We start from the raw sequence: 57,671 nt of genomic DNA, 5'->3' as shown, positions 1-57,671 counted from the left end.
TAAAGCGGTAACGGGCATATCCACAGGAACCATAAGCAGCCTTGAGAACGACAAGTATTCTCCGTCCGTAGCGGTTTTAGTTCCATTGAGCTCCACGCTGAAAGTTTCAATTGATTGGATTGTGACAGGTTCGGAATTTCATATTTCTGAAAATAAAATTCGGGAAGGGCTTGCCCAGGAAGCAGGCAACAGATCAATTTCGCTCGCCGACATGGAGCTGCTTGCAAAATTCCACCAGTTGACCGAGAAAGAACAAGGGAAGATCGAGGGGATGATCGAGGGGATGCTGATGTCTCGTGAAGGAGTTCGCCAACCGGACAAGCAATCTCACTCGAAGAGTACAGACGGAAGAGAGGAAGCCGCCACAAGTGAATCGGCTTAATTTTATACCCTAAATGATTTAGTTTTATATCATTTGCCTATTGATTTTCGGTTTTTCTTTGTCACATTGAAGCAATAAGGTTTTTTCACTTTACCAATCCCTGATAACCCGCGCCACTAGGCCAATGTGACATGTTCTTGCGGGAATGTCCGAAATGTCACTTTGCAGAATTGCAAATTCTGCTTTTCCAAGTAGAAATAAAGCCTGTAACCCGCATAAATACGTCAATTCTGCACAATTCCGCATGGTTGTGCGGATTGCAGAATTGCTTTACCCATGATTTTAGGCGTTTTTAACGGGTTCAACTCTTGATTTAACGCTATTTTATAGTAATTAACGGCCCGTTATAACGCTGCGCAGTTTTTTAAATCTCATGTTAGAGGGCTGGCATCATTAGATCAAAACAAAAAAGCGTGGAGACCTTGATTTATAAGGAGTTCCGCGCTTTTTTTATCCAATTTCTCAAATATGACGATCCTTTTTTTGATTCTCATTATTTTTGTCACACAATCAGTCTATAGATCCCGTGATTTCCCTTATAGAATCGGGGTTTCCCACGTTTTCCCGGTTCTTTTTTTGTCATCTCCTCTTTGTCAGATATCCTGATAAACTACATTAAGGCAAAGAAGCAGGCGAGAAAATGTTGGTAGAAATCCATTCCCAAAGGCGAACAAGCGCAAGCTTCCGATGCAGCTTTCTTGGAGAAAGCTTTAAGCTTCTTCAGAATCATTTTTCTCGCTTGCTTGTTTTGCCTTTTCTTTATTTCAATGTAAACAGCAAGTCAACCCAAAGGAGCTTCCCGTTACAGGAAGCTCCTTCTCCAGTATCAGATCTCCAATATAGATGGCATGATGTGAGGTGTGCGTCCAACTTCTTTGATGAAATAACGCCGCAACACCTGCCTGGTAGCCCGCAGCCATACCGTCTGATCATAGGACTCCTTCTGTGTACCCAAACGGTTCAGGTTCCGTTTCAGCATCGATTCAGCCCGCCGCAATAACGGTCTGGCATCCTGCATATACACAAAGCCACGTGTGACAATATCCGGTCCCGCCATAATTTGCCGCGTCTTGCGATCGACGGTCATGACCACGATGACGATCCCTTCCTGTGCCAGCTCCATCCGTTCGAGGACCAGTTCATCTTCATTGGAGCGCATTTCTCCATTGCTGATTAATACTTCTCCGGACGGAATCGTTTTTCCCCGCTTGGCCCGGTTGCGGTACACGGACAAGCTGTCTCCGATATTCATCACGAAGATGCGTTCGTCAGGAATACCGGTCTGCAAAGCCAGACTCCGGTGGCTCAACAACATGCGATATTCACCGTGAATCGGAATGAAATACTTCGGACGGATAAAGCTAAGCATCAGCTTCAAATCCTCACGGCAGCCATGGCCGGAGGTATGAATGTCGAATACTGACCCATAAATGACGTTGGCCCCGGCCCGCAGCAGCAAATCGATGCTGCGGTTAATGTTTTGCCCGTTGCCTGGAATCGGCGACGAGGAATAGATAACTGTATCCCCAGGGTATACCTGTACATTGCGATGCGCCCCGGATGCAATCCGGCTGAGAGCAGCGTTTGGCTCCCCCTGACTACCGGTGCAGACAATCAGCACCTGATGATCAGGGTAACGGTCAATATGCTTGACGTCAATCAGCATTCCTTCAGGCACACGGATATAGCCTAGCTCCTGACCGATGGTGAACACCTTCTCCATGCTGCGTCCAATGACGGCGATTTTTCGTTTGCATAGGGCTGCTGCTTCCACCACCTGCTGCAAACGGTGTACATTGGAAGCAAAGGTCGCGAACAATATCCGTCCATCGCAATCCTGGAACTGCTTCAGAATCGCATCGCCAACCCGCCGCTCCGAAGGAGTGAAGCCTTCCTTCTCACTGTTCGTGCTGTCAGCCAGCAGCGCCAGCACACCATCCCCTCCGACGCTAGCCATCTTGAACAGATTGGCTGGACGGTCCTCCGGCGTAAAGTCGAACTTGAAATCCCCGGTATGTACAACCGCACCATAAGGCGTATCAACCACGATGCCAAAGGCATCAGGAATACTATGCGTCGTGCGGAAGAAATGAACCGCCAGATGCTTGAACGCATAGCGATCTTCCTCCTGATAGATATGCAGCTCAGCCTGCCCAAGCAGACGGTACTCCTCCAGCTTGGCTTTCACCAATCCGATCGTGAGTGGTCCGCCATAGATAGGCAGTTGGAGCTGACGAAGCACATAAGGAATGGCGCCGATATGGTCCTCATGCCCATGGGTCAGGAACAACCCCTTCATTTTGTGCTTGTTTTCAATAAGATAACTGATATCAGGCACGATGCAATCAATCCCCGTCAGACGAGAATCCGGGAATTTGAGTCCGGCATCAATAAGAATGATTTCATCTCTATACTCAATACCATACATGTTCTTGCCAATCTCCCCGATGCCTCCGAGCGAATAAATTCGCACAGGCGGTGGAGAAGATTTCGGTCGACGATGACTTTTGACTGGTTTAACTGGTTTGCTAGCTGCTTCATTCATTAGGTTGTTAATCCTCTCTGACAATTACTGAAAAATCCCGCTGCTGCCTACGACCTCAAGCCAGCGTTTGGCCACCAGATCATGACCCGCTGCCGTCGGATGAACTCCATCCCATAACCAGTACGCCGGGTCGGCAACCTGTGCCGCTTGATCGAACGCATCCTGCAATGGAACGTGCACTGCCCCAAATTGCTTGGCCAGGCGCAATACAATAGTTTGATAGCGGGATACAAGCCCTTTCCACTCCTCCCATTTTTCCGCAGGAGCACCGGTGTTTAATATAAAAGGTTCACATAAGATCAGCCTAGTCTCCGGCAGGACCTCGCGCGTCTCCTCAAGCAAATGCAGGTAGGCCCGCTCAAAACGATCCGTTGCCCCGCTGGGCTCACCGTTCATCTGCCGCCAGGCATCATTCACGCCGATAAGAAGACTGATTACATCCGGCTTGAGACTGATCGCATCCTCATTCCAACGAGCATACAAATCGGAGGCACGATCCCCGCTTACCCCGCGATTAATAAAGGTAGGGCGCAAATGAGCGTATTCATGTCCCAGCTTGGCAGCAATAATATAAGCATAGCTGTGTCCCAAAATATGATTCAGATCGCTGCCGCGATCCCGGTTGCCATCCGTAATAGAATCCCCTTGAAATAACAACGTCATCGACTTATTCATCTTGCCGCACTCGCTTTCCCCATGAATGGATTTATTTTACCGCCACAAAAAATATCCGGGCCGCTTCCTCCACCGCCTCATCCCACTCAAAATCCGCATAGCAGGTAATCTGGCTGAATCCACAGCGTACAAGCTCTTCCTTCATCCAGAGCGGATCGTAAGCCCGCTGAATATGCGTCTCCTCAAAGCGGCGGTATAATCCCGGTCCATGTTCTTCCTCGCGTGCGAAGATCGTCAAGTGATGTTCAATCTCGTTAAGACGGGCATCTCGCTCACAGGTCCAGATATAAGCCACGCCAGATTCATCCCATATGAACGGCTGCTCTTCCTCATATCGAGCCAGGGTATTCGGATGATGAACATCGAACAAGAACGTACCACCCGGCTTCAGGTTCTCATAGGTACGGCGGAAGGTGCGCACGATCTCATCCTCTTTGAGCAAATAATTCAAGCAATCGCAAAAAGATATGACCGCATCCACCGGCTCCGGTACCGCCCAATCCGTCATGTCCTGCTGAACCCAGCGAACGCTTCCTTCGCGCAGCAGCCGCGTTCCCTGCGGGGTCGCATCCATCTTGCGCCGGGCCACCGACAGCATGTCAGCTGACAAATCAATGCCCGTTACCTCAAATCCTGCATTCACGAGTGGAATCGTAATGCTTCCCGTTCCACAGCCCAAATCAACAACGGTTCGGGGCATCCCATGGCGCTCCCAAGCCGTCCTTGCGAACCGGATCCAATCCGGATACGGCATATCCTCCATCAACTCATCATACACGTAAGCAAATTTCCGATAGGAAGCCATCGTTGTGCTTGTCACCGCTTTCTATAGATGCATCTATACTAATCCTCGGCCTGGTCGCCTGCCTGCGGCTCCTGCGCGAGATGCGTCCAGTTCTCCCGCTGCACAACCTTGCCTTCCTTCATCAGCTTGCCCAGCGCCCGCTTAAAGGCCGACTTGCTGATCGAGAAGCGTTGCTTGATCAAGTCCGGCGGTGTCGCATCAGAATACGGCATGCTCCCGCCAGGACGGCTTGCCAGATAGGCCAAAATTCGCTCTGCATCCTGATCCATGCCAATCTCCTTGCGCGGCGCCATGGCCAGGTTCACACGCCCGTCCTCTCGGATATGGGCAATTCGCGCCTGCACCCGTTCGCCAAGCCGAAGCAAGCGGCTACGCTCCGAGGAGTGAATCATACCGATGGCTCCAAAGCCAAGCACGCCCCCTTGGACGACGACAAAGGTACCCATCTGCAATGGCTTGTACACAATGGCATCCATCCATTCGTTCTTCCAGGATTCAGGGGCATGGAAGGCATGGGGAGCAAGCTCTTGCTCACCCGCGAGCTTCGCCTTGAGCCGTCCCTGCTTGTCATGCTCCATCACCACATAGACATGGTCGCCAACCTGGGGATGCAATTCCTTCAGCTCCGGCAGCTCACGGATGGGAAGCAGCAATTGACGGCCAAGTCCCATCTCCAGGAAGCAGCCCAGCCGAGGATGAACATCTGCTACCTCCAGCAGCGCCAGTTCGCCTAGCGTTAGATAAGGGCGCTTCATCGTGGCCGCAATCCGGTCCTCCGTATCGTAGAACAGAAATACTTCCACGGTCTCACCCGGCTTCACCTGTCGGGTCAATTCCGAATAATGCAGCAACACATCCTGATCGCCTGCACTCAGAAAATAGCCGTAGGGAGAAACCTCGCGGTCAATCGGCAATTGAACAACGGTTCCGGCAATCAAGCTCATACCGTCTCCACAACTTTGGCATCTGACCACAGGCGCTCAATATTATAAAATTCACGTTCATCGCGGTGGAAGATATGAACCACCACATCCCCCAAATCCATCAGCACCCAACGAGCAGCATCCATGCCCTCTATGCCGCGGATGTTGGCTCCCGCCTCCTGTGCTCTTTTGCGAACTTCAGTTGCGATCGCCTGAACCTGCGTATCCGAATTCCCGTGACAGATGACGAAATAGTCAGCAATCAGCGAAATCCCTTTCAAATCCAAGGCCACGATGTTCATCGCCTTCTTATCATCCGCAGCCTGAACCGCCAAATTCAATAATTCATGTGAATTTACAGCCATTCACTCAGCCTCCTTATGTTTTCCTCTTTGTTTGATCAAGTCATTACGAGCCAATACCGTAAGGGGGAAAATCGGTTTTCCCTGCTTCAGCAAGAAAGAAATCGTGGAATCAAACCCGGCAATCAGCGCGTCCTCCAGATTTTTCTCCGCCAGCTCGCGAATATGGTCCACCCCGGGGTACTCTCGGCCCGGCTCAATATAATCAGCCAGACAAACGATTTTGTCTAACAAAGTCATTCCGATTCGCCCCGAAGTATGATAGCGGACCGCATCCAGAACCTCTACGTCCTGCACATCATACTCCACGCGGGCGATATAAGCGCCAACCTCTGCATGCAGCAGCTGTTTGTCATGTTCTAACAATTCCGCATTCAGCCCATGATCGCGAACGATCGCCTCTTGCTTGTCAATGGGCCAAAACTTGGCCAGATCATGCAACAGGGCCGCCAAATCTGCCTTTACGGGATCGGCCCCATACCGCTCCGCCAACAGAACGGCGCTTTCCATCACACCCTCCACATGCTTCCATCGCTTTGCCGGCATGCCACCTGAAATTGCGGCAATCAGTTGTTCACGGCTGTAATCCATACAATCCGCTCCTTGTCATATATTCATACACGGAGTCCGGTACCATATAGCGGACCGAGCGTCCTGCCGACAATCGGCTGCGGATCAAGCTGGATGATATATCAACCAGTGGCATCTCGGCCAACTGGACCGCCTGCTGAATGAACGGTGGCAGCACGTCCAGCTCCAGGAAGCTCCCCGGACGCTGTAGCCCGATGAAAGAAAGCATTTGGACCAAATCCTCAATACCCTCCCATTTGGGAAGATAATTGACCATATCAGCCCCGATGATAAAATAAAGCTCCAGATCGGGATGCAATAAACGAATTTCGCGAATGGTCTCCACCGTATAGGATACGCCACCCCGGCGCAGCTCAATATCAATCGGCTTAAATCCCGGATGACTCCGTACAGCCGCCTCGACCATCTCCAGGCGCTGTTGCCCGCTGACACCGGCCTGATGCTTGTGGGGAGGAATATGAGAGGGCATAAACCAGACCTCTTCCAATTGATATTGCTCCCTGGCGGCTTCAGCCGCCAGCAGATGGCCCAGGTGAATGGGATCAAACGCCCCACCCATAATTCCGACCTTTTTCATAAAGATCCCTCCTGTCAGCTCGAGGGCAATTCAATTTGCTTGTAGTCGCGCGATTCCTTATACAGAATCACCGTACGGCCGATCAACTGCACCAGCTCTGCTCCTGCACCGGAGGCCAGCTCTTCAGCAATCTCCTGCGGTACATCCAGATTATTGTTCAGTATGGACACCTTGATTAACTCCCGGCGTTCCAACGCCTCGCCGATCTGTTTGATCATATGCTCGTTGGTGCCCCCCTTGCCCACTTGAAAGATAGGCTGTAGCTTATGCGCCAAACCGCGCAAATAGCGTTTTTGTTTTCCCGTTAACATGTTATTCAAAACTCCTTACCTTCATATAGGCCAACCTGAGAGGTAGTTCAAAAAAATCATCATTTTTCCCGGGTCATGCTCTCCATAACCGCGGCCCGCATCGCTTCTACAGGAGCCTGTAGGCCGGTCCAGCGTTCAAATGCATAAGCACCTTGATAAACAAACATACCCAGGCCACCGTGCACCTTGCAGCCTCTGGCTTCTGCCCCCACAAGCAGCCTGGTCTTTAGCGGATTATAAATCAAATCACTCACAACAATCCCGGACGGAATCGCCTCCACATCCAAGGGACAATCACCCACATGAGGATACATCCCCAAGGTCGTCGTATTGATGATGATGTCACTGCTTGCCAACGTCTTCCCGGCTTCCTCCATACCGCAGCCCGCCAGATTGCCAAGATGCGACCACTCAATGGCAAGCTCTCGCGCTTTAGCCGTGGTGCGATTAGCCACAACCACCCGTTCAGGCTGCTCTTGAAGCAGTGCATGAACGATCCCCCGGGCCGCCCCGCCCGAGCCCAATACCAAAATCCGCTTGCCTCGAAGTTCGGGTACGGCCTCTTCTTTCAACGAACGCACATAACCGATCCCGTCCGTATTATAGCCCGTCAGGACGCCATCATCGTTCACAATCGTATTGACAGCACCGATCAGCTTGGCGCCTTCATCGATATGATCCAGGTAATTCATAACTTCCAGCTTATGCGGCACGGTCACATTGATCCCTCGGAACCCTAGTGCCCGAATGCCGCTAATCGCTTCACCCAACCGGTCCGGCTTGACGTGAAACGGCAGGTAGGCGCCAGACAAACCACAGGATTGCAACGCAGCCCTATGCATAGTTGGTGATTTGGAGTGGACGATCGGATCACCGATGACTCCAAGGAAAAGCGGCAGCTTGTCATGCTCGGCTTCCTGCCTGTCATGCAGCTTGGGTTCGGTATTATTGGCTTGCTTCTCCATGTGTCTCCCCCAAATCGACTAAAATTAAACGGTCCTGCATGTTTCCGTCAGATAAGCGAAGGGCGTACCAGCACCTTCACGCCCTTCGGCACATGTGCAGCGATAACAGCACCTGATTCATTATTGATCTTGATCCAGCCGAGGCCTGAGATAAACAGATCGCTGCGGCTTCCCTTGGAGATGCGGAACTCATGACGTGTCCATTCCGGCAAAGCCTCAAAATTCTCGCGGCTTGGCGGAGCCAGCATCTCGCCGGCATGACTTGCGAACAGTTCATCAGCCCGTTCCAGCTTCGTGCGGTGAATAGGCAGACGCCCGCTGATGAAGCAGGTAAACGACTGGCGTTCCCCCTGAATGAAGTCAAAGCGGCCAAACCCGCCGAAGAAAAGCGTCTGCTTCTCGTTCAATTGATAAACGGCCGGCTTCAATGCCTTCTCCGGCATGAGCACAGCCAGATCAGATGGGGCCACCAGTTCACTATAACGTGAAGGGTATACAATTCCCGGCGTATCGATAATAGCCCGTCCATCATCTAGCGGAATGTGAACCATATCCAGCGTCGTACCCGGATAACGGGAAACGGTAAGCTCCTGCTCCAAATCGCTGTAATCGCGAATCAGCCGGTTGATTAATGTGGATTTCCCCACATTCGTTGCACCTACGACGTAAACATCCCGATCTCCACGCCGCCCCGCTATAGCATCCAGCAAGCGGTCAAAGCCGCTGTTTTGCTTAGCGCTGCACAGAATCACGTCCTCCACCTTCAAGCCCATATCCTTGGCTTCCTTCTGCACCCAATTGCGCACTTTGTTCCAGTTCGTCACTTTGGGCAACAGGTCCGTCTTATTAACGGCCAGCAGTACAGGATTACTGCCAACAAACCGCTGCAGGCCAGAGATCAAGCTGCCTTGAAAGTCAAACAAATCGACGATATGAATGACCAGGGCTTCCTTCTGTCCAATCTGTGCAAGCAGACGCAAAAATTCATCCTGCTCCACCGTGACCGATGAGGACTCATTGTAATTCTTAATCCGGAAACAACGCTGGCAAATCACCGGTTCCTTTGACAACGCCTGCTCCGGAGCAAATCCCGGCTTTCCGGGGTCTTCACTTTGCAGCACAATACCGCACCCGCTGCAACGAAGCGCGCGATCCGCGCTCTCTACCTCCGTCATTGCTTGCTTTCCTCCTCCAACCATAATCCTATTTTGCTTAGCCGCCGTTTGACCACACGCTCCAAGCAGCGGTTAATTCTTGTACCCCTGCCTTCATCCTGTACGGAAATCGGCAACACAAGCACTGTGAACAGCCCTTGGCGATTGCCTCCAAACACGTCGGTCATCAACTGGTCGCCGATAACAACGGTCTCCTCCGGCTTCAGCTCCATCATGCCTACCGCCCGACGAAAGGCGGCCCCTGAAGGCTTTCTGGCGGCATGCACAAATTCAATATTTAAAGGGCTGGCAAATACCGATACCCTGTTCAAATTATTGTTTGATACAATAACAAGTTTAAACCCGTTTTCCTTCACTTTCGCGAACCATGCGATCAATTCGGGAGTGGCGAGCGGCGCTTTGGCTCCAACCAGCGTATTGTCCAGGTCGGTAATGATCCCTCGATAGCCTTGGGCATACAGCTCCTCCAGATTGATGTCGAATACGCTGTCCACACGCATATTCGGTAAAAATTTCTCGAACAAGTATATTCACCTCAGTTTCATACGAAAAACTATACCATAATCTTGTCCTGACTTCCTTATATTTTAAAAAAGAAAACGCCCCCCGCGCAAGCGCAGGAGGTGATTGTTCATCGCTTTGTTTCATTACGGCTGCTCAAGCCCGGTAAAGAAACAAGCCGCTTCCAGCCTGTATCCCTGGTTGCCTTAACTGCCTGCCTGGCTAATGAACGCGCCGTATGCCAGTCCCTTGGCGTCGCTGCGCCGGAGCTGTAATTAGCCCGCTCGAATTGCTCCAATAGCGGATCAAGCGCCGCAGCCAGCTCAGGACGTTCCACCTTCCAGCGTCCAAAGGCCTCCCGCAGCGTTTCTTCTCTCGTTCGCGAGAAGCCTCGGCGGCCCAGCCGCTTGACTAGACGCAATGTCTCGTAAATCGTCTTCTCTCCCGGCGTAAGCGGTCGGCCTAGACGCAAGCGCAACCACAGGAAGTATAGCTCGGAGCGCCACTGATACAGATTCCAGACCACCAGCACGCTGATGATGGAGATGAGCACACGCCGAACCGTCGTTGGATCCAGCTTGGAAAAAAAGCTCTCTTCCTTGGATACCACCTGCTCCTGCTCCTCCACTTCCGGAGCCAATGCTTCCGCACTTTCCTCGGGAGCCAGCATAATCGGCGCATCAAAGCCCGGGGTTGCCTCAAATGTAATCCAGCCGTATTCTCCGAAATACAGCTCGGCCCAGGAATGAGCATCCGCATTGCTAACCTGATAGGAACGTCCCAACTCGGGAGAACGGACCATCATCTCTTCGCTGGGCTGACTGCCCGGAGCATACCCTTTGACCCACCGTGCCGGAATCCCTAATGAGCGGGCCATCATAACCATAGAAGTAGAATAATAATCGCAATACCCTTGGCGAATCTCGAACAAGAAACTATCGACAAAGTCATCGCTTTGCTTTCTCGACAAATCGGGTTTGTTGGTATATTCAAAGCTCTGACGCAAATAGAGCTGCAACAAATCCATTTTCTCATAAGGCGTTGTTCCTTCGGCCGTGACTTCTTCAGCCAGACTCTTGACCCGCTCTGGCAGACTGGCAGGAATCTGCAAATATTCCTCCATGTCCTCCGTGCCTTCGGGAAACAGACTCTCCATGCTGGCTGCCTTCAATTTATCCAGTGGAATGAGCGGAATGTTGGCTACCACCTTATATTTCTGCGGGTAATTCGGCAATTCGCCAGGACTACGGTAGCCATCCCAGAACATCTCGGCTTCCTGGCTGGCCCAGCGCATATTCCCGGCGCCCCGTTCATCCAGCAGTTCGATGCTCTCCATGGCATAGCCGCCGAACAACACAGGATAATCCTTCTCGGTGTTCATGGTCACCGTCTGTTCAACCTGCATCATCTCCACCTTGCCCGGCTGACCATGTACAAGCAGTTCGTCAGCGGGAGCTCCCTGGTAACGTTCGGTGCTCCGACTCTCATCCTCCAGATCGGCCCAGCCTTTGCCGGAATAAATCCGCCGGGTCTCCCCCCGCCAATACGATCTCACCGGCGTCTCAATGGACATCACCGGACTGTAACTGAATTCAAAGCCGTTACCGAGACTCGTATCGTCGCGGCTATATCCCGAGACAACCTCATTGGGAGCCGCAGATGACGTGCCCCCGCTCCCCGATTCAGACAGGAGAACCGTGCCATCGCCTGTCCCGCCGCTTCGCTTGATCCAAGCGGTATAAGGGTCCGTCAAGGTAGGCGAAACCTTCGGCATGCTGATACCAATCAACAGCACGCAGGCAAACACCAGCATGATGTTGACGGCAATCTTCCATGGACGTTTGCGTAGCCTCCGCCAGCCCTGAGGATATTGGAGCCGATATTCATAGAAATGAATACTGACCAGCCAGCCCAGTCCGGCAAACACCAACCACGCTACATTGGTCCATAGATGATAGGAAGTAAATGAATCCAAAATAGTGAAAGCAAGCAAATGTGCACCCAGAAGAAACAAAATTCGGGGGCGGCTGGTTATGAAGTACAAAATGCCTTCCATCGCCAGCCAAGCTGTAAGCGAAAACCAGATATAAGGCGTGAAGGTCGCCGCCATATCCCGAAGCTGGTCCGGGAAGAAGGGACCCTGTGGCTGGTAAACCTGGGATTCTACCATCATGACACGCCAGACTAGCAGAAGCAGTGGCAGCTTAACCGCCCATTTCCATGCCGTCCTGAAAGGCAGCACCAGCTCTGCCAGAGCCATCGCCACTACAGTTACACTGACCAGGTTGGTCGTTGCCATCAGCCAAATAGGCTCAGTGAAGTCAATCCATTGAAACGCAATGATTACAATCCACAGCAAGGACAATAATCGGTAGGAGAAGGAGTTCCCTCTGGAGTGCCCTCTTTGCATCGCCTGCTTCATAGCTTGGCACCTCCGATCACGATCGGAAGCTCGCTCAGGGCAGATACGCATACTCCGCGAAGGCCCCGTTCGTGCAACACGCTTTGCCAGCCTGCATGGGGTTCCCCAATCTGAATATGATAGGGAATCATTTGGCGGGCCTTTGCCCAGTTCAGCATGGCCAAAGCCTGATCATCCGCCAGCGGCGTAATCAATATGAAGAAGGAACCCGGCTGGAATAGCTCCTGATGCGCCTCCAGTTGCTCTTTATGACGCCCCTGCCCGTCAGCATCGATGTCCACAAGATGATGGATCATCTGCTGGCGCTCCAGATAGCCTTCTGCCGGAGGAAATGAGCGAAGCATCTTGCCCATGGTGTACATCCCCATGCTGATACGCTCTCTGGCCCCGTATTCCAGTAATGAAGCTGCCGTAGAGACAGCCAGCTCGAACTCGTCGGGCCGCACATAGCCGGACGCATGTGCATCCAATACCAGCATTGTCTTCGGCAATGATTCGTGCTCGAACTCCTTGGATTTCCAGGTGCCTGTCTTGGCTGTGGCATTCCAGTGAATCCGGGAGATGCGGTCACCATATACGTAATCACGCACCCCGTTGATTTGCGTGGTCTCACGGCGTGACAATGTGATTGCCGTTTCCGGGCCAGCCATACGCGAGTTGCGGCTATATAGGCCCCAATGGGGGATAAATACCGTTCGGGGCAAGATGCGGAACTCTCCTCCGGCGTGGAATACACCGGTATGCTCCATGAGCCCGAAGATATCTTCGGCACTGCACAAGGTGCCATTAAAGGTATATTTCCCCCGCTCCAACGGAGGTGTCTTGTAAACCAGCTCTGAACGAACGCGAAATTGGGGAACTACACTGTCTTCAAACGCCCAGGTGTCTCCATTATGGCGCTGCAGCGATTCCTTAACGATAAAGTAAGAAATGGCAGCGAAAGCCGGAAGCTGGAGGTTCAACCGAACCAATACTTGATCCCCCGCTTGCAGCAGACTCCCATGCTCTCCGTCCAGTGACAAGCTGCGCGTTCCTCTGATCCGCTTCACTCCGCCCAAGCTCCCGAGCAGCCAATAAGCGGCTAGCAACGACACCATGACAAATAGCATAAGCGAGGTTTTCCCGCCCTGAAATAAAACGTAGAACAAGCAAATCAGCCATACTGCTGCCACAATCCAGAATTTGCGAGAGGCCACGCCTGACTTGATGCCTTCTGTCAAAGCCCGCATCGTTATCGTCCTACACGCACGGGCACATGGATCTGCCGCAAAATTTGTTGCAGGATCTCACTCGCGCTTCGATGACCCAGCCGAGACTCAGGTCTGAGCAGAATCCGGTGACCCAGCACATAAGGAGCCAAGGTTTTGATATCATCAGGCAGTACGTAATCCCGCTCCGCCAGGAATGCATAGGCTTTCACAGCCATCATCAAAGCCAGAGTGGCGCGTGGCGAGGCACCCAGCAGCACATCCTTATGCTCCCTGGTCTGGCGGACAATGTTCAGCAAGTAATCGGACAAGGCATCACTAAGATGCACCTGCCGGACTTCCCTCTGGATTGCAGCTATTTCTTCCATCGTCGTCACTGGCTCCAATTGCTCAACAGGTTGTCCCAGACTATGGGACAGCAGCATGGTCTTCTCCGTCTCGGCATCGGGATAGCCAATACCAATCTTCATCATGAACCGGTCAAGCTGGGCTTCGGGCAGCAGGTATGTTCCCTCAAAGTCGATTGGATTTTGCGTTGCGCACAGCATAAAGGGATGAGGAAGCGCATAGGTTACACCATCAGCGGTCACACTGCGCTCCTCCATAACCTCCAACAAAGCGGATTGCGTTTTGGTTGTGGCGCGGTTAATCTCATCGGCCAGCAAAATATGAGTCATAACCGGTCCAGGTCTGAATACGAACCGTTCTTCATGGGGGTGAAACACCGATACGCCCGTGATGTCACTAGGCAGAATATCGGGATTGCACTGAATGCGCCGGTAATCACCGCGCATCGATTTGGCCAAAGCTCTAACCAGTTGGGTTTTCCCTGTACCCGGCACATCTTCAATTAATACATGCCCTCCGGCTAGCAGAGCGGAGAGCAAGAGATCGATTTCAAAAGACTTCCCTAAAATGCAAGACTTTAGATTATTTCTTACGGCGGTCAATATGCGTGTCGATTGCTCATTTACGGGCACGTGTTTTTTCCCTCCCAAATAAACCTGTCTATGTCACACTGTTGAGCAAGCTGCAATGGTCTTTTTCAACAGTCTGACTATATCTACCTATTTTACATGAAGATAGATAGGGAGTATACCGATGCCCTGAAATGTCCGACTTAATTCTGCAAATCAGCCCTTCGGCCGCACCACCAGCGCCGCCAGGAAGGAGAAGATGATCGCCGCAGAAATCCCTGCGCTGGTCACATCGAATATCCCGGTGATGACTCCGATCCACCCGTCGCGCTGCAATTCGGTTAAGGCCCCGTGCACCAGTGAGTTGCCGAAGCTCGTAATTGGAACCGTCGCGCCGGCCCCCGCAAATTTGACCAACGGATCGTACCAGCCCAGAGCATCCATAACTGCGCCAGCAACAACCAGCGAGCTCATGGTATGTGCAGGTGTTAACTTTAACACGTCAAACATCAACTGACCGATCACGCAGATAAGCCCGCCAACAATAAAAGCCCATACGTAGATCATGAATTGATTCCCTCCTGTTCAAGTGCTACGGCATGTGCAATGCAAGGAATACTCTCGCCTTGCTGGTATGACAACGGAGACAGAAGCGCCCCTGTAGCTACTACCAGTACGCGGTTAAGCTCCTTTTTTTTCATCTTCTGCAAAATATGGCCGTAGGTAACAACCGCTGAGCAGCCGCAGCCGCTCCCGCCGGCGATCACAAAGGGTTGCTTGTCCCGGTCATAAATCATCAGACCGCAATCATCAAAGTTTGTCGCCTCCATGGACAAGCCGTCTCGTCCCAGAATTTCTTTCACAATGGGATGGCCAACCGATGCCAAATCCCCCGTTACGATTAAATCGTAATCCCCCGGCTTGCGCCCGGTATCCCGGAAATGTGCTACCAGGGTATCGGCCGCCGCCGGAGCCATCGCTGCTCCCATATTGAACGGATCCTTAACTCCCAGATCCTGAATTCGCCCTATTGTCGCATGGGTAATCCGCGGGCCAGTCCCTTGACGAGCCACCACAGCACAGCCGGAACCGGTAATGGTATACTGGGCAGTCGGCGGCTTCTGTGAGCCATATTCGGTCGGATAGCGAAACTGCTTCTCCACGGTGCAGTTATGGCTGGCCGTTCCGGCCATTACGTAATTTGCCCCGCCTGCGTCCGTCAGGAAAGCGGCCAGCGCCAAGCTCTCCATAGAAGTAGAGCAGGCCCCAAACACTCCAAGGTAAGGGGCTTGAATCTCCCGAGCGGCAAATGTAGCCGTAATGATCTGGTTCATCAGGTCACCACTGATGAAGAACGACAAGTCCTCCTTGTTGATTCCCGCATGAACCAATGCCAGGGAGGAAGCGTGCTCCAATAGCTTGCGTTCGGCCTTTTCCCAGGTCTTCTCATCAATTTCCAGATTATCATACACAAAGTCAAAGGTATTCGATAGCGGCCCCGCTCCTTCTTCAGGCCCAACTACCGTAGCCGTACCGATGATCGCCGGCTTGGTCTTGAACTCCCAGGTTTGTTTGCCCATCAACATCACTTAATGCACTCCTCCCAAGCCAAAAATAACGTGAATGACACCGACAATAAAGGCGGCCACCACGCCAAAGACAATAACGGATCCGGCAAGCTTGAACATATTTGCCCCAACCCCTAGAACCAGACCTTCGGAACGTGCTTCAAGCGCAGCCGAACACATAGAGTTGGCAAAGCCGGTAACCGGCACAGCTGAGCCTGCTCCCGCCCACTGGGCAATCTTGTCGTATATTCCGAGACAGGTCATGATCACGGAGATCAAGATCAAGACGGCCACGGTTGGATTTGAAGCCTCACGCGATGTCATATCCGCGAAGGTCATGAACAACTGCTGAATGCATTGACCGATCAGGCATATAAAGCCCCCGACCAGAAAAGCTCGCAAACAGTTGACCCAGATGTTCTTCTTGGGCTGATGTCGGTCAGACATCTGCTTATACTCTTGCTCCGTCAGTGACAAGCGATTGAGCTTGATACGGGAGCCTGCTGAATTTTTGCTCTTTTCTGCCAAATGATACCCCTCCTTATTTTCCTATTTAAAACGGTATACTCATCATTATTTGTCATTTGTATATTTGTTATGTTTGGAAAATAATAAGAACCTTTTAAAAGTAAAAACAAAAATAAAAGCAAAAAAAACCGCCGGAGAAGCTCCGGACGGTGCTTAAAACCTGCCATAAGTTGGCCTTTACAGATATTGAAGGATAATGACCAGCAGGATGAACAGAAGACAGATCACAAGCCAATCCTTGGAATATCGCTCCATTACTCATTTGCCTCCCTTAATTCGCCCAGTAAAGTGCTGCTTGATACAGTATATGCGTCCATATATACACGGTGCTACCTTGACGCTGAGCCATGGACAATTGAAACCAGGTAGTTCATACTTATGATTATTGTATTGTTAAGGTAAAAGGAGAATTGGAGTATGAATAATCAAACACGGGAGTTGTTTAAGCAACTCACCGAATTCCCCGCGGCCCCGGGATTCGAGCGAGAGCTGCGCGCCCTCGTCAAAGAGAAAATGTCCGCCTATACCCGGGAATTTGTCCAGGATCGGCTAGGGGGACTGTTCGGCGTTCTACGCGGAGATGAACAAGGTCCGAAAGTCATGGTCGCCGGACACTTTGATGAGGTTGGATTTATGACTGTCGGAATTAGCGACAACGGAATGATCGCCTTCCAACCCCTCGGTGGGTGGTGGAGCCAGGCCGTATTGGCCCAACGCCTGCAAATTATTACGCCGAAAGGCCCTGTTGTAGGGGTAGTAGGCTCCACTCCAACACATCTGCTGGATGAAGCGCAACGCAGCAAGCCTGTCGATCTGAAGAGCATGTACCTGGATATCGGTGCAGATAGCCGGGAACAGGCCGAAGCCGCCGGTGTCCGCCTGGGCCAACAGATCGTGCCTATTTGTGAATTTACACCGCTGGTGAACCCTAAGAAGATCATGGCCAAAGCGTGGGACAACCGTTACGGAGTTGGGCTGGCCCTGGAACTGCTGGAGGCTGTACATCAGGACAAACTGCCGAATACACTTTATGTCGGCGCCAATGTTCAGGAGGAGGTTGGTTTGCGTGGGGCTCGCACTGCCGCCAATCTGATTCAGCCAGATATCTTCTTTGCGTTAGATGCCAGTGCGGCCAACGACATGACCGGAGATAAACGTGCCTTCGGGAAGCTTGGCGAAGGCGCCTTGCTGCGCATTCTGGACCCAACCATGATTACCCATCGCGGTCTGGTGGAGTATATTCAGGACACCGCTGATACACATAAGATTAAATACCAACACTTCGTATCACCTGGAGGAACGGATGCAGGACAAATACATCTTAGCGGCATCGGGGTTCCTTCCAGTGTAATCGGGATATGCTCCCGCTATATCCACACCTCTACCTCCATCATTCACACGGATGATTACGACGCCGCCAAGGAGTTGCTGATTCGTCTCGTTCGCGGCCTGGATCGTACCACGTTGAACACGATTTTGGAGAATAGCTGAGCGTTGGCGCTAGCCAAATGAGATTGAAAGTCATCACAAAAAACAGGCAGTGCCAAAGGATTTACTTCCCCTGGCACTGCCTGTTTCATATCACTTGCTATTTGCTGCCCTCCAGAATAACTACGCCACGTCCCGGCACCGTTACCTTGCCAGACACCTCGCGGCCTGCCAACACGTCCTTCTTCCCGGAGCCTACCTCCACTTCCGCCGCTTCTTCATTATGATTCAGCAGGAACAAGAAGGCCTGGTCCTTCTTCACTCGGCGAGCTACTTCCACCCCAGCAGGGGTCTCAAGCAGCGGCTGAATGCCCTTCTCTTCGCACAGATTCTTCAGGAAGCCTTGCAGGAAAGCAGCTTCTGGACTGCTGGCCAGATAATAGGCGCGCCCTTTCCCGAAGGAATTGACGGTTACACCTGGCATCCCTTTGTAGAAGTCAGAGCCGTACTCCGCCAGGACTTCAGCCCCCTCCGAATGAATGAGGTCGCACAGGAGATCACATTGATATTGACCGGAGAGCTCGCCCCAAGCCTCTTTCATCACTAGTTGATTGCTGCGCCCCGGCAACAGTGCGTCGATTTCCTCCGCCCAGATACCAAGAACCTTGCGTAGTTCACCCGGGTAACCACCGGTGGTTACCAAATCATTTTCATTTACGATGCCGCTAAAGAAAGTGGTCAGGAAGGTTCCGCCGCTCTCTACAAACTTCTCCACCTTCTTCGCAAAGCCTGGCTTCACCATATACATGACTGGTGCAATCACGATTTCGTATTTATGCAAATTCTCTTCTACGGAAATCATGTCACTCTCTACATTCATCCGGAACAAGGCGTCATAGTATTTATGCACCTCATTGGCGTAATTGAGGGCTACGCTTGGACCGCTTGATAATTCAATAGCCCAACGGTTCTCCCAATCGTACACGATCCCGACCTTCGCTTCCGTCCGGGCATCCAGCAGCTTGTCTCCAAGTTGCTGAAGCTCTTGCCCAAGCTCGGCGACTTCGCGGAAGACCCGGGTATGCTCATGACCCACATGCTCAATAACCGCTCCGTGATATTTCTCGCAAGCCCCGATCGAACGGCGAAGCTGGAAGAATAATACCGTATCGGCTCCTCGCGCTACCGCCTGGTAACTCCACAGGCGCATGACACCCGGACGCTTAAGCGAGTTATAAGGCTGCCAGTTTTGCTGGCTTGGCGTCTGTTCCATCAGCATGAACGGATCGCCGCCCTTAAGTCCGCGCATCAAGTCATGAGTCATCGCCGTCAGACTTACCGGAGTGTCAAGGGCAGGATAGTTATCCCAAGAGACGATATCCAGATGCTTCGCCCACTCGAAATAATCCAGCTCCGGGTACAGACCCATCAGGTTTGTCGTAATCGGAATATTGGGCGTATGCTGCTTGATCGCTTCATATTCCAGCTTATAGCAATCTAGTAAAGCCTGAGATTGAAAGCGGCGGTAATCTAGCGAAATTCCCTGGAAGTTCGTGCGATTGCCATTCCATTCCTCACTCAGTTCACTCGGTACTACAATTTCCTCCCAATCATAGAAAGTATGGCCCCAGAATCGCGTGTTCCACACCCGGTTGAGCTCATCCAGCGTCTTGTAGCGTTCCTTCAGCCAGACCCGGAAGCCGGCAGCACAATTGTCGCAATAGCAGTAACCGCCATATTCATTGGATACATGCCAAATCAGCAATGCCGGATGATCCTTATAGTGTTCGGCTAGCTTGCTAGCCAGCTTGGCAGAATACTTACGGTAGGTCGGGGAGGAGGGACAGGAATTATGTCGACCCCCGAATTTCCGTTTTCTCCCCTGTACATCAACTCGCAACACATCGGGATGACGATGTGCCATCCAGGCAGGATGAGCCCCTGTGCTTGTCGCCAGGCATACATGAACTCCGCTCTTGTACAAGCGGTCAATCGTTGCATCCAATTCGCTAAAATCATAAGTGTCCTCGCTGGGCTGATTCAAGGCCCAGGCAAATACGTTTACCGTAGCAACGTCGATGCCCGCCAGCTTGAACATACGTTCATCCTCCTGCCAAGCATCAGGCTCCCACTGCTCCGGATTATAGTCGCCACCGTACCAGATTTTCGGCAATTTTTCATTTATCATTCAGGTACACTTCCTTTTTTTAAGTGTGTGTTCAATAAGTCGAGTTTTCAGGACCAAAGCTTATGCTTCCGATGTACGTTTTTTCAAAACGCTTTAGGTTGAATGAAGCTAGGGACTGAGCAACGGAAGTCCCGGCTGAATTCAAGATTCGACGCCGAATCTACTCCTCGAACAGCTTCGTTCTGGGAAGACGACTTTTTGAACAACCCCTCTAATATAATTATAACCTCATTGTAATCCATATCATCTCCGCTTTATATATAATATTCCTGTTTTGATATATAATAATATGGACAAAGCAAGGAGGAATACATAAGATGAATTCACGGGCTTTTACCCGTTTCGCATTTTCACCCGCCGCAACTCCTGATCTCCCGCTGCTCATGGAGAGTGTCGGCTATAATCCGCATCAAGAGAAAATTGCTCGCCCGGATGGTTATCCTTACTATCATTGGTTGCAAACCGCTGAAGGAGAGGGACGTATTTCCTTTGGCAATGGCACCGTTCCCCTGCCCTCTGGCAGCGGCATCCTGTTGCCTCCCGGCATGAGTCATGCCTATGAGGCCAAGCGGGGCACAAGCTGGAAAACCTATTATGTAACCTTTGGAGGAGGGGCAGCGGGAGCCATCCTCAATGCTTTTGGCATTCGGGAAGCCGCTTTGTTCCGCTGGGAGCCTGAAGCCCCATTAACCCCGCTGCTTGCCGACTTGCTGACTAAGCTGGAGTACACACAGGATTTATTCGGGTTGGAAACTTCAACAGAGGTATATCGATTTCTGGGGGTGTTAAGCAAGTTCGGCCATGTCAGCAGCAGTGCCGTCCCCCGCAATATGGAAAAGCTTGGTCCTCTACTTGCCTGGATGGAGCAGGAATATGGAAATCCAGACATCGGACTGGACTCCATGGCTGACATCATCGGCATGTCCGGCCGCCATCTCAGCAAGCTGTTTCAGCAAACGTTTGGCATAGCGCCTTACAGCTATCTGACTCAGATGCGTATACATAAGGCGAAGGAGCATCTGGCGAGCGAGCCTGGAGTAACCGTGTCGAGCATCGCCGGGAAGACCGGCTTCCGTGATGCAAGCCACTTTGTAGCTACTTTTCGCAAGCATACAGGCATGACACCGCAGCAGTTCCGCAGACTGCATTAGCAAAAACCGGCTGACCATGCATAAGAGCTTGGTCAGCCGGTTTTCTATGATTCTCCATTTCCTATGCATGAATAGAATAAGTTGCTCCAGCTTCCGCCTCAAACCGTTCGCCTTCGGCAACAGGCATACCATCAGGCTTCCAAAGTTTCAATCCATTTAGCCCCCGTACCGTACACTCGCCCCCCGTTACGGATATAAGAGTCGCCGACGTCAGTCCACCGTTCTCCCAAGCCAAGTCAACTGTAAATCCACCTCGAGCCCGCAGGCCGCTAACACGTCCGCAAGCCCAAGTCTTTGGCAAGGCTGGCAGCAGATCGATTCCATCCATATGGCTCTGCACCAGCATTTCGGCGATCCCCGCCGTACCGCCAAAGTTGCCGTCAATCTGGAACGGAGGATGATCGTCGAACAGGTTCGGATAAGTAGAACGGGACAGCAGTGTATTGATAAACTGATGAGCCGTTTCGCCGTCTCCAAGGCGAGCATACAGATTGATCAACCATGCGCAGCTCCATCCTGTGTGTCCTCCGCCATTCTGAATGCGAGCTTCGAGCGTCTTCCGGACCGCTTCAGCCCATTCCGGCGTATCCCGTACAGTGATCGCGTCTCCCGGATAGAAGCCGTACAGATGGGAGACATGCCGATGCCCGGGCTCGGCCTCAGCAAAGGGTTTACTCCATTCCTGAATTCTCCCGTCCACCCCGATCTCCGGCTTGACCATACGCTCCAGCACATCCAACAGTTCCCCGCGCCATTCTTCATCCAGATCAAGCAGCCCGGCAGCACGAATCGTGTGCTCCAACAGCTCGCGAATCAGGAACAAATCCATACTGCTTCCCGCCGACACGCTACAAGGCTCTCCCTCAGCCGTCAGGAACTTGTTCTCCGGCGAGGTGGATGGTGCTGTAGTCAATCTGCCATCAGGGCCTGCAACCAACCAATCCTGACAGAACTCGGCCGCTCCCTTCATCAATGGATAAGCCGTATCCCGCAGAAAATCCTCATTAGGCTCGAAGATGTAATGCTCCCACAAGTGTCGGCACAGCCACACACCGCCCATTGGCCAGAAGGCCCAGCTGGCTTCACCGTCAGATGGAGTTGATTGACGCCATATATCCACATTGTGATGCGCTACCCAGCCGCGGCTGCCATAATGAATTTTGGCCGTTCTGGCCCCGGTTACACTGAGATCGCGTATCAGTTGAAACAATGGCTCGTGACATTCGCGCAAATTGGCTATCTCCGCAGGCCAGTAATTCATCTGAACATTGATATTGCTGGTGTACCCGCAGTTCCATGGGGGCTGAATCCGTGGATTCCATATCCCTTGCAAATGAGCAGCCTCCGTTCCGGGTCTGGAGCTGGTCATCAGTAAGTAACGCCCATAGTGAAAATAAAGCGCTTCGAGCCCTACCTCCCCGCTCCCCTTGCGGTAAGCTTCCAGACGTTCATCCGTGGGCAGATGGGTCTCTTCGCAAGACAAGCTTCCTATTTCCAGCTCCATGCGGTTGAACAAGCGTTGATGATCCTGGATATGGCGTTGCCGAAGCTCCGCATAACTCAGCTTTGCAGCAGCCGCAAGTACCGTGCGGCACTTCTCCGCAGGGTCTACCCCACCGCTGCCCGGCATAACCCCGTATCCGGCAAAATCCGTGGCCGCTGCCAATAACAGAGTTATCTCGTTTGCCCTCTGCACGATCAACCGCCCCGCTTCATCAAACAATACCGTTCCCCCGGGTGAAAGGACCTGCAACTGCACTTCAAAGGATAAGCCCAAGCCATCCTCGTAGAGCACGGACTGTGGATGATCCTCATGATAATTGTCAGCAACATGGCTGGGCGCTTGCCCTTGCATTTGGAGATAATCGGCCTGATCTCCTCTGCCTATGCGAAAGGGCAGCAGAGAATCCAGCGATGCCGAGATATGGAGCGTCTGATCCTCTGTACTCTTTATATGCACAACCAGCACTTGATCCACAGCACTGATCAGGACCTCCCGGGTATGTATGGCTTGTCCAAGCCGGTAAGTGGTGGTCGCGATACCTGTCGTCAGGTCAAGCTCCCGCTGATATTCGGTCGCCTCGCCTTCCATTAAATGCTCCACTCGCAAATTTCCAAGAGGCTGGTAGGATTCTGTGCCCCGCCCCAGCATTTTGGCGTTAATTAATTCCTCCGCCTCTTTATAGTTTCCGGTAAAGATCAAGTCCCTGACCGGACCCAAATATCGCAATGCATCATAATTTTGCGGGTCCCGCGGAAAACCGGACCATAATGTATCCTCATTTAAAGCAATCAGTTCCTGGCGAGCTCCACCGTATACCATTCCGCCAATTCGCCCGTTTCCGACAGGAAGAGCCTCCTCCCAACGGGAAGCGGGCTGCTTATACCAAAGCTTCCATTGCCTTTCTCGCTGATCTGTTCCCGTCATGCTTCATGCCTCCATAGCTTCAATAGTTAAGAGAAAAAAGCCCGAAAACAACGGGCCTTTTCTCTAATCAAAATATGCGGTTTTGACTATCAAGTCAAGATTATTCAATATTTTTGCCTGTAAAGAGAGCTGCTCTATCCTTAACCAATTCGGAAAATTCAGCTTCCATTTTTGCCGCACCAGCCTTATCCAGCTCTGCCAAAAAGCTATCGAACACAGCGTCAAATTGATCCGGTTTGGCCAATATAGCCTCAGGAATCCGCTTGCGGATAATATCCTGCGTTTTTTGGAAAATCACTTGGTAGTCGCCATCGGTTGGAACTGGCATATTGTACAATGCTCCCCATTCCTTAGGCTCGAAATCGCTCTCCTGAGGGTAAAGGTCCTTCCATGTTGTTGCATTGTAAGCTTTCAACGATTCCTTTTCCGCATCAGAATAGGATTCTATGATTTGTTCAGGGAAATTAATCGTATAGTAGTTGCCTGTAGAATCCTTCACACCGTCTCCGTAACGGGCGCTTAAGGTCAAGTACAGACCGCCCGGATTGCCCAAGCCTGTTTCTTTGGTAAAGTTGGCTGAATCATTAACTCTTCTATCTTGAATATCTTTGGGAATGATCCGTTTGCCATTTTCATCTACTGTATAATGCTTGCCTTCAATTCCCCAATTTCTCAAAACCTGACCTTCATCCGAAGCTAAATAGTCAAGAAATTTAATCGCACGAACCGGGTCCTCGCAAGCTGTTGTAATGGCAATACCGTAGCCGTCAACCCCGGATGTCTGGAAGGAATGATCCTTGTATTCCTCGCTCAGAACAACAGGGAAGTGCGCATAGGTATATTCATTTTTACCTGCATTTTTCAGAGCATTCTCAGCATCGTTATATCCCCATTCCTGGTCGATTAATCCAAGAACACGACCACTGGCAATTTTAGCTTTGTATTGGTCTTCCTTCTGCACAAATGCATCCTTATCCAGCAAGCCTTCATTAAACATATGGTTCAGCCAGCGAAAATACTCCTTTTCTTCCGGACGTTTATAATGCAGCTTCGCTTCATAGGTCTCGGGATCCACATAGTATTCCCCATCGTCAGGCGCCCCCGTGGCAAAGGCGGCCGGATTGGTAACGGTGATCATAATTCTCCAGTCGTCTGCGCTCAAGGTAAGGGGAATCGTTGGCTGTCCATCCGTCGTGGGATGCTTGGCATAATATTCCTTTAATACATTCTCATAATCCTGGACCGTGCGAACTTCAGGATAGCCCAATTCTTTTAATACCCGGTGTTGAATTTCAAACCCGCCGGTGGCATCGAAATATTGATTATCAACGCCCATATTCGTGACAATCGAGTAGATCGAAGGATCTTCGTTACTGTATTTCAAGCGATTCATATTTTCACTAAAAATTTTCTTGATATTCGGCGCATGCTCCTCAATAAGATCAGTCAAATCGATGATAAGTCCGGCATCAATTAACTTGGAAAGCTCGCCTTTAGCAAAGATCAGATCAGGCACATCACCGCTTGCAGCCATCAAGGCCACCTTGCTTTGCCCACCGCCAGCGCCTACATCAAATTCTGCGTCTAGTGTAACACCCGTTTTCTCTGTAATTGCTTTACCTACATCATCCTGCATATTGTTCCAGTTCGGGCTTGAATCGGCTCCAAAAAAGGAGAAGGTAACCGGACTGTTGTCTTCCACACCTGTATTTTGACCCTTGTTGCCCTCAGATGCACTCCCATCATTGCTGCCACAACCACCAATGAGCAATGTCGTTGCCAGTAAAAGCGCAGCGAAAGCTTTTGAACTTTTCCACTTCATATTTGCTGTCCCCCTAAAGATAATTGAATAAATCTGTATCATATATCAGGCCAAGCCTGGTGGTACCTTTACAAATGATTAGAGAACCTTAGCGAAGACAAGCCAGCTGACTTTAAGCCTTCACTGCACCAAGGGTCATCCCGGAGACAAAATACCGTTGCAAGAAGGGATAAACGAACAATATCGGCAGTGTGACTACAATAGTAATAGCCATCTTGATGGATTCCGGCGATACCTGAGCCATCTGGTTCGCCAGATCGTTCGCATTGGTCATTCCCGCCCCTTGGTTTGTACTTGCCAGCACTTTCATCAGCTCGTACTGCAAGGTGGTCCACTGCGGTTTGTTACCGTTATACAGATAGGTATCAAACCAGGAATTCCATTGGCCTACAGCCAGGAACAAGGCGATGGTTGCCAGTACCGGCTTACATAGCGGCAGGATAATTTTGTAATAAATCGTAAAATCATTGGCACCGTCAAGTTTGGCCGATTCCTGCAAGGCATAGGGCAGGCCATCAATAAAGGAACGAATAATAAATACGTTGAATGCGGCAACCGCCCCTGGAAGAATATAAATCCAGAAGGTTCCAATCAAATGCATTTGCTTCATCAGCATGTACGTTGGTACAAGCCCACCAGAGAAATACATCGTTAAGGCCAGGAAGGTAGAAACGAACTTCCGTGATCGGAAATCCTGGCGGCTGAGCGTATAGGCCAGCATGGATGAGCTAATTAATCCCAATATAGTCCCCGTCAATGTACGAAGCAGTGTTATTTTCAAACCCTGAATCAAGCCGGTATAACTGAATATGGTGCGATAGTTCTCCCAGGTCAGCTCACGGGGCCACAAGTAGATCCCGCCACGTACCGTATCCGTAGAATCATTCAGCGAGATTGCCAATACGTTCAGAAACGGATACAAGGTGATGACCATAATGATGCTCATGATGATAATATTGCAAATATCGAATATCTTCTCCGATCTGGTTGAGTTGAAAGCTTTGGATGCAGCCATCCTTTGTCCCCCCTACATAATGCTTTCTTTGGTCGTCTTCTTCATGATACCGTTGGCCGTGAGCAACAAGATAATGCTGACGACAGAGGTGAACATACTAATGGCTGTACCATAGGAGAAGCGATTAATATTGATCCCGTAATTTAGCGCATACAGATCAAGCACTTCAGAATAATCGGTAACCAGTGAATTGCTAAGCTGGAATTGCTTCTCAAACCCGATGCCAATCAAGTGCCCGATGGACATAATCAGCAAAACTGAAATCGTTGTCCGAATCCCCGGCAGAGTGATGTTCCAAATTTGCTTGAACCGTCCAGCCCCGTCTACACGCGCAGCCTCATACAATTCTTTGTCAATGCCGGTAATGGCCGCCAAGTAAATGATCGCGTTCCACCCCGTTTCCTTCCAAATATCTGAAGCGGTTACAATTCCCCAAAACCACTCTCCCTTGGCCATGAACTGGATCGGCTCATCAATAAGCTGAAAGGTCAACAGCAATTCGTTAACGATTCCGCCGTCTATGGAAAGCATTTTCGTTACAATCCCCCCAACAACAACCCAGGAAACAAAGTGGGGCAGGTAAGATACAGTCTGAACCGTCCGCTTGAACGCCGTTCCCTTCAGCTCGTTTAAAAATACCGCAAAAAGGATCGGCACGACAAACCCAAAAACCAATGAGAGAACACTCATAGCAAGTGTATTTCGCAATACAAGGTAGAAGCGTTCATCTTGAAATAAATCAACGAAATTTTTGAACCCAACCCATTCCTGGTTTAGAAACGATTTATTTCGTGGCTTGTAATTCTGAAAGGCCATCACCCAACCCGCAATGGGCAAGTAATTGAATACAAATAGCCAAATGATGAAAGGCAATGACATTAAATACAAGTATTTCTGTTGAACGATACTTTTCCAAATTCCCATCTTCGGCTTTTTGGGCGATTTAGGAATCGCACTGGATTTTCTAGTATCAGCTTCGATTGACAACGCTTCCATTAATCCAATCCCCCTCTCGTCTATATCTTTATGATATCTAAAAGAGAAGGGCATAAATACCCGGCAGATTTTGCAGAAAACCATATAGAAATTAGATATTGGTCCCTTAAAATAGATGAAAGAATTAGACCGGAAGCGTAAACGAAATTTGTGTTCCTTGTCCCAGCATGCTGACTATATGGAGACCATGCTGCTCACCGTAAGACAATACAAGTCTTTGATGAACATTGCGCAAGCCTATTCGCCCTTGCTCCGGCTCCCTAACCTCCTTAATCAGACGGCTTACCTCTTCCAGCCGATCTGGCTCTATCCCCATTCCGTTATCGCTGACCGTGACATGGGCCAATCCGTCTACTACTTCAACCTTGACCACCACATGCACCCCATCCTCCTTGTTCTCTACCCCGTGCACTACGGCATTCTCCACAAGGGGTTGTATGATCAACGGCGGCACACGCAGCAATGAAGCCTCGGGATCAACAGTTAACGTGAACTTTAAGCGATCCTCATAGCGAAATTTCTGAATCTCCAGATAGGAGCTGACCATTTCAAGCTCTTCTTTGAGCATGATGCTCTCCCGGCCTACCTCCAGACTTTTACGCATCATCTTCCCTAATCTGCGCACCACGTTGGCAATTTCCTGATCTCCCTTCAGAAGCGCATTCATCCGAATGGATTCCAGGGCATTGAACAGGAAATGTGGATTGATCTGGCTGGCCATCATCTTCAGCTTGATCTCCCGCTGAGCCAACTCAAGCGAATTATTTTGCTCTGTCTTCTCCACAACCTGATCCATCAGCCGGCGTATGCTTTCTACCATATAATTAAATTGACGGGATAGCTGACCGATTTCATCCTGACCATCAATCCGTGAGACAACTGTCAAATCTCCCAGGGCCAGTCGGTTCAAATGCCGGCTTAATCGAAGCAAGCGGTTTGTCGTCAGGAAGGAAACGGTATAGACAAAAATAAGGGCGAGCAGCAGGACCAGTAAAATAATGAATAACCCCATCAAGCTGACAGTATTCGCGTCCTTGACGATAGATTCAGTGGTAAATACCGAGATAAATTTCAGACTGTTCATGCTCGAATCCGGCGTTAGCGTGTCTATGACAAGATAAGCAGGCTCGCCTTGGCTCTCCACCTTCAGCGTCCCCTTTTGCTGAGTTCTAAGATCAATGCCATAATCAAGCTCGTTCAGCGTTTTGCCGACAAGAGACGAGTTCTTGGCTGCAACGACCACCCCCATATCATCAGTGATCATTGTCTCGAATGGCTCCTGCTGCAGCATGCGGTTCAGCTCTTCCTGATTGATAATAACCATTAAGACACCGCTTTTTCGCGTACCTTCAAAGGATATCTGCCTGATCAAGCTAAGCCGCTTGACAGTAAACTCTTCATCATCATTGATGTAAAACCAGCCTATTCGCTTGCTCTCCATCGCTTGCTTAAACCAGTAAGTCTGTTCAATTTCTTCATTAATCGGGATGAATTCCAGATTGTTGATTAGAGTCGGATTATCGTAATAGAAACGAATGCCGGAAATTTCCCGGTATTGAAGAATATATTCGCGAAAATGATCGTACTCCAAATAGGATTTGGTCAGTTCAAGCACGTCGGAATACTCCGTCTTGACCGCTGTTGCCAGCTCCCGATCCAGCATGATCATATCGGAAATATCGCTGGGCACCCGTAGCATCATGCCCGTACGCGTCTTCACCTTTTCAACGTTGTTAGTTGTTTGAGCAATCGCTCGTTCCATAGCCTGATGGCGAAAATAAGCGGTGACACCCACTCCGACGATAAGCACGGGGATCATCACCACCACAATATAAGAAATAAGAAGCTTATGCTTAAGCTTCAGGTTGTTGGTAAAACGAATCATTTTATTCAGCATGGCATCTTCCCCTTAAAGAGGTAGTTCAAAAAGCACAGCTTCTATATAAGTTGAACTTATGAATAACGCAAAGATGCAGACGAGAAAAAATGTTCTTGCGATCGCTGTTGCTCATGGATTTCTTGATTCAATTAGTTCTTATAAGGTAGAAATCCATTCCCAAAGGCGAACGCTCCACTTCTTCAGAATCATTTTTCCCGCTTGCTTATTTTGCCTTTTCTTTGGTTCAACTGATAATACGAAAATATCCCCTAACACCAGGGAAAGGGGATATTTCCGTTATTTCTATTATACTGGCGTTTTACTTACCCGAGCTACTTATTTTAAGGTAATTACCACTTCGGTTTGTCCGTTGAAGCGACCTGCTTCAATGACACCGTTATCGGCGAGCACGCCGCCTTGTACGGAGGAAACCTCACCTAGTCCATGAAGTGCTATGTTAAACGGTTTGCCTGCACCTTCTGCTGTTAGCTTCAATGTATTGCCGTTACGCGAGACAGCTACCTGAAGTTCACTTTCTCCCTCGATGTTCCGCACTGTGCGCGATATGTTAGCTCCATCCTGAATTTGATAGAGGCCAAGCTCTACGCCATCCGCATAGTCATAATCCGGGCGATTGTCGTTGGCGCCCTTCGCCACAATCGAGTTCTCCCGCACAAACAGCGGCAAGCCGAAGAAATCATATTTCTCTTTATACCATTTGCCGCCTTGGGCCACTTTCCCGGTGAGAAGATGCGTCCATGTTCCTTCTGGCAAATAGTAAGAGACCTCACCCTGCTCGCTGAATACCGGGGCCACCAGGACAGAATCACCCAGCATATACTGGCGGTCCAATGTTTCACTCCCCGGATCCTCCGGGAATTCCAGGAACATCGCACGCATCGTCGGCACACCTTGCTCTGTCGCCTGAACGGCTGTATCAAACATGTACGGCATCAAGCTGCATTTCAGCTTGGTGAAGAAACGCGTAACATCAACCGCTTCATCATCATACACCCAAGGCACTCGGTAGGAGCTGCTGCCATGCAGACGGCTGTGGCTGGACAGCAAGCCAAAGGCTAGCCAGCGCTTGAATACATGCGCAGGCGCCGTATTCTCGAAGCCGCCGATGTCATGGCTCCAGAATCCGAAGCCGGACAGCCCCAGGGACAAGCCTCCACGCAAACTTTCTGCCATGGATTCATAATCGGCATAGCAGTCGCCGCCCCAGTGAACCGGGAATTTCTGCCCGCCAACCGTAGCTGAACGAGCAAACAATGCAGCCTGGTTCTTGCCTATCTTTTCTTCCAAGACTTCAAACACAACCTTGTTGTAAAGGTAGGTATAGTAGTTGTGCATTTTTACCGGATCGGAGCCGTCATGGTAGACCACATCCGTCGGAATCCGTTCACCAAAGTCGGTCTTGAAGCTGTCTACGCCCATATCGACCATCTCGCGCAGATAACCCGCAAACCACTCGCAAGCAGCCGGATTGGTGAAGTCCACCAAGGCCATGCCTGGCTGCCACATGTTCCATTGCCATACATCACCGTTTGCTTTCTTCACCAGATAGCCGTTTGCTTTGCCTTCTTCAAACAGACGCGAGCGTTGGCCAATGTAAGGATTAATCCATACGCAAATCTTCAGGCCCTTTTCCTTCAAGCGTTTCAGCATGCCTACGGGGTCCGGGAAAACACGCTCATCCCATTTAAAGTCAGTCCAGTGGAATTCACGCATCCAGAAGCAATCGAAATGGAACACATGCAGCGGCAGATCGCGTTCAGCCATGCCATCCACAAAGGAGTTCACCGTAGCTTCGTCATAGTTAGTGGTAAAGGAGGTCGTCAGCCACAGCCCAAAGCTCCAGGCTGGCGGCAGAGAAGGCTTACCTGTCAAAGCCGTGTATTTGTTCAGCACCTCCTTCGGTTCAGGACCGTCGATCACGAAATATTCGAGCGATTCACCGGGAACGCTGAATTGCACTTTTTTCACTTTTTCCGAAGCTACTTCAAAGGACACCGCACCCGGATCATTGACCAGCACACCGTAGCCTTTATTAGTCACGTAGAAAGGAATATTTTTGTAGGATTGCTCGGAGCTTGTGCCCCCGTCCTTATTCCAAATATCCACGACTTGCCCGTTTTTGACAAAGGAAGTGAAACGCTCACCCAGGCCGTAAACCCATTCGCCTACACGCAAATCCAGCTCTTCGCGCATGTAAACGTTCCCATTGTTCTCCGTGATATGAGCCATCGATTTGGCCCGGCTACCGGTGATGCGTTCTTCACCACGATAGAAGTCAACAGACCATTGCGGACCCTTCTGGATTCGTACACTCAAGCTGCCGCTCTTCAATTCGGCATATTCCTCATGCTCGGCAATTTCCACATGAGCCCCGCCCTTGGCTAATTCAAAGTGTGGACCATGATCAATGGTGCCAGCAAAGTGGATCAGCTTGACCCCAATCACACCTGGGAGCGGGGAATGGAATTGCATCGTCAGCAAGGTTGTATTAATCATGTTGCCGCGACCAGCGATTGGCGTCGTCGACGCCGAGGCGACCAAGGTATTGTCCTGAATCATAAAATCATAAGCCTGTACCGCTGTATCAAGCTTAAATTCCTCGCGAATCATCCAGTTGCCGTCCGTAAATTTCATGTTACCTAACCGCCTTTCTCATTTACAAAGTGAGATGGACATTGTCTTTCAATAGAAAACGTCCTATACTTGCATTATACTGATACTATGGTTTATTAACTAACATAATCAAACGAAAATATAACACTATTTTGACGAGGTGAACTCACATGGATCAAGCGCTTCGCCGTTCGTTAAAAGAAATCAAGCATCATGGAAGTCAGCAGCTTCCCTTCGGTACCTATTGGTATCGATACGGTCCAGGTGAACATGTTATTGATTGCCATTGGCACGATGAGCCTGAGTTCTTCTATTGTCTGGAGGGCGAAACATTGTTCCAGGTAGATACCGATTACTTCCCGGTGCGCGCCGGACAAGCCGTCTTCATTGATGGCGGCGACATTCATGCCGCCCATGCTCACGGCAACGAAGGCTGTACCTTCTTCTCTCTTGTCTTCGACACTCAGCTTCTGGCCAGCGCTCATTATGATGCCGTTCAGGAGAATCTGGTGTTGCCTTTACAGGAGCGCAGAGCCACCTTCCCTCGACATCTGCGCCGCGACTCGGCAGCGGACAGCTCGCTGCTGGATCATCTCCTGGCGATGATGCATAGCTGCAGTAATGAGACGCGGGGCTATGAAGGTGTAGTCAAAGGGCATCTTTATTTAATGCTGGCGGAAATTGCCGCGGAAGGCCGGGCTGTTAGCCGCGCCTCCACGGCCACCCGCAGCGAGTCCTCCAAAATCGATCGGCTCAAAACGGTAATTCTTCATATACAGGACCATTATAGTCAGCCGATTCGCCTGGCAGAACTGGCGTCCTTGATTCCTATGAGTGAAGGCCAGTTCTGCCGCTTCTTCAAGTCAATGACTCGGCAAACGCCGGTAGACTACATTAATTCCTACCGGATCCGACAAGCAGCCGAAATGCTGCGCAATCCTGAGCGTAAAATTTCGGATGTGGCGCTGGAGGTGGGGTTTGATAATATCAGTTATTTTATTCGTGTGTTTCGCAAGGCGATGAATTGTGCACCCTCTGAATTCCGCAAGAAGCTGAACTCCTGATTGGTGTCATTTTGCTACTAAAAGCACCCCTTAGATTTCACCGGAATAACCCGAGGGTTTTCCAATGTCTATTCTAAGGGGTGCAATTCATTTAATAGAACCAGGGCTTTTCTTTGACTTAAAGTTTCAAACAACTTACTATCTATAATACTTGAGTCGTTAATTGGATTATTAAAGTTCCATTTTTCTGATCGGAAGAACAAATTCTCGTCTATTATGCATGATCGGACTGCTTGCGGTAAGCAGTTGGACTGAGCCCGACATATTTGCGGAATTTGCTATGAAAATAGTCCACATTCGTGTACCCAACCTTTTTGGCTACCTGATAGACCTTGAGTCCTTCCTCCAGCAATTCCTTGGCTTTCTCAATCCGCACCTTATCGATATACGTATTAAAGTATTCTCCCGTCGTATTCTTGAACAGCTTGCCTAGATAGGCGCTATTATAATTGAAAATGCCTGATAATGTCTCAAGCTTCAAGCTTTCATTGTAGTTGCGATGAATCAGATCTAACATAATTTTGACTTCACGATGCTTGCCGTCTTCTCCAAGCTGGTTCATAAGCTGCTCCAGCAGACCTTCCGCCTTTTCATACAACTCCAGAATAGTTTGTGCCTTCTGCATTTCAACAAAAGTCCCGGTAAATTCCTTTTGCCGACTTTGCAAACCCGAAGATTGATCAAGTACCTTGTGTAAAATCGTTGTGAGCAGTTCGACAAACCGGTCCTTGATTTCTATCTCGGACAACGCTTGAGCGAGATACAACTGCCCAAGCTCAGGCAACAGCGTCTTCACCGCTGTACGATTGGCAATATCCACGGCAAAGTATAGCTGATCGCTCAGTTCCTCAGCCAATCGTGCATCCCCCTGTCTGGTCGGAGCACTGGATTGCAGCATAGCTGGAGTCAAGATCTCTCCCTGATCCAGCACAAACTGCTGCCGGATTAGATCATACGCGGTGCGGTAAGAGTGGTAAAGCTCCTTGAGGCTGCTCACCTTTTCGCCCAAGGCTATCGAGAAATATGCGCCATAACTGCTAAGTGTCTGGCCGATGCTACGATAGATACCCTCGGTCTCCACCGACAGCAACGGCTCTTTAAGAAGCACGCCCAGCTTGGTATGAATGGCGAATACCCAACCTCGTCCGGATTCCTCAAACAACTGCATCAAAACCTTACGTGCTGCTGCATCCGTACGTGTCTCCGCTTCTCCCTCGGCCTGAAGCGAGAGCAACATAATCTGGAATACTTTGCCTTCAATGCCTACTTGCCCGGCTCGCTCATATAACGAAGCCGACTCCTCTTCCGCAAGACCAGAGTCCGTAAGGATGGATTGAATCAGGGCTTCACGACTCCAGTCAGAAGTCACCCGCTTCCATTGCTCAGAAGCCTTCTCTTCCTCGATCACTCGTTTGATGTTGCGTAAATAGTTCAGCAGTTCATCCTCATCGACCGGTTTGAGCAAATAGCCGTCGGCGCGTTGGGTCATCGCGGTCTTGGCATAATTGAAGTCAGCGTAACCGCTGAGAATTAAAATATGCAGGAGCGGGTCCTGCATACGCAATCGCTGAATCAATTGAAGCCCATCCATGCCAGGCATGCGAATGTCAGCTAACACCAAATCCGGGTGCTCTAATTTATATTTATTCAACGCGTCGTTCCCGTTGACCGCCGTATCTACAACCTGATACCCCTCGGCCTCCCAATCGATGAAAGTTCGCAAACCTTCACGGAGCTTGGGTTCATCATCAACAATGAGCACTTTAATCATCATGCATTCCTCCAGCCGGAAAATTGTATTAGACCTTCCAGCGAGCAGTATAAAGCGTTTACATTTAATTATAGAATAGTTTTGGAATTCACAACAAGCATTATCATGTTCAATTGTAGCACTATTTTGATGAATGTCAGATTAAATCATTTCCTGTTTCTATCATTTGAGTAGTATACTAAGGTAGAAATCATTCCCAAAGGCGAACCAGTATATGCTTACAGTGCAGCTTTCTTGGCTCTGATATAATTTCTGCTAGGTGGACGAAAGGAGATTTTAGGGTTGAACAAAGAGCTTGGTGTATTGATGGTGTTGAGTGTTGTTTTGCTTTCAGGGTGCGGATCAGATAAGCCTGCAACGGTTAAGGAGGGTGTGAGCGAGTCTCCCAGTAAACAAGTATCAACACAGCTAGGGCAAGCTACGGATGCAAAATTGAAATTGCTTGCATCTTCAGAGGATGAAAAAGTTAAATTTTATACAAACACCGATGGGGTAACACTGGACATTAACGGCAATAAAAAAGACTTTTCTTGGAATGTCCCTATTGATACTGGAACTGCCCCGCAGGTATTCTATACGGATGTTACAGGCGATGGAAAAGAAGAAGCCGTAATTATCATCCAGACTGGGCGAGGAACAGGCTTAAGCAATTATGATATTCATGTCGTTAGCGCCGGGGATCTTTCCGAAATTAAGGTCCAAAGCTATGATGAGATTGTTTCTGATCAGATTGAAACCCATGTTGCTAAAAAAGGAGACGATACGTTAGCAATTTCAGCAAAAGCGCAAGGAAAAGAATATAACTTTAATTATGGGTTTGACGCAGCGCCAGATCAAAAACAGGATAGCCTTGGGTTTGGTGGCGTATATATTTATTCATTAGAAAATCAAAAAATAAAATTAACCCTTGGGGCAGCAGTACCCGGGACTACTGCATATGTGTGTGATTTCAATGTCACTTATAAATTTGACAGTGCCAGGAATGAATTGGTTGCAGATCAAATTGAAGTTAAACCTATTTCATCTTGATATCAGAGGCAACTAAATTATAAATGTTATACCGCACGACATCCGTGCGGTCCTCATCCACCCCAGTCCGATATTTATTTCGCAGTGTGATCCTTCACCGGAACGTCAAAATCCGGTGTGCCGTCCTCGTGCCAGCCGAACAGCTGCGCACGAGTATGCCGATTGGGGTCATAAAGCGGATCTCCGGCAATCTCCTTGTAATTCCGGGCATGATAGACCAGAACATCCTCCCCTTCCTCCGAGACAGTAAAGCTGTTATGACCCGGACCGTACTGTCCCGTCTCCTCACTGGTTTGGAACACTGGTACCGGGGACTTGGCCCATGCAGCCGGGTCCAGCAAATCCGCATCCTCCGCTGCGGATAACAAGCCCATGCAATAGTTGTGGTCCGTCGCACTCGCCGAATAAGCGATAAAGATACGGCCATTTCGTTTCAATACGGCCGCCCCCTCATTGACGAGGAAGCCGATTTTCTCCCAGTCATATTCCGGCGTGGAAATCATCGACTGTTCACCGATCAGCGTCCATGGATTGTGCATTTTGGAAATGTACAGATTGGAATTGCCCGCGATCGCGGGATCCTTTTGAGCCCAAACATAATACAAATCCCCGCGATGCTCAAAGACGGTTGCATCCAACGCAAAGGATTCCCATCGAGTTCGCACCTGCCCCTTCTCGATCCATTCTCCTTCAAGCGGATTGTCCGCCTCCGTCTCCAGCACGTACATGCGATGATCGAACAAGCCGTCCTTCGTCTCAGTCGTTCGCGCTGCGGCAAAATAGATGTACCATTTGCCCCGAATATAATGAAGCTCCGGCGCCCAGATGTTTGCACTAAGCGGCCCTGCTGCATATTTGCGCCATACCGTTTTTGCAGGAGCGTGCTTCAGCCCCTGAATCGTAATGGAGCGCCGCACCTCAATCCGGTCAAACTCCGGCACCGAAGCGGTGAAATAATAATATCCGTCCGTATGCTTGTAAATCCAGGGATCAGCTCGCTGCTCCACAATCGGGTTCATATATTCTCTTTTTGTCGTCATCTCGGTTTCTCCTTTTTACAAATAATGAGCCTGCTTGTCGTCACTCGTTCGTCCGGGATATTTGCTTCGCCCAGACTGCAACTCCTTCATCGTTAAGGCCCGTATATACCAATGCTCCGGCATTTCGTTCCCAATCCCAGGCCGGCACCACCTGCACCTGCTCGACCCGTCCGGCGCCAGCCTCGACATCCTCCCAGGTCAACGTTAGCGTTCTTTGACCGTCAAAGCTCCAGGAGCCGCTGCCCCGACTGCCCTCTGTTTTGCCGGTTTGCAGCAGCACAAGCTGGCTTGATTCGTTCTGCCCGTCGATAAACGGATCATGCTCCAGGCGTTCCCATTCCCCGGCCAGCATCGCTTCAGGGATATCCTGCTCTGTCTCTCCGGCATAACGCTCCGGGGATACAACTGGCCAGCCATCCTCTGTCCACAGCATTTTCCGAACATGAAGATAAGACCAGTTCTTGTCAGCCTCTCCGCGAGCATGGTGAACGATATAATAGCTATCGCGTTCTTTCAGCACCGAATTGTGGCCTGGAGCGATCCATCCTTCCGCTTCGCCAAATTTATAGCCGCCCAGCAGCTTCGTGCCTACGGCGAACTGCGGTTCAAACGCCGTATCCGTCATCTCCCGCCTGTTATAATCCACATAAGGCCCCGTGATCGAATCGGACCGGGCTACCCGAACGTTATAATCCTCAAACAACGAATCATAGGACACAAACAGATAGTACTTCTTGAACTTCTCGTTATAAATGATATAAGGCCCCTCCACTGCCCCGTCCTCACTAGCCATATCGCGCGCGGCAACGAGCTTGCCGAAGCCTTCTTCCTTGGGCTTGCCTGTTGCCGGATCAAGCTCGATGATGTGAATCCCCCCGAAAAAGGAGCCGTATACCATCCACATCCGTCCCTCATGATCCGTGATTACATTAGGGTCGATCGCATTTAGCGGATCATCGGCCCGCGTCTTGATAACTACGCCCTGATCCGTCCACGGGCCTTCAATGGACTCCGAAACGGCTAAGCCGATCATCGATTGTCTGCTTCCAAAGGTGGAGGCGGAATAATACAACCGGTACTCCCCATCGTGATACACAATGTCCGGCGCCCACAGGTTCGTTGCTCCCGTCCAGGCCAGCGCTTCCGCAGGAATCCCTGGCAAAGCGCGGCCAACCCACGTCCAATGAATCAAATCAGCGGATTTGCGAACCATCACGCCAGGCTTGGGCTCGCCGCCAACCTTCACATCGGTTGAGAAGATATAGCAGCCCTGATCTGTCCTGATTACGCCAGGATCATGAGCATTGTTGACGGTCCATTTCGCTTCATTATGAAGCACTGTTGTATCGTACATCGCAGTCGCATCAGGTGGTTCCGGGAACAGCACCCCGGTTGCATGCCCTTTGGAGCATCCTCCCATGCCAAGCAGCAGCAGCAGCATTATAGACAGCACCCTCCTTTTGTTTATCACATGAATCACGGTCATCACATCCATCTCCACATTCTCTGCGGTTCCGTGGTCTATCCCTTGACTCCGGAAATAGCAACCGACTCGATAATTTGTTTCTGGAACACGAGGAAAATGGTCAATACCGGCAGCAAGGCAACTACAGAGGCCGCCATAATGAGCGGATAGTCCGTCTGTATCGCATATTGCGCGTTAAAGTTAGCGATGACAAGCTGCAGCGTTTGCTTCTCCGGCGAGGTCAAGTAAATAATCGGCGCCAGGTAATCATTCCAGATCCCCATAAACCACAAAATAAGCTGAGCAGCCACCGCCGGCTTGATCAGTGGAAATGTAATGGTGGAGAACAGCCGAAAATAGGAGCTCCCATCAATTTTTGCCGCTTCCAGCACTTCATTTGGCACACTGATCAAATACTGCCGAAGGAAGAAAATCATGACGATATTGCCGAACAGCCCTGGCACAATCAGTGGGAGCAATGTATCTACCCAGCCAACCTTGGAGAACATCATGAATTGGGGAATCATGACAGCCGGATAAGGAACCATCAAGGCCGTCAGCAGCATGAGAAAAATAATATTTTTCCCTGGAAATTTCAGCTTAGAGAAAGAGAACGCCGCCAGGCTGGAGGTGAATGTGCCAATAATCGTAACAGAGATAGCGATCACCGCGCTGTTCTTGATCCCGCTCAGCAAAGGTCCGGCTGTCCATATTTCCAAATATTTGCCCCACTGCGGAACCTTGGGAATCCATACCGGGGGCAGCGAGAACACATCGGCCTTCTGTTTGATTGAGGTAGACAGCATCCATAACAGCGGCGCAATCATCGCGATCGCTCCGATGGCCAGCAAAGTAAAAATGATTGTATTCGTCAGCTTGACTCTGGATGAATGGGACATGTTCATATGCTCCTTTCCGTTCGATCACGACTCATAGGATGATTTTTCGTTCATTCTGAATTGAATCAGGGTAACAATAAAGATGAATATCCCCAGGATGACGGCCATAGCGGAGGCATATCCCATCTGGAAGTTGTCGAAAGCCTTCTGCCAGATATAGAACACAACCGATGCGGAGGAATATTCAGGACCACCCGTACTGGTCATAATGTTGATTTCCGTAAAAATCTGCGAGCCGCTGATGATATTCGTCACGACAATAAAGAAAGTAACCGGCTTCACCATGGGCCAGGTGATATGACGAAAAGCCTTCAGCCCGTTCGCTCCATCCAGCTCGGCCGCTTCATAATAGGAACGCGGAACACTTTGCAGTGCGGCCAGATACAAGAGCATTGTATAGCCCAGCCCCTTCCAGATCGCCATCAGCATAATGGCCGGCTTGACGTAATACTTGTTCATCAGCCAGTTAGGACCCTGAATCCCGAGCATATCGAGAAATTGATTGACCAGTCCGTAGTCTCCGTTATAGGCCCAGCTCCACATAATAGAGATGGCCGCGAGTGAAGAAATGACCGGGATATAATAAATAACCCGAAACGTTGTTGTCCCCGGGATGCCCCGATTCAGTCCAAGCGCAACCAGCAGAGCCAGAAACAGACCGATCGGAATGCCCAGCATCATAAATACGGTGTTGAAGGCAGCTTTGTGGAACAATTCGTCTGACAACAATTCTTTGAAATTGCTTAGACCAATGAAGTTAAACTGGCCTAGTCCGTCCCAGTCTGTCAAGGAACCATAGAAGGAATACAATACAGGAAACAGGGTAAAGAACAGGAAGCCCAGGACAGGCGGCAAAATAAACAGCCAACCGTAAATCATTTCTTTCCGGTACAGACGTGATTTAGTCTGCTTTTGCATGAAGGTCACCTCTTATTCGGATGCCAGCATGAAAATGATGCTAGTCCCTTGGTCTATGCAGCGCAAGAAAACTAGCATCATTTCCACTGGATTAATGGAAAACCAAAGTCCTGTTAAAGCTTACTTGGCTTTCGCCTTTGCTTCCGCCTCGATAGCTTTGTCCAGCAGCTTTTGCATCTTTGGCTGTTCCTGCTTTACGTAATCGGCGGCGCTGACCTTGCCATCCAGCACGGGCTGGATATCGGTAAAGAACAGATCATACCATTCAGAGGTCCAAGTGTAGTGGCCCGGCAGTACCCGGCCGTATTCCCCCACGATATCAAGAAACTCCTGTTTGTTCTCCGGCTTGGTCGAAGTATCGGCAGCCCATTCCTGAGCCATATCAATCATGTTGGGAATTTGAACCTTTGCATCCACCAGCATTTTCATCCCTTCCTTGGAGGCCGTCAGGTAGTTGATCAATGCTACGGCTTCTTCAGGATATTTTGTTTTTGCGGATGCACCGATACCAAGCGAGCCGGTCCATGTGGCCGATTTGCCGGTGGAGCCGGCCGGATAAGGCATCAGATCATATTCAAAAGGCAAGGTTTCGTACGTACTCATATCCCATGGTCCTACCGGGAAGAAGGCGAGCTCGCCCTTCATCCAGCGTTGGTAAGTGTCCAGTGTTTGCGCATCCGTCGCGGAAGGCGTAACCTGATAAACGTTTTGCATATCAGCAAAAAACTGCAGCGCTTCCGCAAATTTCGGATCATCAATCGTAACCTTCTTTTTCGACTCATCAATCCAATCTGCCCCATTGCTCCATACCAGAGATTGCAGCACCCAGTTGACGTTGAACCCGGTACCGTATTGATCTGGCTTGCCATCGCCGTTCGTGTCCTTGGTCAGTTGCTTGGCCACGTCGACAAACTCCTGCCAGGTGTAGGGCTTGTCGGGATCAGGCAGCGGAATGCCTTCCTTTTCAAACATCGTTTTGTTATAGCCAAGCGCAAAAGGACCTACATCCTTAGGCATACCGTATAGATCGCCTTGACCTGCCATATTTCCGTCATAGCGATATAGATCAAGTCCATATTTCCACATATTATCAAGATTGATTTCCGGGTTGTCCTCCACATAAGGCGTCAGGTTCAGCAGAATATCATTATGAACATATGCCTTGGTATCGCCGGATTCAAAATAGAATACATCAGGCACCTTGTTGCCGGTAATGGCAGCCTTAAGCTTGGTTGCATACTGGTCAGCGGCTGTAACAACGATTTTTATTTTGACGCCGGGATGATCCTCTTCAAATTTCTTGACGACGGCGCTGTAGGCTTTCTGTTCATCCGTGCCGCCACGGTACATAAATGTCAATTCCTTCGTTTTCCCGGAATTTCCCGAATTTGCAGCCGTACCGCCGTTCTCGCCCTCCGTATTGCCGCCGCAGCCTGCCAGGACGACAGACAACACCAGCATCAGTGACAAAATGATAAACCAGCCCTTTTTCTTGAACACCTTAACCCCTCCTATATTTCAGATGAACCTATATAGAATGAACTAAATTTATGCAACAGGGGCTTACCTTTTCAACTTATCCCCACCGCATCCGCTTTTAGTCCAGCCCATAGCAAAATCACAAATGAAACCAACCGATTACGCACTGAGCCTGCTGCCGAGGAACAATAACATATCACCTTCCACCATCTTTTAAATAAACATGAAACATTTCTTTTCAACTTGAATGAATCCGCTTACAGGTTTAAAATAACATAAGACAGCTATGATGTAAATATAAAAACATAAATCTTTTTATGTTTTTATAAAATAACAATTCAAAACGGGCGATATTTGTCCTTTATTACAGATAATTTCTTATTTTTTATTAATAAATTTTAGTTTTTTATAAAATAAAATGGTTGGATATACTATATATTTTCTCTAATTTTAAATTTTTTTACATTTTTCGATTTGTTTTTATTTATCTCTTTATTATTATTGTTTGTTAGTTTATAATTACTTAAAATAAAAGGGCTATGAAATAATATTCCGGAAGAAGGTTATTGCCGAATGATCTATATTAAGGATTTAATGAGCGGCATCGATATTTTCAAAGCACTCAGCTCAGAGATCAGAATTCAAATGCTGGAGCTGCTGGCCAAAAATCAGGCCTTGAATTTGAATGAAATTGCCAGCAAGCTGGGGTTGAGCAACGGGGCTATTACCATGCACGTAAAAAAGCTTGAGGAAAGCGGACTGATTGAGATTAACACCACTGTAGGCAAGCATGGCATTCAAAAAATATGTTACCTGAATAAAGACAGATTAATGGTTGATCTTCGCAGCAAGGATATGGAGAATTTGTACGAGGTTGAGATTCAGGTCGGTCATTACAGTAATTATCAAGCGGTGCCCACCTGCGGTCTGGCTACGAAGGACAGCATCATCGGCGACTTTGACGACCCGCGCTACTTCGCCGATCCCCAGCGCATCGACTCCGAGATCATCTGGCTGGCCGAAGGCTTTCTGGAATACCGGATTCCCAATTATCTCAAGCCCAATCAGAGCTTTCGGGAAATCCAGTTCTCGATGGAGCTTGGTTCCGAGGCCCCTGGGTACTGCGACAATTATCCTTCAGATATTTACTTTTACATTAACAATATTGAAATTGGATGCTGGACCAGTCCCGGTGACTTCGGCGATGTTCGGGGAACCTTTAATCCGGAATGGTGGCCGCCTCACCTGAATCAATACGGGATGCTGAAGCTGATTCGGATTAACCGGGAAGGCAGTTATATCGATGGCTGCCGGATTTCTGATGTCACTCTGGATCAGATTCAACTGGATTACAAGAGCGACATTACCTTCCGCATCGCTGTTACCGACCGTCCGGAGAACAAACGCGGGCTGACCATCTTTGGCAAGAACTTCGGCAATTACGGGCAGGATTTACTGGCAAGAGTGCTGTACGATGTACACCAGACGTAAAAATGAAGGAGTCCTTCGCCCCCCTCTGCGGGAAGGGTTTAGCGACGATGAAATATTCACCTTTGAAAATAGCCTTAGGAAAGTGCTTGAAAATCTGGAAAACAAGGAGAAGGATTATGAATAATGCCATGAAGTCGGAGATTTGCGCGTTGCGTCAAAATGCACATGTTGCGTATATCGGCTCGGTTAATGAAAACGGATTTCCGCAAATTAAAGGAATGCTTGTACTTGAACATGACAGCATGAAAACTCAATATTTTTCAACCAATACCAGTTCAAAACGGGTGAAGCAATTTCTTAACAACCCTAAAGCCTCTGTATATTACAGCGATGAGACAAGAGACAAGTATAAGGGGGCTTTGTTCACCGGCACCATGGAGGTTTGCACTGATCATGAGACGAAAGCGCACTTATGGCGGGAGGGCTTTGAGCTATACTATCCAAAGGGCATTGACGACGAGGATTATTGCGTGTACAGGTTCACAGCCGAGACCGTTAACTACTATTATGGGCTGGGCAATGTAACATTGCCGATTGATGAATTGTAAGTACATAGCACGCCCGTGAAAAAAGACGTGCTAGGTGGATATCAGGGCGGCCTAATTGCAGGATGGTTTATAGTAAACCGATTATTGTTTTTCTTCTGGTATATTAACAACAATATCTGCGAGCTGCTTCGCATCGGGGATTTTTTTAGAAACAATTATATTTCCTTGTGTATCGATAATCCCATATTCGCCGCTCATACCGACTGACCCGGAATAATCATTAAAGAAAGCCAATCTCCTGGTGATAGATGGTTGCTCACCCCATACACTTTGTAATCTACCACCCAGGAGCTTGGATAAGGGACTGGTGGTGTCGTTTTGCTTTGAAACATCAATTTTACCTTCCCATAGCAAACTAACATAACCGTCTTTCAACTCATAATAATAAATACTGTCGCTCCAGACGAAATACATGTGGGAGTAATCGTTTTCCGGGAATATATAACTGAAGCTTTCTCCTTCAGGCCGATCTGTCGATACATAAAACTGGACTCTTGGCAGTGAAATAACTCCTAATCTGGCCTTTGCCAAGTCCCCACTTTTAATTAACTCTTCCTCCTCTGCCACTACGTCTGGAGATATAATAACAACTCCGTTATTTTTAGAATCCCAGTCTACATTTGATCCAAAATTTTCACCAATAAACCTTAGAGGCACATATGTGGTCCCTCCGCTTATAAATGGGGGAGTGCTAAGGCTTATTTTTTGTTTATCCTTAAGAGCCGTTTTACTGCCTACAGATAACTGTAGATGATTAGATCTATCAGAGATATTTACGATTTTTGTTTTATTATTCCATTCCACTTTCATTCCCAAATGTTCAACTACACGTATAGGAACAAAAGTGGTACTGTTCTTGACAATAGGGCTTTTTACATCTGTTAATAAGTTCCCGTCAACATTTACTTGAGGGGAGGGGCTGGCAATTGCCATGTTGCTTGCAAATGTAAGCAAAACAATAATACATAACGCCATTGTCAGACTCTTCAAATTAATTCATCCTTTACCGTTTTGATGTTGAATACAACCTATTGTAGTGATGTATCAATAAGAAGTAAATGACCATTTTTATGAGAAAAACCTTATTGGCAAGCTTGCTTGTCCATAGATTATTTCAAGTTATGTACAATTGTCGTGCATTGAACGGATGCTATGCAATTGTGCATTGTATTAAGGACAATTCCTCGCATTGGCAAGTACATTTAACAGTTGATCCAGTTCGCGAGACTTTTTAAGCACTCTTTCATCCTGCAATCCATATAACTGAGCCAGTTTGTTTAATTCGGTCCGCTTTAGCTCGATCTGTTGCTGTATTACTTTTCGCCCTCTCAAAGTCTTCGTCCCCTCTTATGTGCTGGCCTCTTGGCTCTTTATAAATGCGTTCCATTAAACTAAAATAAATAACCGACACTCTGATTATACCTGTGGCATATGGAAATAGTCCTTTAAAGGACTATTGTAATTAAAAAAGAGATGTTATAAACACCTCCACCCCTTTGCAACCTTTGTCTACACTTAAATATTAGAAGGCGCCTGGAGGTCAAAATGAAGAGTTTAAAGCTAGAAACAACAATAATTATAGGTAAAAAAATTCGTTACTACCGCACACTACGCAACCTGACTCAAGATGAGTTAGCAGAAAGGATTGGCAGTACCGGTTCCTACATTGGCCGAATTGAACGCGGCGAACAAAACGTTAAATTAGCAACTATTGAAAAAATTGCAACGGCATTGGACTTGAATGTCTTTGTCCTCTTTAACCAGGATATAGAACCACTCCAAGAATATCCATGGATTCACAAAATCATAGGATTGTTGTTACAGCAATCTGAGTACAACCAGCAAAAAGCTTTTCATATTTTGAAAGAGGTTTTCACAAATAGAACAGAATAGCCTTATATCATATTTTAGGGGTAATTTCCAAAAAATCCAGTAGAAGAATTAAGGCAATATTAAAGTGGCTCAAAACCGAAGTCAGTGTTTGTCATATGGACGATAAGTTGCTGCGGGTTCGTAGGGTTCTTCTGATCGATTGCATGACGAGGTTCATGTCTAGCTTTATATACAGTAAATCATAAAAAACGTGCGGTTCTCTCTGTCATAATAGTAGATTACTCTTCAAATGGACACAGAAAAAACAAAAAAAAGGCTGTCTTCTATAAAGAAGCAGCCTTGTTAGCGTTGAACTTCATATTTTCCTTTATTTCTGCTTTGTCGATCCATTGCGGTTGTTGCCTAATTCAAATAATCCGGTGGCAGATAGCCCCGCCAATCCCCCTGCCCATAAGCGAAGTGTAAGCTCCATGTCTGTAAACGGATATGCCGCTGCACCCACCAACACGCCGATGAGCACACCAATAAACGGAATCCAGTTCTTGGGCAAATTGATGGTTGTTTTGACAAGCTGAACCAGGGCCAGTACAAATACAGATAAAACTGAAGCGAAGGCCAGCACGTTGGTTAAAATCTCATTTTGCATGGTGTGTCCCTCCTTTCTTATTCCTCCGGAATGCCTGCGGCTCGGCGCAAATAATTGGCTAGATTATTAAAATGCTGTGCCCGCTCTCGGTTCCCTTCGTCCCTCGCCTTAAACCAGGCAGGAGATAACCAGCGAAAAATAATCTCCTGAGCATTGCTCTTCGGAAGAGGGATAAGCGGACCCGGTGAAGATGCCGAAGAAAGTGGAATTCCGGCAGCCACTCGAAGGTTATTGGCCAGATTGTGAAAATGCGTCATCCCTACGCGATCATTTTTCTTTTGCGAGACGAACCAGGCCGGAGATACGTAGTTATCGATCAATGCTTGGGCGATTGAGGCCGGTAGAGGTGCTTGCGAAGTCCCCGCCCCAGGAAGCGGAACAGAAGGCCGCTCGGCGGCGCGCATTTCCGCAGCCACATCATCCAACAGGTTTTTCAGCGTTTTCCCGCCGGTGGCCAAGGCCTGATCAGGATCACTTCTGCGCGCAGGGTCCAGCTGACGATGTGTGGGAATGAAGGTGTAGGGATTTTTGTTCCATTTATGGCAGCAGTAGGCCAAATACCAGACATACCGCTTGTACGCCTCCATAAAGTTTATGCGCCCGCCGTAACATAATTCCACGCCAAGCGCCACATCATTGGTATCATAGCCAAATCGCTCGTTATCCGTCTTCACGTCATACCGCACATGCCAGGCCTTTTCGGCTGCATCAGCACCCGTCCCCGTCGGAATAATCTCCAAAATGCGAGTTCCGTCAATAAAAACATGAGCGGAGGCCGCCCGGTCCCGCTGTGCATTGAAATAGTTGTAATGATTATCCGCCGTTGCCCCGGGATTGCCGGTATCATGGGCTACAAAAAAAGCTGGCGTTCCTGTCTTCAGCTTTGTTCCTGGGCGCACATTGCGCCGCTTGTCGATATACCGCCGTTCAATTTGATATTTGTTGATATCCATCTGCATGCTCACCCCTTTCATCTATATTATTCTTCCAATCGATCAATTCGCTTGTGCGCTTGCTTGGTGGATTCCTCTACCCGTGTTAGCCGCTCGGAGAACGCTTCGAACCGCTGCCCTTGCAGCTTCTGTTCGACCTTCATATCATCTACGCCACGCTTGATATATTCGACGTCTGCGCGTTGCACGGCTTCAGCTTCGGCGGTGTCCTCGACCTCCTGCCGTACCGCCCTCGCGCGCCCCGCCCACCCCAACGCTACGCCGCTAATCGCCGCCACCACCGACGTCACCGCCGTAATGATCGTTATATCCATCTGTTCACCTGCTTTCGGGGAAATAAATAGCCCCGGCAGCCGGGGCGCAAAAAGATTATTTAATTTTGTGTATTCAACAATTCCTGTACCTGCTCCTTCCAGCGAAGGGGAACATCGTCTGTGGTTTTTAGATTTTTTTTGATGAGATCATAGTAGATTTTAGCCATGGGTTCTTACACCTCCCTTATTTTGAAATCAGTTCAGCTAGCTCTGCCAGTGCCAGGTGCATAGCCGTCTTGTCGGCTTCATTGGCTTCGGCAAGCTCGGTGATGGCTTGCTTGTTCTCGGTGTCGGACTGCTCAAGCTCAGCGATTTTATTCAACAGCCCTTCAGAGGTCGGGATGGCATGATAATTGTAATACAGCTCCCCTGTTTCGATCAGCCTAGTGCACAATTACTGAAAAAATCCAAAGGATAAAACTACCAGAAAGTATGGTATCCTTATAAAAATGAGAGAATTGTTCATAAAGGATGAAACGGATGCTAAGAGGACGATCTATTCGTGACTGAGAAACAGCGTGAGCTACTGGAGCGACTCGTTCGACGTCGCAGCACACCCGCAATATGTGGGGAAGCGAGTACGGCTGATTTTGGACGCTGTGGAGGGCATAAGCAACACTGAAATTAGCCGACGCTTGCCCTTGGATCGCCCTCAAGTTGTGGTATGGCGCGGACGCTGGATTCAGCACTATCCTGAGCTGTGCTTAATCGAGCAGCAACATCCCGAGGAATTGGAGGCCGCGATCATGCAAATCCTCCGTGATCGTCCGCGTCCGGAAACGCCGCCAAAGTTTACCAAGCAGCAGGTGTTGCAGATCGTAGCGATTGCGTGTGAAGATCCATCCACTTGTGGTCGTCCGATTAGTCACTAGACACCGCGTGAAGTGCGGGATGAAACAATCAAGCGGGGGATCGTCACTTCTATTTCCGTCTAACAGGTTACTCGTTTTTTAAAATGAAGCGGATCTGCGTCCCACCGTTGCAAGGGCTGGCTGAATGCCAAGCCGCAGGACCCGGTCCTCTTTGCAGAGAAAACCCGGGAGATTAGCCGCGTGTATCGCTCGGCTCCCTCTTCCTTGTTGCATACCTTTGGTGTTCATGTGGTCTCGTTGGATGAAATGACCGGCATTCAGGCGCTTGAGCGGCTTCATTCCACGTTACCTATGAAACCGGGACTGGTGGAACGTCGAGAGTTTGAATACGTGCGTCATGGTACGCTGAGTCTGATTGCAGGCCTGGAAGTGGCAACCGGAAAGTAGGTTTCTTCCACCATGGCGCCGACACAAAATGAAACTGATTTTGCCATGCATGTTGGACAACTGCTCGAAACGGATCCAGAAGCGGAATGGATTTTCATCGCCGATGGATTGAACACGCAGCAATCCGAGAGCCTGGTCCGGCTGATTGCTCACCACTGTAAGTTGGATGAGCTGTTGGGCCAGAATAGAAAATCGGGTATCCTGGCCAATCAGCCCAGTCGCGCTGCTTTCTTAGCCGATCGCACTCATCGGATACGTTTTGTGTTTACACCTAAACACTGCTCTTGGTTGAATCAAATCGAGATTTGGTTCAGTATTTTGGTTCGCTGTTTGTTAAAACGCAACAGTTTCAAAAATACGTTGGATTTGCAGAAGCAAATTTTTCAATTTATCTCCTATTTTAATGCCACGATGGCAAAGCCTTTCAAGTGGACCTACAGGGGAAAGGCCTTGCGCATAAATGATGGATTGTTTATGTTTTATTGCACTAGAACTAAATCCCTCACGGGCCTCTGGCTCGGAAATGGTTTCGATGTACATTCCGTTCTCCACCTCTTGCGATGACAGTGGATTATAATAAATTGTGATGACATGCCCTTCTTCGTTATAAGTAATATACTTCATAACATTCCCCACTTAACCGAAATAGGCTCTACCATCGATTACGTAATATAAAAAGTTATAATCTCCACTACTACTCGGCCCTCTCGCGGTCTCTAGCTCAAGTTTCACGGAACCCGAATTCGTAAACACGCTAGGTAGATTGGTCGTTAATATTTGATACTTATCGTCGCTATTTCTAGTTTCTAACGACCAGCAACTCACAGTCCGGTTATCGTAGTTATACTCTATGCGCGTAAAGTATTTCGGCGCCAACAAGGGCCTTAGATATCTTTCGTTTATGGGCACTTTATTTCCTGCCGAATCCACCATTCTTAACTGGAATTCATATCCAGTTCCGTAATAATAATAGTAAGACCTGTTGTTAAGTGTGTCTGCCGCACTACCCTTATCCATGTTGGAAACAAAACTGAGCACCCTCACACCAGGGGGTAGAGTTACTAGAGTAACAGTCTCGCTCGGTGCCCGATAGCTACCATTTTTTTTGTATTTGTCAATAAGCACATCAGCTATCCCCGCTGCGCTAGTTTGGATTCGCCCTACCTTTTGCGCCAGCACCTGAAACGTATCGCTGCCTGTTGCGGGTACGCCTTTGCCAGTAATCGCGGCAGCGATTTGGGTTTTACCGTTACTGGCTTGCGTAAAAGCCTCGTTGGCCCTTGTCTGGGCCGCCGTAGCTGCTGCCGCCGCCGCATTCGCTGCGTCATACGCCGCCTTGACAGCGCTGGGCGTGGCGGCTTGGTTGGTAGCGCTGCTGCTTGTCGAGGTATTAAGCTGTACGATACCGCGAGCTTGTGTGCTTGCACTTGGTAGATCAGATGCGGAATGAGTGTGCGATTTGGGAGCTGCATAGGTATGGGTATAGTCCTTCGCTGATTGTACAGCTCCATTTATTTGCGTCTGCGTCTCCTGCTTGTACTGATCAAAAGCCTCCTTCGGAACTACCCCATTGCCTGCGGGATCCGAACGGATGTTTTCCACTTGCGCGGCCAGCTCCTGATCATTCTCATACAACGTTGTAATCGGTACATTTAATACGTCTGCGTGTCCTTGATCCGTGGGAACAAATTTTCTTGGTTCTTGGATAGCCATGTTCTACCTCCTTAATAAATGTCGTCAATTTCAAAAATAAATTCCATATCCGCATCCTTGACTTTATTCGTCATGGTACGAATCGCGGTAAACTTGCCCTCTGAATCGACAAGAGCCAGTTCGTTGATCGTAGCGCCTGCCAGCTCATTCTCAGCAAGCGAACAGACATATCGAATGGTTGCCGGGGCAATGAATTCATAGCTGGATATGTCCTTAACGAGTAATTCATTCTTCAACGCCTGCTCCGTTCCATCAAGCGGAATCGGCTTGCCCTCCGAATCTACACCACCGCTGCCAAAGGCCATCTTCCCCACCTTCGTCAGCGCTGTCCCTTCTGCTCTCGCACGTGCCATTTGTTCACGGGCGTATTCCGTTGTGACGGTCAATACTTGATCAGCCATAAATACCTCCTAGACCACAATAATTTTTTCTAGAGAATTCAACAGGCAGCTGCCGTCAAACCGCACACTGCCATCCAGCAACCAATAGTTTTGCCGGGCCTTAATGATGCCATCTTGCTTATTTGGGATATGGTGCGATATCCGAATTTCCAAACGCTGGCGGTTCCACTGTCTTTCACCAGTCCAACCGGACAAGCTGACTGTACCATCAAGCTGCTGCATCCCATCCAGATACCAGGGCTGCCCACCGAAAAAGGGCACTCGTGAGCGTAAACGCAGCTTGACTATATTCCGGATGTCATTAATCATGTCAGTTCTACTGCGCCATAATAATGTCCAGGCCAGATGCGCTGGCTTGATCTCCTCCATAATCGCCCTGAGGTCATGCAAATTAGGTGGTATGGTTTCAATATATTCCAATATGAAGCTCCACCGTTCAGGCTGAAAAGAGACCTTCACCTCCCCTCCATAAGCCTCCGCCACACTCTTCACCAATGGCCCGGAGAACTTTCCGCTGCCCCGCAGCCGGGATTCTACCACCGCCCGCCGTTGCTCCAAGGGCTTGCTTAGATCGGTCTCAATACCGAGCTCGCTTTCCCAGCGGTCCAGCCCCCAGGTCGCTGTTCGCACAAAAAACTGCTGCAGCGTCTCGTCGAGTGCTGTAAACAGCAGGTCAAGCTCTGCCCCCTTGGCATTCATGTCTGCTCGCATTACACGCGAGCCTTCATAATAGGCCGGCAGGTAGGTAAACATTTCACGGCCTCTCGAACTGGTCATTCCCGCTTCATTCATAAGCATCCACCGTACCTAGCACAGCCACCTGGCCTGTGAAAATCTCCAGGTTCGTATCGGCTTTGCCATTCACGGTCAAGTCCGAATAATCGATGATTGGCGGAATATCGAGCAGAATCGCTGCGATGCGGGTAAAGCGTACCAGCGGGTCGGCAAAAGCAAGCTGCTTCAAATAAGCTCGCACCCCACTCTCAATTCTCGCCTTCACCTCAGCCATCGTGACCCCGCTGGCCAGCGTCAGCTTCACATGAATATCCATTGGCACCTCCTGGGCAGGCATAACCGTAACGATGGCCCCGGCCGGAGCCATGCCTTCTCCTTGCCCATCCATCGTTGGATCAATGTAGGTCTGAGCCGAATCCACAATCTCCACACTAGCCGCACGCTTATCAATGTCCAGCAAATAAATGCCCACGGTTCCGGGGCCTTGCCATAAAGGCTCCACCTGCACACCGCCTACCCCCGGCACTTCACCCGCCCATTTCAGATAATGGGCTTTGTTGCCGCTGGTGCCCTGATTCCGTACCTGGGAATAAAAGCGTTCCACCAGCAGTTCATCGGATTCCGTATCCGATCCGCCCCGTGTTGCTTCGGGGTTCATGACGGCTTTCACCCCACTAACCGGCTCCGCCAACACCGTGATTACGCCTGCGGGAACTATACCGGCCCGTCCAGGCACTAAAGCCCGAATCGTCGCCTGGCCCACTCCTTGTTCATCCAGCGTAACCGCCGCCGTCGTCACAAATTCCACAGACGCTTCTGCGGAAAATTCATCCGCCGGAGTGGCCACTAACGTGCCTGCCGGAATAGATTTGCCCGGCTCGCCGGTGAATTGGACAACTCCCGTAGCTGCCACAGCCTCCCGCCGAGTCATCCCATGCTCGGCGACCCGCAGATCGAGATACTCCCCGAAGGTGGTTCCGGCAAAGCCACGCTCCAGCACCTGCTGCGCCCATACCGCTGCTTCCGCCAGCATAAAGGCCGCTGGCGCTTCTGCATCCCAAATAAAAGAACCCTCGGACTTATCGATGTCCGAAGGCACTCGGTCCAGCATCCGCTGCATGATTCGCGCTTCTGTCTGGTCCTGTAAATAAATCGGGATTTCCGCCATCATCCTGCACTCCCTTCCAGCCTGATTTCTTCTTCACGACTATTTTTTACGCGGCAGGTGAATCGACAACCATCCTCCTGCCAGTCAAAAGTAAACCCGCCCACACTCAAGGTGCGAGGGTCTGTCAGCAGCGTCTCTTCGGCAATCCGGCGAATCTCGCTTTCCTGCAGGGTCCGGCTATAGCCTTGACCAATGAGATCCTCGAACTCCTGCCCATACGTGCGGGAGTAAATAATATGCCGATACCGCGGCGTGCGAACTGCCTTCTCGCACCAGATTCTCCAGGCGGCAGTCTCATCCGCTATGGCGATTTTTCCGGTCGGAGTCATCACAAACTCACCAGCCGCAAAATCATAACGCCAACTGCGCCCAAACTTGACTTCATCAACGGCAGCTTCCGAGAGGTCTTGCTCAGCATGCTCCCACGCATCAGCCACTGCCTCTGGAAAAAGATTAGCCATTCCCGCTCACCACCTTGCATAACACAATAGCGTCGTTCCCGCCGTTCAATGGCAACGCAAGCACTCGATCTCCCGGCTTATAAGACAAAGTCAATACCACATCCCTGGTTTCAGACGCTTGGTACAAGAAGTCTCCATGGCCTGAGACACTGCTCGTCTCGGTATACTTAAATTCGCTCACGCTGCCACGGAGCGCAAGCTGGGGAAGCCTCAATGTTCCCGGCAATTCCGCCACAAAATAATCCGGGATCTCATGCTTGAAGCCGTCCAGCTTCAGGCCCGTCTCCGTAATCTTTCCCAACTCCGCCGATACTCCGCTTAAAGCCTCTGCCGCTTTTTTTGCCACGTTCTCCTTCATCGATACGGCCAATGCCGTAAATGGATCAATATCCAAGGAAATACCTCCTTTTCACATCCTCTGCCGTGGCCAGTTCCAATGTCATATGCCCCGGCTCTCCCAATTGATGGGACACCGAGGTTACAATCAGATTCAGACCATTAAAAGAAACACGATCCCCAGCCCGTACCGTATTCAAATCCACACAAGTGACGCTATAGCTATGCTGCTGCCCATTCAGCATGGACTCGGCATATTTCTTCGCCGCCGCTGCCGTCTTGACATTCTCATCCTGCACAATCCGTTGCAGTACACCGTATTTGCCGGTCTCCTTACTGGCAACCGCCAACACCTTGGATAGCGCCTGTTCACCTCGCGCCTCGGTGCCGATCACCTTCACCTGCGTCACGGCCCCCTCCAGAGTGCGGCTTTGCGTGGCTTCCTCCATTGCTTCCAGCCGCCAAACCACCTCATTGCCTCCCACAGGAAAAAGGGTCAAGCCCGCCGGCGTCATCCGCGGAATATACATCGAACCCCCGGCCTTCACCGTCTCCTTCAAGTCCGACATCATCATGTTATAAATGGTCTGCGGACGGTAGACGGATTTCTTCAGCTTGGTTTTCGTATCAGGGACTTGATCCAGCTTGATATTCCAATCGGCAGCATACTTTCGCAACCGTTCCGAAGCTGTTCCTCCCGCCGGGAAAAAAAGCTCATCCTCAGATTTAGCGAGGTAAATCGTACGGTCATAAATGGTAACCATTATATGCTTGGCTCCCTTGACCGTGCTGGAGCATTCCCAGACCACACCCGGATGGAGCAGCGGAACCATTCCCTTACTTGTACCGCTTGGTATCCCTGCATTTGCAGCATACGGAACTCCGCTAATCCGAATCTCTTGTCCTGGCTCAATCCCTGGAAAAGAAGCCGGAATCGCCAATTGAATCGTACCCTGGTACGAAATCTGGTCCAGCGAATCCTTAAGCGAAATGCTCTCTACCAGCTCACGCAAATAATATTTATTTTGCAACACCACTTCATAGCTCACTGCGGCATCACCAGCTTCTGACCTGGCTTGATGCGGTTCGGGTCCTTGCCGATAGTCTGCTGATTGGCACTATAGATTTGCCGCCATTTCGTGCTATCACCAAGCTCCAGCTTGGCAATTTTCGATAACGAATCCCCCGCCTTGACCACATAGGTCTTGGAAGGCTTCTTCGTATCAGGTCGGTTGGGCTTGCCCGCCGCCGCTCCGGAAGCAGAAGCTGCTGCATTCGTATGCACCTTCATCTCCCGCCAGGTTCGCGCGGTCAAATCAAAATAAACCTCTCCCGGCTCGCCGCCCCTAAAGCTGCTGCCATGCGCAGCCAAAGTGACCAGCACATTCACCGCCGTCCCTGAAATAATCAGCCGCACCGGGGACTTGCTGTTCATCAGCGTCGTCAGATGGTTCATCGCTTCCTGGGGATCGGGGAGATTTTTATAGTTGCAGTAGCCCGAATCATACGCCACAGGGAAAAAAGAAGAGAAGGCAATTTCCTTCACCTTCTCTCCTCCCGGGACATCATACTCCCCAAGCGATAAAATACTTACGGTCTCCAGCCCTTTGCTGCGGGAGATCGTGATCTCATCCGGATTGACGGGAAAATAAAAATCATTGCCCGCCCCGTCGATCAAATGTATCTCTGTTGTACTCATGGCCAAACCTCCCTCCTACTTCACATTTTGCATGGCCATCCGCATGGCGTCGGCCAGTTGTATCCCCATCTTATTTGCCAGTTCCCTATAGTTGATCTCATCCTTGTTCACCGTCAGACTGAGCGCGCCGGGGGAAAGCGTCACGTTAAAAGGACGAGGAGGTGGAGGTGGAGCTGGCAAAGGAAGCAAATTGGGGGGAAATTGGCCCTGTTGGTAAGCCAAACTTGTTCCGTAATTTAATTCATTAGTTGAAGCCTGAACTAGACGAGGAGAGACGACTTGATTGGATTTGGATGGAGAGCTGACCGCCACTGTAGCCGAATTGGCTGTGTTATCAGCACTATCCTTCTTATTAAAGAATTTGTTATAAATATATCCGCCTAGCTTATCTCCCAAAACATCCCCGCCTATAGCCCCTGCTGTGGCCCCAATTGCCGTACCCGCGCCCGGAAGTAATGAACCCAGCGCTCCCCCGGCGAAACCACCAATAGTAGACACTATAGCTGAGGTCGTGGCTCTGACACGTTCTTCATTGGAATCCGCTGTGGCAATCAAAGCTGCATCTACTAAACCACCTATAAACGGTATATTTTTCCCGATATATTTCATTCCCTTCGCGCCATAGCCCAGCCCTTTTCCGATCCACTTAGAGCCCTTGCCAAGCAAGGAGGAACCTTGTTTTAACATCTTGGATGTACCAGACTTGACTGCTGGCACCGCGGTGTTCCAGATACCCTTTGCACCATCCAGCAACTTAGGACCTGCTTTACCAAGTCCCCCGCCTACCTTATCCCAAATGCCTTTTGCACCACCCAGCAGCTTAGGGCCTAATCTACCAAGAGCTTCTACACCACTGCCAGCTAACAAGCCCCCTCCAAGCTTCTTGAGAGAGCCTCCCAGCTTACCTAAGCGACCTGGCAGCTTGCTTGTCCTTGTCCCGGTTCTGCCAATCGATCTGTTTCTGGTTGCTGTGCTGGTTCTGGTTCCACTCCCGGCCCCGTTCCCGACTCTTCTTGGGCCTCCTCTACTGCTGCCGCCTCTACCGTTTCCACCCCCGGCTCCTGTTCTCCCATTAGCACCACCACTCCAGCCACCTCCGCAGTTGCATATACAGGTGACTTTTATGTTTGACTTATCTGCTTTACCTGGGAATAAGCCCTTAACGAGTTCCTTCAGACCTTCCTTTGCAAGATCATTGCCTGTGTCTTGTACCACTTTGCCGGAAAAGCCCATCACGGAAGATAGGAGTGTTGAGAAAACACCTTTGTCACCGGACTCGCCCTGATTATTTGCATTGTTAGAAGCTGCTGAAGAATTGCCGGGTAGGCCTTTGGTGAGCAAATCAAATGCCCTGAATCCCTCGGGGCCAAAAAGAGGGGGCTTCTGCACGGTCGGAATTCCCGGCGTGGTTCCTTGTCCCCCGGTCTTGGCGGGCTCATTAGAACTTAAGGCAAAAGACTCCGTCATTTTATCCTTCATCCCATCTCCAAGCGCTTTACTAATAGAAGATGAAATACGCTGGAGCGTCGCTTTTCCGTCAGAACTCATCCATGCTGTAAAAGAATCTCCCACAGCTACTTCCCAATCCACTCCTGCTGTGGACACGTGCCAAGGACTGCTTGCCAGAGAAGCCAGCGATCCACGAAGCTCACGAACGGAATTTATTGCTTGTTCTGCACCCAGCCGAACTGCTGGCGTAGCCTGAGTTTGATGCAGCCTTTTCAAGGAGTCACCCATTTTGCCAGCGGCTGAACTGATTCGGTCAACCAGGGTCACGGTCGGGGTTATTCGAGTTTTACCCAGCAAGACGGCCCGCCGTCGCGTTAGCTCCAACAGCCGATCCAACCCGCGAAGCTTCTTTTCCGTTTGGTCCAGATCCGGACTATTGGTCTTTATATCAAGCTCATTGCTCTGATTTTCTGCCATAAGTTGCGAAATTACCTCCTTTCTCTATTCGACTGGATCGCAGCAGCTACTACATGACTTATAAGTAAGTGTAGGTAGTCTGCATTGACCGATGAAGATTGCCCTATACGTTGATTTAGCTGGAAAAACTCATGTTAATTCAGCGTGCTTCCAACCGTGGAGCAACTTAACTGGAAAAGCTCCAGCTAATCTTGACCATACTGGCCAAAAACAGCGATTTCCAAGATATTAACAGGAGGAATTCCAGCTAATTATCCATAATCCGCTAAATTCGATGAATTATCAGGAGGATTAGAGCTAGAATAAAAAGTGGACACCTCGTTAAGAGAAAAAGATAATAAAACTAACTGAGGAGGTGTTCACGTGGGTGAGCAGCGGAATCGCTATAACGAAGAATTTAAAAGACAAACAGCTAAGTATCTCCATGAGCAGACGAAATCGGTGGAGGAAATCGCCTTAGAGATGGACATCCCAGCAAAGACGTTGCATGCCTGGAAAGCCAAATATCGCGAGTTCAAGAATGAGTC

The 57,671-nt window shown here is 49.6% G+C and carries 58 protein-coding genes (1 of these 58 running past the window's edge); 12 read left to right on the top strand and 46 right to left on the bottom strand.

Going from position 1 to position 57,671, the window contains the following annotated elements; translation table 11 throughout:
- Window positions 1-382: the 3' portion of a helix-turn-helix domain-containing protein gene (locus tag C557_RS24225; RefSeq protein ID WP_018752643.1), read on the top strand. Its footprint begins 65 nt before the window's first position; 382 of the gene's 447 nt are visible here — the last part of the coding sequence; its start codon lies beyond the left edge, outside the window; its stop codon occupies window positions 380-382.
- Between the two features lie 826 nt (window positions 383-1,208).
- Here C557_RS24225 and rnjA read toward each other — a convergent pair.
- The 17 genes from rnjA to spoVAC all read right to left on the bottom strand — a co-directional run bounded on the left by rnjA (window position 1,209) and on the right by spoVAC (window position 16,455).
- Window positions 1,209-2,927: a ribonuclease J1 gene (gene rnjA, locus C557_RS0114685; protein WP_026263500.1), complete on the bottom strand. Its 1,719-nt coding sequence runs from the start codon at window positions 2,925-2,927 to the stop codon at window positions 1,209-1,211.
- Window positions 2,928-2,951: 24 nt separating this feature from the next.
- Window positions 2,952-3,602, bottom strand: a complete 651-nt coding sequence (locus C557_RS0114680; RefSeq protein ID WP_026263499.1) for an SGNH/GDSL hydrolase family protein — start codon at window positions 3,600-3,602, stop codon at window positions 2,952-2,954.
- Window positions 3,603-3,633: 31 nt separating this feature from the next.
- On the bottom strand, window positions 3,634-4,407 hold the full coding sequence (locus C557_RS0114675) for a class I SAM-dependent DNA methyltransferase (RefSeq protein WP_018752640.1): 774 nt from the start codon (window positions 4,405-4,407) through the stop codon (window positions 3,634-3,636).
- Window positions 4,408-4,445: 38 nt separating this feature from the next.
- Window positions 4,446-5,351: a CvfB family protein gene (locus C557_RS0114670; RefSeq protein ID WP_018752639.1), complete on the bottom strand. Its 906-nt coding sequence runs from the start codon at window positions 5,349-5,351 to the stop codon at window positions 4,446-4,448.
- Window positions 5,348-5,695 carry a ribosome silencing factor gene (gene rsfS / locus C557_RS0114665; RefSeq protein ID WP_018752638.1) on the bottom strand — a complete coding sequence of 116 codons (348 nt, stop codon included), beginning with the start codon at window positions 5,693-5,695 and terminating at the stop codon, window positions 5,348-5,350. The genes C557_RS0114670 and rsfS overlap by 4 nt, the downstream gene beginning before the upstream one ends.
- On the bottom strand, window positions 5,696-6,283 hold the full coding sequence (gene yqeK / locus C557_RS0114660) for a bis(5'-nucleosyl)-tetraphosphatase (symmetrical) YqeK (RefSeq protein WP_018752637.1): 588 nt from the start codon (window positions 6,281-6,283) through the stop codon (window positions 5,696-5,698).
- Window positions 6,267-6,860 (bottom strand): nicotinate-nucleotide adenylyltransferase, encoded by a 594-nt coding sequence (locus C557_RS0114655; protein ID WP_018752636.1) that lies wholly within the window; start codon window positions 6,858-6,860, stop codon window positions 6,267-6,269. Before C557_RS0114655 ends, yqeK begins: the two co-directional genes overlap by 17 nt.
- Before the next feature lie 14 nt (window positions 6,861-6,874).
- Window positions 6,875-7,171, bottom strand: coding sequence for a ribosome assembly RNA-binding protein YhbY (yhbY, locus tag C557_RS0114650; RefSeq protein WP_018752635.1), 297 nt, complete (start codon window positions 7,169-7,171; stop codon window positions 6,875-6,877).
- A 59-nt stretch (window positions 7,172-7,230) separates the two neighbouring features.
- A complete protein-coding gene (aroE, locus tag C557_RS0114645) occupies window positions 7,231-8,136 on the bottom strand; it encodes a shikimate dehydrogenase (RefSeq protein ID WP_018752634.1) in 906 nt (301 codons plus the stop codon).
- A 47-nt stretch (window positions 8,137-8,183) separates the two neighbouring features.
- On the bottom strand, window positions 8,184-9,311 hold the full coding sequence (gene yqeH, locus C557_RS0114640) for a ribosome biogenesis GTPase YqeH (protein ID WP_018752633.1): 1,128 nt from the start codon (window positions 9,309-9,311) through the stop codon (window positions 8,184-8,186).
- A complete protein-coding gene (locus C557_RS0114635) occupies window positions 9,308-9,835 on the bottom strand; it encodes a YqeG family HAD IIIA-type phosphatase (RefSeq protein WP_018752632.1) in 528 nt (175 codons plus the stop codon). The genes yqeH and C557_RS0114635 overlap by 4 nt, the downstream gene beginning before the upstream one ends.
- A gap of 107 nt (window positions 9,836-9,942) precedes the next feature.
- Complete coding sequence (locus C557_RS0114630) at window positions 9,943-12,234, bottom strand: DUF4129 domain-containing transglutaminase family protein (protein ID WP_018752631.1); 2,292 nt, start codon at window positions 12,232-12,234, stop codon at window positions 9,943-9,945.
- Complete coding sequence (locus C557_RS0114625) at window positions 12,231-13,463, bottom strand: DUF58 domain-containing protein (protein ID WP_018752630.1); 1,233 nt, start codon at window positions 13,461-13,463, stop codon at window positions 12,231-12,233. Before C557_RS0114625 ends, C557_RS0114630 begins: the two co-directional genes overlap by 4 nt.
- A 2-nt stretch (window positions 13,464-13,465) precedes the next feature.
- Window positions 13,466-14,422 carry an AAA family ATPase gene (locus C557_RS0114620; RefSeq protein WP_018752629.1) on the bottom strand — a complete coding sequence of 319 codons (957 nt, stop codon included), beginning with the start codon at window positions 14,420-14,422 and terminating at the stop codon, window positions 13,466-13,468.
- Window positions 14,423-14,575: 153 nt separating this feature from the next.
- Window positions 14,576-14,926 carry a stage V sporulation protein AE gene (gene spoVAE, locus C557_RS0114615; protein WP_018752628.1) on the bottom strand — a complete coding sequence of 117 codons (351 nt, stop codon included), beginning with the start codon at window positions 14,924-14,926 and terminating at the stop codon, window positions 14,576-14,578.
- Window positions 14,923-15,945, bottom strand: a complete 1,023-nt coding sequence (gene spoVAD, locus C557_RS0114610) for a stage V sporulation protein AD (RefSeq protein ID WP_026263496.1) — start codon at window positions 15,943-15,945, stop codon at window positions 14,923-14,925. The genes spoVAE and spoVAD overlap by 4 nt, the downstream gene beginning before the upstream one ends.
- A 3-nt stretch (window positions 15,946-15,948) precedes the next feature.
- On the bottom strand, window positions 15,949-16,455 hold the full coding sequence (gene spoVAC / locus C557_RS0114605; RefSeq protein WP_018752626.1) for a stage V sporulation protein AC: 507 nt from the start codon (window positions 16,453-16,455) through the stop codon (window positions 15,949-15,951).
- Window positions 16,456-16,872: 417 nt separating this feature from the next.
- On the opposite strand from spoVAC, the gene C557_RS0114600 reads away from it, so the two are divergent.
- On the top strand, window positions 16,873-17,946 hold the full coding sequence (locus C557_RS0114600; RefSeq protein WP_018752625.1) for a M42 family metallopeptidase: 1,074 nt from the start codon (window positions 16,873-16,875) through the stop codon (window positions 17,944-17,946).
- Between the two features lie 97 nt (window positions 17,947-18,043).
- Here the strand turns inward: C557_RS0114600 and C557_RS0114595 are convergent, their stop codons facing one another.
- A complete protein-coding gene (locus C557_RS0114595; RefSeq protein WP_018752624.1) occupies window positions 18,044-20,071 on the bottom strand; it encodes a beta-galactosidase in 2,028 nt (675 codons plus the stop codon).
- Window positions 20,072-20,388: 317 nt separating this feature from the next.
- Here C557_RS0114595 and C557_RS0114590 point away from each other — a divergent pair, with 317 nt between their 5' ends.
- Window positions 20,389-21,222 (top strand): AraC family transcriptional regulator, encoded by an 834-nt coding sequence (locus tag C557_RS0114590; RefSeq protein ID WP_018752623.1) that lies wholly within the window; start codon window positions 20,389-20,391, stop codon window positions 21,220-21,222.
- 61 nt (window positions 21,223-21,283) lie between these two features.
- Here C557_RS0114590 and C557_RS0114585 read toward each other — a convergent pair whose 3' ends face one another.
- From C557_RS0114585 to yicI, 6 genes are all read right to left on the bottom strand, one after another.
- Complete coding sequence (locus C557_RS0114585; protein WP_018752622.1) at window positions 21,284-23,650, bottom strand: glycoside hydrolase family 95 protein; 2,367 nt, start codon at window positions 23,648-23,650, stop codon at window positions 21,284-21,286.
- 100 nt (window positions 23,651-23,750) lie between these two features.
- Complete coding sequence (locus tag C557_RS0114580) at window positions 23,751-25,472, bottom strand: ABC transporter substrate-binding protein (protein WP_018752621.1); 1,722 nt, start codon at window positions 25,470-25,472, stop codon at window positions 23,751-23,753.
- Window positions 25,473-25,584: 112 nt separating this feature from the next.
- On the bottom strand, window positions 25,585-26,487 hold the full coding sequence (locus C557_RS0114575) for a carbohydrate ABC transporter permease (RefSeq protein ID WP_018752620.1): 903 nt from the start codon (window positions 26,485-26,487) through the stop codon (window positions 25,585-25,587).
- A 12-nt stretch (window positions 26,488-26,499) separates the two neighbouring features.
- The gene (locus C557_RS0114570; protein WP_018752619.1) at window positions 26,500-27,483 is read right to left on the bottom strand and encodes an ABC transporter permease; all 984 of its coding nucleotides are present in this window, start codon (window positions 27,481-27,483) and stop codon (window positions 26,500-26,502) included.
- Window positions 27,484-27,607: 124 nt separating this feature from the next.
- A complete protein-coding gene (locus tag C557_RS0114565; RefSeq protein WP_018752618.1) occupies window positions 27,608-29,380 on the bottom strand; it encodes a sensor histidine kinase in 1,773 nt (590 codons plus the stop codon).
- Between the two features lie 318 nt (window positions 29,381-29,698).
- A complete protein-coding gene (yicI, locus tag C557_RS0114560) occupies window positions 29,699-32,017 on the bottom strand; it encodes an alpha-xylosidase (RefSeq protein WP_018752617.1) in 2,319 nt (772 codons plus the stop codon).
- Window positions 32,018-32,166: 149 nt separating this feature from the next.
- Between yicI and C557_RS0114555 the strand changes: the two genes are divergently transcribed.
- Window positions 32,167-33,060, top strand: coding sequence for an AraC family transcriptional regulator (locus tag C557_RS0114555; RefSeq protein ID WP_018752616.1), 894 nt, complete (start codon window positions 32,167-32,169; stop codon window positions 33,058-33,060).
- 214 nt (window positions 33,061-33,274) lie between these two features.
- Here the strand turns inward: C557_RS0114555 and C557_RS0114550 are convergent, their stop codons facing one another.
- Window positions 33,275-34,834, bottom strand: coding sequence for a response regulator transcription factor (locus tag C557_RS0114550; protein WP_240472972.1), 1,560 nt, complete (start codon window positions 34,832-34,834; stop codon window positions 33,275-33,277).
- A 279-nt stretch (window positions 34,835-35,113) separates the two neighbouring features.
- Here C557_RS0114550 and C557_RS0114545 point away from each other — a divergent pair, with 279 nt between their 5' ends.
- The gene (locus tag C557_RS0114545) at window positions 35,114-35,860 is read left to right on the top strand and encodes a hypothetical protein (protein WP_018752614.1); all 747 of its coding nucleotides are present in this window, start codon (window positions 35,114-35,116) and stop codon (window positions 35,858-35,860) included.
- Between the two features lie 74 nt (window positions 35,861-35,934).
- Here C557_RS0114545 and C557_RS0114540 read toward each other — a convergent pair whose 3' ends face one another.
- From C557_RS0114540 to C557_RS0114520, 5 genes are all read right to left on the bottom strand, one after another.
- Complete coding sequence (locus tag C557_RS0114540) at window positions 35,935-36,900, bottom strand: glycoside hydrolase family 43 protein (RefSeq protein ID WP_018752613.1); 966 nt, start codon at window positions 36,898-36,900, stop codon at window positions 35,935-35,937.
- Window positions 36,901-36,940: 40 nt separating this feature from the next.
- Window positions 36,941-38,344: an arabinan endo-1,5-alpha-L-arabinosidase gene (locus C557_RS0114535; protein WP_026263495.1), complete on the bottom strand. Its 1,404-nt coding sequence runs from the start codon at window positions 38,342-38,344 to the stop codon at window positions 36,941-36,943.
- 77 nt (window positions 38,345-38,421) lie between these two features.
- A complete protein-coding gene (locus tag C557_RS0114530; RefSeq protein WP_018752611.1) occupies window positions 38,422-39,264 on the bottom strand; it encodes a carbohydrate ABC transporter permease in 843 nt (280 codons plus the stop codon).
- A gap of 24 nt (window positions 39,265-39,288) precedes the next feature.
- Window positions 39,289-40,182, bottom strand: coding sequence for a carbohydrate ABC transporter permease (locus tag C557_RS0114525; protein ID WP_018752610.1), 894 nt, complete (start codon window positions 40,180-40,182; stop codon window positions 39,289-39,291).
- Between the two features lie 120 nt (window positions 40,183-40,302).
- Complete coding sequence (locus C557_RS0114520; protein ID WP_018752609.1) at window positions 40,303-41,682, bottom strand: ABC transporter substrate-binding protein; 1,380 nt, start codon at window positions 41,680-41,682, stop codon at window positions 40,303-40,305.
- A 552-nt stretch (window positions 41,683-42,234) separates the two neighbouring features.
- Between C557_RS0114520 and C557_RS0114515 the strand changes: the two genes are divergently transcribed.
- Together C557_RS0114515 and C557_RS0114505 are read left to right on the top strand one after the other, a co-directional pair.
- Entirely contained in the window at window positions 42,235-43,152 is a 918-nt protein-coding gene (locus C557_RS0114515; RefSeq protein WP_018752608.1) for an ArsR/SmtB family transcription factor, read from the top strand.
- A gap of 116 nt (window positions 43,153-43,268) precedes the next feature.
- A complete protein-coding gene (locus C557_RS0114505; RefSeq protein WP_018752606.1) occupies window positions 43,269-43,700 on the top strand; it encodes a pyridoxamine 5'-phosphate oxidase family protein in 432 nt (143 codons plus the stop codon).
- Between the two features lie 81 nt (window positions 43,701-43,781).
- Here the strand turns inward: C557_RS0114505 and C557_RS0114500 are convergent, their stop codons facing one another.
- Both C557_RS0114500 and C557_RS24495 read right to left on the bottom strand, forming a co-directional pair.
- A complete protein-coding gene (locus C557_RS0114500) occupies window positions 43,782-44,690 on the bottom strand; it encodes a copper amine oxidase N-terminal domain-containing protein (protein ID WP_018752605.1) in 909 nt (302 codons plus the stop codon).
- Between the two features lie 180 nt (window positions 44,691-44,870).
- Window positions 44,871-45,032: an aspartyl-phosphate phosphatase Spo0E family protein gene (locus C557_RS24495; protein ID WP_018752604.1), complete on the bottom strand. Its 162-nt coding sequence runs from the start codon at window positions 45,030-45,032 to the stop codon at window positions 44,871-44,873.
- Between the two features lie 213 nt (window positions 45,033-45,245).
- Here C557_RS24495 and C557_RS0114490 point away from each other — a divergent pair, with 213 nt between their 5' ends.
- Window positions 45,246-45,593, top strand: coding sequence for a helix-turn-helix domain-containing protein (locus tag C557_RS0114490; RefSeq protein WP_018752603.1), 348 nt, complete (start codon window positions 45,246-45,248; stop codon window positions 45,591-45,593).
- 307 nt (window positions 45,594-45,900) lie between these two features.
- Here the strand turns inward: C557_RS0114490 and C557_RS0114485 are convergent, their stop codons facing one another.
- From C557_RS0114485 to C557_RS0114465, 5 genes are read right to left on the bottom strand one after another with little or no spacing between them, the layout of a single operon-like run.
- Complete coding sequence (locus tag C557_RS0114485) at window positions 45,901-46,179, bottom strand: holin (RefSeq protein WP_018752602.1); 279 nt, start codon at window positions 46,177-46,179, stop codon at window positions 45,901-45,903.
- Between the two features lie 17 nt (window positions 46,180-46,196).
- The gene (locus C557_RS0114480) at window positions 46,197-47,132 is read right to left on the bottom strand and encodes a peptidoglycan recognition protein family protein (protein WP_040677089.1); all 936 of its coding nucleotides are present in this window, start codon (window positions 47,130-47,132) and stop codon (window positions 46,197-46,199) included.
- Window positions 47,133-47,158: 26 nt separating this feature from the next.
- The gene (locus C557_RS0114475; RefSeq protein ID WP_018752600.1) at window positions 47,159-47,446 is read right to left on the bottom strand and encodes a hypothetical protein; all 288 of its coding nucleotides are present in this window, start codon (window positions 47,444-47,446) and stop codon (window positions 47,159-47,161) included.
- A 59-nt stretch (window positions 47,447-47,505) separates the two neighbouring features.
- Window positions 47,506-47,613, bottom strand: a complete 108-nt coding sequence (locus tag C557_RS25580) for a CD1375 family protein (protein WP_018752599.1) — start codon at window positions 47,611-47,613, stop codon at window positions 47,506-47,508.
- A gap of 17 nt (window positions 47,614-47,630) precedes the next feature.
- A complete protein-coding gene (locus C557_RS0114465) occupies window positions 47,631-47,840 on the bottom strand; it encodes a hypothetical protein (protein ID WP_018752598.1) in 210 nt (69 codons plus the stop codon).
- A gap of 124 nt (window positions 47,841-47,964) precedes the next feature.
- Here C557_RS0114465 and C557_RS23590 point away from each other — a divergent pair, with 124 nt between their 5' ends.
- The 3 genes from C557_RS23590 to C557_RS23585 all read left to right on the top strand — a co-directional run bounded on the left by C557_RS23590 (window position 47,965) and on the right by C557_RS23585 (window position 49,269).
- Window positions 47,965-48,318 (top strand): helix-turn-helix domain-containing protein, encoded by a 354-nt coding sequence (locus C557_RS23590; RefSeq protein ID WP_240472971.1) that lies wholly within the window; start codon window positions 47,965-47,967, stop codon window positions 48,316-48,318.
- Between the two features lie 180 nt (window positions 48,319-48,498).
- Window positions 48,499-48,705, top strand: coding sequence for a hypothetical protein (locus tag C557_RS25270; protein ID WP_018752596.1), 207 nt, complete (start codon window positions 48,499-48,501; stop codon window positions 48,703-48,705).
- A gap of 12 nt (window positions 48,706-48,717) precedes the next feature.
- A complete protein-coding gene (locus C557_RS23585; RefSeq protein ID WP_018752595.1) occupies window positions 48,718-49,269 on the top strand; it encodes a transposase in 552 nt (183 codons plus the stop codon).
- Between the two features lie 72 nt (window positions 49,270-49,341).
- On the opposite strand, the gene C557_RS24220 is transcribed toward C557_RS23585, so the two are convergent.
- Genes C557_RS24220 through C557_RS0114405 form a run of 9 tightly spaced genes read right to left on the bottom strand, consistent with a single transcriptional unit; the run spans window position 49,342 to window position 57,144 of the window.
- Window positions 49,342-50,418 (bottom strand): tail fiber protein, encoded by a 1,077-nt coding sequence (locus C557_RS24220; RefSeq protein ID WP_018752594.1) that lies wholly within the window; start codon window positions 50,416-50,418, stop codon window positions 49,342-49,344.
- Window positions 50,419-50,429: 11 nt separating this feature from the next.
- Window positions 50,430-50,819 carry a phage tail-collar fiber domain-containing protein gene (locus tag C557_RS0114440; RefSeq protein ID WP_018752593.1) on the bottom strand — a complete coding sequence of 130 codons (390 nt, stop codon included), beginning with the start codon at window positions 50,817-50,819 and terminating at the stop codon, window positions 50,430-50,432.
- A 9-nt stretch (window positions 50,820-50,828) separates the two neighbouring features.
- A complete protein-coding gene (locus tag C557_RS0114435; RefSeq protein ID WP_240472970.1) occupies window positions 50,829-51,572 on the bottom strand; it encodes a putative phage tail protein in 744 nt (247 codons plus the stop codon).
- A gap of 31 nt (window positions 51,573-51,603) precedes the next feature.
- The gene (locus C557_RS0114430) at window positions 51,604-52,722 is read right to left on the bottom strand and encodes a baseplate J/gp47 family protein (RefSeq protein ID WP_018752591.1); all 1,119 of its coding nucleotides are present in this window, start codon (window positions 52,720-52,722) and stop codon (window positions 51,604-51,606) included.
- Window positions 52,722-53,183 carry a DUF2634 domain-containing protein gene (locus tag C557_RS0114425; protein ID WP_018752590.1) on the bottom strand — a complete coding sequence of 154 codons (462 nt, stop codon included), beginning with the start codon at window positions 53,181-53,183 and terminating at the stop codon, window positions 52,722-52,724. Before C557_RS0114425 ends, C557_RS0114430 begins: the two co-directional genes overlap by 1 nt.
- Window positions 53,176-53,541: a hypothetical protein gene (locus C557_RS0114420; RefSeq protein ID WP_420805398.1), complete on the bottom strand. Its 366-nt coding sequence runs from the start codon at window positions 53,539-53,541 to the stop codon at window positions 53,176-53,178. The genes C557_RS0114425 and C557_RS0114420 overlap by 8 nt, the downstream gene beginning before the upstream one ends.
- A 25-nt stretch (window positions 53,542-53,566) precedes the next feature.
- Window positions 53,567-54,568 carry an XkdQ/YqbQ family protein gene (locus C557_RS0114415; protein ID WP_018752588.1) on the bottom strand — a complete coding sequence of 334 codons (1,002 nt, stop codon included), beginning with the start codon at window positions 54,566-54,568 and terminating at the stop codon, window positions 53,567-53,569.
- Window positions 54,565-55,218 (bottom strand): LysM peptidoglycan-binding domain-containing protein, encoded by a 654-nt coding sequence (locus tag C557_RS0114410; RefSeq protein ID WP_018752587.1) that lies wholly within the window; start codon window positions 55,216-55,218, stop codon window positions 54,565-54,567. The genes C557_RS0114415 and C557_RS0114410 overlap by 4 nt, the downstream gene beginning before the upstream one ends.
- Before the next feature lie 15 nt (window positions 55,219-55,233).
- Entirely contained in the window at window positions 55,234-57,144 is a 1,911-nt protein-coding gene (locus C557_RS0114405) for a hypothetical protein (RefSeq protein ID WP_018752586.1), read from the bottom strand.
- A 363-nt stretch (window positions 57,145-57,507) separates the two neighbouring features.
- Here C557_RS0114405 and C557_RS0114400 point away from each other — a divergent pair.
- Window positions 57,508-57,671 (top strand): transposase (locus tag C557_RS0114400; RefSeq protein WP_018752585.1); only part of this gene is annotated, 164 nt, incomplete at its 3' end.

Origin of the sequence: Paenibacillus sanguinis 2301083 = DSM 16941 (assembly GCF_000374825.1) — a bacterium.
Taxonomy (GTDB): Bacteria; Bacillota; Bacilli; order Paenibacillales; family Paenibacillaceae; genus Fontibacillus; species Fontibacillus sanguinis.
The sequence above is the reverse complement of the archived record's forward strand: the minus strand, read 5'-3'. Positions and strand labels throughout refer to the sequence as shown.

Coding starts and splice junctions, on each gene's coding strand:
- rnjA (WP_026263500.1), bottom strand. CDS start 2,927: ATGAATGAAGCAGCTAGCAAACCAGTTAAACCAGTCAAAAGTCATCGT.
- C557_RS0114680 (WP_026263499.1), bottom strand. CDS start 3,602: ATGAATAAGTCGATGACGTTGTTATTTCAAGGGGATTCTATTACGGAT.
- C557_RS0114675 (WP_018752640.1), bottom strand. CDS start 4,407: ATGGCTTCCTATCGGAAATTTGCTTACGTGTATGATGAGTTGATGGAG.
- C557_RS0114670 (WP_018752639.1), bottom strand. CDS start 5,351: ATGAGCTTGATTGCCGGAACCGTTGTTCAATTGCCGATTGACCGCGAG.
- rsfS (WP_018752638.1), bottom strand. CDS start 5,695: ATGGCTGTAAATTCACATGAATTATTGAATTTGGCGGTTCAGGCTGCG.
- yqeK (WP_018752637.1), bottom strand. CDS start 6,283: ATGGATTACAGCCGTGAACAACTGATTGCCGCAATTTCAGGTGGCATG.
- C557_RS0114655 (WP_018752636.1), bottom strand. CDS start 6,860: ATGAAAAAGGTCGGAATTATGGGTGGGGCGTTTGATCCCATTCACCTG.
- yhbY (WP_018752635.1), bottom strand. CDS start 7,171: ATGTTAACGGGAAAACAAAAACGCTATTTGCGCGGTTTGGCGCATAAG.
- aroE (WP_018752634.1), bottom strand. CDS start 8,136: ATGGAGAAGCAAGCCAATAATACCGAACCCAAGCTGCATGACAGGCAG.
- yqeH (WP_018752633.1), bottom strand. CDS start 9,311: ATGACGGAGGTAGAGAGCGCGGATCGCGCGCTTCGTTGCAGCGGGTGC.
- C557_RS0114630 (WP_018752631.1), bottom strand. CDS start 12,234: ATGAAGCAGGCGATGCAAAGAGGGCACTCCAGAGGGAACTCCTTCTCC.
- C557_RS0114625 (WP_018752630.1), bottom strand. CDS start 13,463: ATGCGGGCTTTGACAGAAGGCATCAAGTCAGGCGTGGCCTCTCGCAAA.
- spoVAE (WP_018752628.1), bottom strand. CDS start 14,926: ATGATCTACGTATGGGCTTTTATTGTTGGCGGGCTTATCTGCGTGATC.
- spoVAD (WP_026263496.1), bottom strand. CDS start 15,945: ATGTTGATGGGCAAACAAACCTGGGAGTTCAAGACCAAGCCGGCGATC.
- C557_RS0114600 (WP_018752625.1), top strand. CDS start 16,873: ATGAATAATCAAACACGGGAGTTGTTTAAGCAACTCACCGAATTCCCC.
- C557_RS0114595 (WP_018752624.1), bottom strand. CDS start 20,071: ATGATAAATGAAAAATTGCCGAAAATCTGGTACGGTGGCGACTATAAT.
- C557_RS0114590 (WP_018752623.1), top strand. CDS start 20,389: ATGAATTCACGGGCTTTTACCCGTTTCGCATTTTCACCCGCCGCAACT.
- C557_RS0114585 (WP_018752622.1), bottom strand. CDS start 23,650: ATGACGGGAACAGATCAGCGAGAAAGGCAATGGAAGCTTTGGTATAAG.
- C557_RS0114580 (WP_018752621.1), bottom strand. CDS start 25,472: ATGAAGTGGAAAAGTTCAAAAGCTTTCGCTGCGCTTTTACTGGCAACG.
- C557_RS0114575 (WP_018752620.1), bottom strand. CDS start 26,487: ATGGCTGCATCCAAAGCTTTCAACTCAACCAGATCGGAGAAGATATTC.
- C557_RS0114570 (WP_018752619.1), bottom strand. CDS start 27,483: ATGGAAGCGTTGTCAATCGAAGCTGATACTAGAAAATCCAGTGCGATT.
- C557_RS0114565 (WP_018752618.1), bottom strand. CDS start 29,380: ATGCTGAATAAAATGATTCGTTTTACCAACAACCTGAAGCTTAAGCAT.
- yicI (WP_018752617.1), bottom strand. CDS start 32,017: ATGAAATTTACGGACGGCAACTGGATGATTCGCGAGGAATTTAAGCTT.
- C557_RS0114555 (WP_018752616.1), top strand. CDS start 32,167: ATGGATCAAGCGCTTCGCCGTTCGTTAAAAGAAATCAAGCATCATGGA.
- C557_RS0114550 (WP_240472972.1), bottom strand. CDS start 34,834: ATGATGATTAAAGTGCTCATTGTTGATGATGAACCCAAGCTCCGTGAA.
- C557_RS0114540 (WP_018752613.1), bottom strand. CDS start 36,900: ATGACGACAAAAAGAGAATATATGAACCCGATTGTGGAGCAGCGAGCT.
- C557_RS0114530 (WP_018752611.1), bottom strand. CDS start 39,264: ATGTCCCATTCATCCAGAGTCAAGCTGACGAATACAATCATTTTTACT.
- C557_RS0114525 (WP_018752610.1), bottom strand. CDS start 40,182: ATGCAAAAGCAGACTAAATCACGTCTGTACCGGAAAGAAATGATTTAC.
- C557_RS0114515 (WP_018752608.1), top strand. CDS start 42,235: ATGATCTATATTAAGGATTTAATGAGCGGCATCGATATTTTCAAAGCA.
- C557_RS0114505 (WP_018752606.1), top strand. CDS start 43,269: ATGAATAATGCCATGAAGTCGGAGATTTGCGCGTTGCGTCAAAATGCA.
- C557_RS0114490 (WP_018752603.1), top strand. CDS start 45,246: ATGAAGAGTTTAAAGCTAGAAACAACAATAATTATAGGTAAAAAAATT.
- C557_RS0114485 (WP_018752602.1), bottom strand. CDS start 46,179: ATGCAAAATGAGATTTTAACCAACGTGCTGGCCTTCGCTTCAGTTTTA.
- C557_RS0114480 (WP_040677089.1), bottom strand. CDS start 47,132: ATGGATATCAACAAATATCAAATTGAACGGCGGTATATCGACAAGCGG.
- C557_RS0114475 (WP_018752600.1), bottom strand. CDS start 47,446: ATGGATATAACGATCATTACGGCGGTGACGTCGGTGGTGGCGGCGATT.
- C557_RS25580 (WP_018752599.1), bottom strand. CDS start 47,613: ATGGCTAAAATCTACTATGATCTCATCAAAAAAAATCTAAAAACCACA.
- C557_RS23585 (WP_018752595.1), top strand. CDS start 48,718: ATGGCGCCGACACAAAATGAAACTGATTTTGCCATGCATGTTGGACAA.
- C557_RS24220 (WP_018752594.1), bottom strand. CDS start 50,418: ATGGCTATCCAAGAACCAAGAAAATTTGTTCCCACGGATCAAGGACAC.
- C557_RS0114440 (WP_018752593.1), bottom strand. CDS start 50,819: ATGGCTGATCAAGTATTGACCGTCACAACGGAATACGCCCGTGAACAA.
- C557_RS0114435 (WP_240472970.1), bottom strand. CDS start 51,572: ATGTTTACCTACCTGCCGGCCTATTATGAAGGCTCGCGTGTAATGCGA.
- C557_RS0114430 (WP_018752591.1), bottom strand. CDS start 52,722: ATGGCGGAAATCCCGATTTATTTACAGGACCAGACAGAAGCGCGAATC.
- C557_RS0114425 (WP_018752590.1), bottom strand. CDS start 53,183: ATGGCTAATCTTTTTCCAGAGGCAGTGGCTGATGCGTGGGAGCATGCT.
- C557_RS0114420 (WP_420805398.1), bottom strand. CDS start 53,541: ATGAAGGAGAACGTGGCAAAAAAAGCGGCAGAGGCTTTAAGCGGAGTA.
- C557_RS0114410 (WP_018752587.1), bottom strand. CDS start 55,218: ATGAGTACAACAGAGATACATTTGATCGACGGGGCGGGCAATGATTTT.
- C557_RS0114405 (WP_018752586.1), bottom strand. CDS start 57,144: ATGGCAGAAAATCAGAGCAATGAGCTTGATATAAAGACCAATAGTCCG.